The 57,671-nt window shown below is 55.8% G+C and carries 53 protein-coding genes (1 of these 53 running past the window's edge); 22 read left to right on the top strand and 31 right to left on the bottom strand.

Annotated elements, in window-relative coordinates:
• The 3 genes in view from leuB to leuC are tightly spaced (at most 27 nt apart) and all read right to left on the bottom strand, a layout consistent with a single transcriptional unit that may run on beyond the window.
• Nucleotides 1-972: the 5' portion of a 3-isopropylmalate dehydrogenase gene (leuB, locus tag D9N14_RS09400; RefSeq protein WP_290579120.1), read on the bottom strand. It extends 114 nt beyond the left edge of the window; 972 of the gene's 1,086 nt are visible here — the first part of the coding sequence; its start codon is at nucleotides 970-972; its stop codon lies beyond the left edge, outside the window.
• A 27-nt stretch (nucleotides 973-999) separates the two neighbouring features.
• Nucleotides 1,000-1,647, bottom strand: coding sequence for a 3-isopropylmalate dehydratase small subunit (leuD, locus tag D9N14_RS09395; protein ID WP_290579119.1), 648 nt, complete (start codon nucleotides 1,645-1,647; stop codon nucleotides 1,000-1,002).
• Nucleotides 1,648-1,664: 17 nt separating this feature from the next.
• Nucleotides 1,665-3,071, bottom strand: a complete 1,407-nt coding sequence (gene leuC / locus D9N14_RS09390; protein WP_290579118.1) for a 3-isopropylmalate dehydratase large subunit — start codon at nucleotides 3,069-3,071, stop codon at nucleotides 1,665-1,667.
• A gap of 160 nt (nucleotides 3,072-3,231) precedes the next feature.
• Here leuC and D9N14_RS09385 point away from each other — a divergent pair, with 160 nt between their 5' ends.
• Entirely contained in the window at nucleotides 3,232-4,113 is an 882-nt protein-coding gene (locus D9N14_RS09385; protein ID WP_290579117.1) for a LysR family transcriptional regulator, read from the top strand.
• Here the strand turns inward: D9N14_RS09385 and D9N14_RS09380 are convergent.
• On the bottom strand, nucleotides 4,110-4,745 hold the full coding sequence (locus D9N14_RS09380; protein WP_290579116.1) for a TetR/AcrR family transcriptional regulator: 636 nt from the start codon (nucleotides 4,743-4,745) through the stop codon (nucleotides 4,110-4,112). The genes D9N14_RS09385 and D9N14_RS09380 overlap by 4 nt on opposite strands.
• A 182-nt stretch (nucleotides 4,746-4,927) precedes the next feature.
• Here D9N14_RS09380 and D9N14_RS09375 point away from each other — a divergent pair, with 182 nt between their 5' ends.
• Complete coding sequence (locus D9N14_RS09375) at nucleotides 4,928-5,872, top strand: homocysteine S-methyltransferase family protein (RefSeq protein ID WP_290579115.1); 945 nt, start codon at nucleotides 4,928-4,930, stop codon at nucleotides 5,870-5,872.
• Nucleotides 5,873-5,901: 29 nt separating this feature from the next.
• Here D9N14_RS09375 and D9N14_RS09370 read toward each other — a convergent pair whose 3' ends face one another.
• The 8 genes from D9N14_RS09370 to D9N14_RS09335 form a co-directional block, all read right to left on the bottom strand.
• Nucleotides 5,902-6,360, bottom strand: coding sequence for a gamma-glutamylcyclotransferase family protein (locus D9N14_RS09370; protein WP_290579114.1), 459 nt, complete (start codon nucleotides 6,358-6,360; stop codon nucleotides 5,902-5,904).
• Nucleotides 6,317-7,009 (bottom strand): acireductone synthase, encoded by a 693-nt coding sequence (gene mtnC, locus D9N14_RS09365; RefSeq protein ID WP_290579113.1) that lies wholly within the window; start codon nucleotides 7,007-7,009, stop codon nucleotides 6,317-6,319. The genes D9N14_RS09370 and mtnC overlap by 44 nt, the downstream gene beginning before the upstream one ends.
• The gene (locus D9N14_RS09360) at nucleotides 7,006-7,560 is read right to left on the bottom strand and encodes a 1,2-dihydroxy-3-keto-5-methylthiopentene dioxygenase (protein WP_290579112.1); all 555 of its coding nucleotides are present in this window, start codon (nucleotides 7,558-7,560) and stop codon (nucleotides 7,006-7,008) included. Before D9N14_RS09360 ends, mtnC begins: the two co-directional genes overlap by 4 nt.
• An 11-nt stretch (nucleotides 7,561-7,571) precedes the next feature.
• Nucleotides 7,572-8,186, bottom strand: a complete 615-nt coding sequence (locus D9N14_RS09355; RefSeq protein WP_290579111.1) for a methylthioribulose 1-phosphate dehydratase — start codon at nucleotides 8,184-8,186, stop codon at nucleotides 7,572-7,574.
• A complete protein-coding gene (locus tag D9N14_RS09350) occupies nucleotides 8,164-9,345 on the bottom strand; it encodes an MFS transporter (RefSeq protein WP_290579110.1) in 1,182 nt (393 codons plus the stop codon). Before D9N14_RS09350 ends, D9N14_RS09355 begins: the two co-directional genes overlap by 23 nt.
• A gap of 3 nt (nucleotides 9,346-9,348) precedes the next feature.
• Entirely contained in the window at nucleotides 9,349-10,452 is a 1,104-nt protein-coding gene (gene aroC / locus D9N14_RS09345) for a chorismate synthase (protein ID WP_290579109.1), read from the bottom strand.
• A gap of 120 nt (nucleotides 10,453-10,572) precedes the next feature.
• On the bottom strand, nucleotides 10,573-11,523 hold the full coding sequence (gene prmB / locus D9N14_RS09340) for a 50S ribosomal protein L3 N(5)-glutamine methyltransferase (RefSeq protein WP_290579108.1): 951 nt from the start codon (nucleotides 11,521-11,523) through the stop codon (nucleotides 10,573-10,575).
• 342 nt (nucleotides 11,524-11,865) lie between these two features.
• Nucleotides 11,866-12,726, bottom strand: a complete 861-nt coding sequence (locus tag D9N14_RS09335; RefSeq protein ID WP_290579107.1) for a DUF4892 domain-containing protein — start codon at nucleotides 12,724-12,726, stop codon at nucleotides 11,866-11,868.
• Nucleotides 12,727-12,892: 166 nt separating this feature from the next.
• Here D9N14_RS09335 and D9N14_RS09330 point away from each other — a divergent pair, with 166 nt between their 5' ends.
• Nucleotides 12,893-13,699: an SDR family oxidoreductase gene (locus D9N14_RS09330; protein ID WP_290579106.1), complete on the top strand. Its 807-nt coding sequence runs from the start codon at nucleotides 12,893-12,895 to the stop codon at nucleotides 13,697-13,699.
• Between the two features lie 8 nt (nucleotides 13,700-13,707).
• On the opposite strand, the gene D9N14_RS09325 is transcribed toward D9N14_RS09330, so the two are convergent.
• Nucleotides 13,708-15,702, bottom strand: coding sequence for a hypothetical protein (locus D9N14_RS09325; protein WP_290579105.1), 1,995 nt, complete (start codon nucleotides 15,700-15,702; stop codon nucleotides 13,708-13,710).
• A gap of 461 nt (nucleotides 15,703-16,163) precedes the next feature.
• On the opposite strand from D9N14_RS09325, the gene D9N14_RS09320 reads away from it, so the two are divergent.
• The 5 genes from D9N14_RS09320 (at nucleotide 16,164) to D9N14_RS09300 (ending at nucleotide 23,635) form a co-directional block, all read left to right on the top strand.
• Complete coding sequence (locus tag D9N14_RS09320) at nucleotides 16,164-17,594, top strand: DUF6986 family protein (RefSeq protein ID WP_290579104.1); 1,431 nt, start codon at nucleotides 16,164-16,166, stop codon at nucleotides 17,592-17,594.
• An 82-nt stretch (nucleotides 17,595-17,676) separates the two neighbouring features.
• The gene (locus D9N14_RS09315; RefSeq protein ID WP_290579103.1) at nucleotides 17,677-19,347 is read left to right on the top strand and encodes an acyl-CoA dehydrogenase family protein; all 1,671 of its coding nucleotides are present in this window, start codon (nucleotides 17,677-17,679) and stop codon (nucleotides 19,345-19,347) included.
• Between the two features lie 17 nt (nucleotides 19,348-19,364).
• Nucleotides 19,365-20,549: a MaoC family dehydratase gene (locus D9N14_RS09310; protein WP_290579102.1), complete on the top strand. Its 1,185-nt coding sequence runs from the start codon at nucleotides 19,365-19,367 to the stop codon at nucleotides 20,547-20,549.
• Nucleotides 20,550-20,573: 24 nt separating this feature from the next.
• Nucleotides 20,574-22,598 carry a protein meaA gene (locus tag D9N14_RS09305; protein ID WP_290579101.1) on the top strand — a complete coding sequence of 675 codons (2,025 nt, stop codon included), beginning with the start codon at nucleotides 20,574-20,576 and terminating at the stop codon, nucleotides 22,596-22,598.
• 26 nt (nucleotides 22,599-22,624) lie between these two features.
• The gene (locus D9N14_RS09300; RefSeq protein WP_290579100.1) at nucleotides 22,625-23,635 is read left to right on the top strand and encodes an ArgK/MeaB family GTPase; all 1,011 of its coding nucleotides are present in this window, start codon (nucleotides 22,625-22,627) and stop codon (nucleotides 23,633-23,635) included.
• 34 nt (nucleotides 23,636-23,669) lie between these two features.
• Here the strand turns inward: D9N14_RS09300 and D9N14_RS09295 are convergent, their stop codons facing one another.
• The 7 genes from D9N14_RS09295 to htpG form a co-directional block, all read right to left on the bottom strand.
• On the bottom strand, nucleotides 23,670-24,458 hold the full coding sequence (locus D9N14_RS09295; RefSeq protein ID WP_290579099.1) for an alpha/beta fold hydrolase: 789 nt from the start codon (nucleotides 24,456-24,458) through the stop codon (nucleotides 23,670-23,672).
• 56 nt (nucleotides 24,459-24,514) lie between these two features.
• Nucleotides 24,515-26,182 (bottom strand): AMP-binding protein, encoded by a 1,668-nt coding sequence (locus tag D9N14_RS09290; RefSeq protein ID WP_411267929.1) that lies wholly within the window; start codon nucleotides 26,180-26,182, stop codon nucleotides 24,515-24,517.
• Nucleotides 26,183-26,331: 149 nt separating this feature from the next.
• Nucleotides 26,332-26,814, bottom strand: a complete 483-nt coding sequence (gene sixA, locus D9N14_RS09285) for a phosphohistidine phosphatase SixA (RefSeq protein WP_290579097.1) — start codon at nucleotides 26,812-26,814, stop codon at nucleotides 26,332-26,334.
• Between the two features lie 10 nt (nucleotides 26,815-26,824).
• Nucleotides 26,825-27,103 (bottom strand): DUF4389 domain-containing protein, encoded by a 279-nt coding sequence (locus tag D9N14_RS09280; protein WP_290579096.1) that lies wholly within the window; start codon nucleotides 27,101-27,103, stop codon nucleotides 26,825-26,827.
• Between the two features lie 3 nt (nucleotides 27,104-27,106).
• A complete protein-coding gene (locus D9N14_RS09275) occupies nucleotides 27,107-28,159 on the bottom strand; it encodes an NAD(P)H-dependent glycerol-3-phosphate dehydrogenase (protein ID WP_290579095.1) in 1,053 nt (350 codons plus the stop codon).
• A gap of 12 nt (nucleotides 28,160-28,171) precedes the next feature.
• Entirely contained in the window at nucleotides 28,172-28,495 is a 324-nt protein-coding gene (locus D9N14_RS09270) for a hypothetical protein (RefSeq protein WP_290579094.1), read from the bottom strand.
• Between the two features lie 113 nt (nucleotides 28,496-28,608).
• Complete coding sequence (gene htpG, locus D9N14_RS09265) at nucleotides 28,609-30,531, bottom strand: molecular chaperone HtpG (protein ID WP_290579093.1); 1,923 nt, start codon at nucleotides 30,529-30,531, stop codon at nucleotides 28,609-28,611.
• Here htpG and D9N14_RS09260 point away from each other — a divergent pair.
• Genes D9N14_RS09260 through D9N14_RS09245 form a run of 4 tightly spaced genes read left to right on the top strand, consistent with a single transcriptional unit; the run spans nucleotide 30,469 to nucleotide 33,506 of the window.
• A complete protein-coding gene (locus tag D9N14_RS09260) occupies nucleotides 30,469-30,633 on the top strand; it encodes a hypothetical protein (protein WP_290579240.1) in 165 nt (54 codons plus the stop codon). The genes htpG and D9N14_RS09260 overlap by 63 nt on opposite strands.
• Nucleotides 30,634-30,665: 32 nt before the next feature.
• Complete coding sequence (locus D9N14_RS09255) at nucleotides 30,666-31,424, top strand: (Fe-S)-binding protein (protein ID WP_290579092.1); 759 nt, start codon at nucleotides 30,666-30,668, stop codon at nucleotides 31,422-31,424.
• A complete protein-coding gene (locus tag D9N14_RS09250) occupies nucleotides 31,421-32,848 on the top strand; it encodes a lactate utilization protein B (protein ID WP_290579091.1) in 1,428 nt (475 codons plus the stop codon). Before D9N14_RS09255 ends, D9N14_RS09250 begins: the two co-directional genes overlap by 4 nt.
• Nucleotides 32,814-33,506, top strand: a complete 693-nt coding sequence (locus D9N14_RS09245) for a lactate utilization protein C (RefSeq protein WP_290579090.1) — start codon at nucleotides 32,814-32,816, stop codon at nucleotides 33,504-33,506. The genes D9N14_RS09250 and D9N14_RS09245 overlap by 35 nt, the downstream gene beginning before the upstream one ends.
• A 15-nt stretch (nucleotides 33,507-33,521) precedes the next feature.
• On the opposite strand, the gene D9N14_RS09240 is transcribed toward D9N14_RS09245, so the two are convergent.
• The 4 genes from D9N14_RS09240 to D9N14_RS09225 form a co-directional block, all read right to left on the bottom strand.
• Nucleotides 33,522-34,814, bottom strand: coding sequence for a hypothetical protein (locus D9N14_RS09240; protein ID WP_290579089.1), 1,293 nt, complete (start codon nucleotides 34,812-34,814; stop codon nucleotides 33,522-33,524).
• Between the two features lie 111 nt (nucleotides 34,815-34,925).
• Nucleotides 34,926-35,357, bottom strand: a complete 432-nt coding sequence (locus D9N14_RS09235) for a PaaI family thioesterase (RefSeq protein WP_290579088.1) — start codon at nucleotides 35,355-35,357, stop codon at nucleotides 34,926-34,928.
• On the bottom strand, nucleotides 35,354-35,794 hold the full coding sequence (locus D9N14_RS09230) for a PaaI family thioesterase (RefSeq protein ID WP_317622603.1): 441 nt from the start codon (nucleotides 35,792-35,794) through the stop codon (nucleotides 35,354-35,356). The genes D9N14_RS09235 and D9N14_RS09230 overlap by 4 nt, the downstream gene beginning before the upstream one ends.
• 50 nt (nucleotides 35,795-35,844) lie before the next feature.
• Nucleotides 35,845-36,564, bottom strand: coding sequence for a DUF599 domain-containing protein (locus D9N14_RS09225; protein WP_317622602.1), 720 nt, complete (start codon nucleotides 36,562-36,564; stop codon nucleotides 35,845-35,847).
• A gap of 81 nt (nucleotides 36,565-36,645) precedes the next feature.
• On the opposite strand from D9N14_RS09225, the gene D9N14_RS09220 reads away from it, so the two are divergent.
• The 7 genes from D9N14_RS09220 to D9N14_RS09190 all read left to right on the top strand — a co-directional run bounded on the left by D9N14_RS09220 (nucleotide 36,646) and on the right by D9N14_RS09190 (nucleotide 43,491).
• Nucleotides 36,646-37,530, top strand: a complete 885-nt coding sequence (locus tag D9N14_RS09220) for a DMT family transporter (RefSeq protein WP_290579085.1) — start codon at nucleotides 36,646-36,648, stop codon at nucleotides 37,528-37,530.
• Nucleotides 37,531-37,621: 91 nt separating this feature from the next.
• Nucleotides 37,622-38,812, top strand: coding sequence for an alanine racemase (locus tag D9N14_RS09215; RefSeq protein WP_290579084.1), 1,191 nt, complete (start codon nucleotides 37,622-37,624; stop codon nucleotides 38,810-38,812).
• A 21-nt stretch (nucleotides 38,813-38,833) separates the two neighbouring features.
• On the top strand, nucleotides 38,834-40,261 hold the full coding sequence (locus D9N14_RS09210; RefSeq protein ID WP_290579083.1) for a GMC family oxidoreductase N-terminal domain-containing protein: 1,428 nt from the start codon (nucleotides 38,834-38,836) through the stop codon (nucleotides 40,259-40,261).
• Nucleotides 40,258-40,671 carry a hypothetical protein gene (locus D9N14_RS09205; protein ID WP_290579082.1) on the top strand — a complete coding sequence of 138 codons (414 nt, stop codon included), beginning with the start codon at nucleotides 40,258-40,260 and terminating at the stop codon, nucleotides 40,669-40,671. The genes D9N14_RS09210 and D9N14_RS09205 overlap by 4 nt, the downstream gene beginning before the upstream one ends.
• Nucleotides 40,672-40,675: 4 nt before the next feature.
• On the top strand, nucleotides 40,676-42,232 hold the full coding sequence (locus D9N14_RS09200) for an aldehyde dehydrogenase family protein (RefSeq protein WP_290579081.1): 1,557 nt from the start codon (nucleotides 40,676-40,678) through the stop codon (nucleotides 42,230-42,232).
• 96 nt (nucleotides 42,233-42,328) lie between these two features.
• Nucleotides 42,329-42,751 carry an MbcA/ParS/Xre antitoxin family protein gene (locus D9N14_RS09195; protein WP_290579080.1) on the top strand — a complete coding sequence of 141 codons (423 nt, stop codon included), beginning with the start codon at nucleotides 42,329-42,331 and terminating at the stop codon, nucleotides 42,749-42,751.
• Between the two features lie 5 nt (nucleotides 42,752-42,756).
• On the top strand, nucleotides 42,757-43,491 hold the full coding sequence (locus tag D9N14_RS09190; RefSeq protein ID WP_290579079.1) for an RES family NAD+ phosphorylase: 735 nt from the start codon (nucleotides 42,757-42,759) through the stop codon (nucleotides 43,489-43,491).
• 15 nt (nucleotides 43,492-43,506) lie between these two features.
• Here the strand turns inward: D9N14_RS09190 and D9N14_RS09185 are convergent, their stop codons facing one another.
• Nucleotides 43,507-44,856, bottom strand: a complete 1,350-nt coding sequence (locus D9N14_RS09185; RefSeq protein ID WP_290579078.1) for a cytochrome P450 — start codon at nucleotides 44,854-44,856, stop codon at nucleotides 43,507-43,509.
• Between the two features lie 130 nt (nucleotides 44,857-44,986).
• On the opposite strand from D9N14_RS09185, the gene D9N14_RS09180 reads away from it, so the two are divergent.
• The 3 genes from D9N14_RS09180 (at nucleotide 44,987) to D9N14_RS09170 (ending at nucleotide 48,692) form a co-directional block, all read left to right on the top strand.
• Nucleotides 44,987-45,532 carry a TetR/AcrR family transcriptional regulator gene (locus tag D9N14_RS09180; protein ID WP_290579077.1) on the top strand — a complete coding sequence of 182 codons (546 nt, stop codon included), beginning with the start codon at nucleotides 44,987-44,989 and terminating at the stop codon, nucleotides 45,530-45,532.
• Nucleotides 45,533-45,627: 95 nt separating this feature from the next.
• A complete protein-coding gene (locus D9N14_RS09175) occupies nucleotides 45,628-46,287 on the top strand; it encodes a YfiR family protein (RefSeq protein ID WP_290579076.1) in 660 nt (219 codons plus the stop codon).
• Nucleotides 46,287-48,692: an EAL domain-containing protein gene (locus D9N14_RS09170; protein ID WP_290579075.1), complete on the top strand. Its 2,406-nt coding sequence runs from the start codon at nucleotides 46,287-46,289 to the stop codon at nucleotides 48,690-48,692. The genes D9N14_RS09175 and D9N14_RS09170 overlap by 1 nt, the downstream gene beginning before the upstream one ends.
• Before the next feature lie 24 nt (nucleotides 48,693-48,716).
• Here the strand turns inward: D9N14_RS09170 and D9N14_RS09165 are convergent, their stop codons facing one another.
• The 6 genes from D9N14_RS09165 to D9N14_RS09140 form a co-directional block, all read right to left on the bottom strand.
• A complete protein-coding gene (locus D9N14_RS09165) occupies nucleotides 48,717-49,562 on the bottom strand; it encodes a lysophospholipid acyltransferase family protein (RefSeq protein WP_290579074.1) in 846 nt (281 codons plus the stop codon).
• 126 nt (nucleotides 49,563-49,688) lie between these two features.
• Entirely contained in the window at nucleotides 49,689-50,561 is an 873-nt protein-coding gene (gene sucD, locus D9N14_RS09160) for a succinate--CoA ligase subunit alpha (protein ID WP_290579073.1), read from the bottom strand.
• Between the two features lie 10 nt (nucleotides 50,562-50,571).
• The gene (sucC, locus tag D9N14_RS09155) at nucleotides 50,572-51,732 is read right to left on the bottom strand and encodes an ADP-forming succinate--CoA ligase subunit beta (protein ID WP_290579072.1); all 1,161 of its coding nucleotides are present in this window, start codon (nucleotides 51,730-51,732) and stop codon (nucleotides 50,572-50,574) included.
• A gap of 192 nt (nucleotides 51,733-51,924) precedes the next feature.
• Nucleotides 51,925-53,364: a dihydrolipoyl dehydrogenase gene (gene lpdA, locus D9N14_RS09150; RefSeq protein ID WP_290579071.1), complete on the bottom strand. Its 1,440-nt coding sequence runs from the start codon at nucleotides 53,362-53,364 to the stop codon at nucleotides 51,925-51,927.
• A 71-nt stretch (nucleotides 53,365-53,435) separates the two neighbouring features.
• On the bottom strand, nucleotides 53,436-54,674 hold the full coding sequence (odhB, locus tag D9N14_RS09145) for a 2-oxoglutarate dehydrogenase complex dihydrolipoyllysine-residue succinyltransferase (protein ID WP_290579070.1): 1,239 nt from the start codon (nucleotides 54,672-54,674) through the stop codon (nucleotides 53,436-53,438).
• Between the two features lie 65 nt (nucleotides 54,675-54,739).
• Complete coding sequence (locus tag D9N14_RS09140) at nucleotides 54,740-57,571, bottom strand: 2-oxoglutarate dehydrogenase E1 component (RefSeq protein WP_290579069.1); 2,832 nt, start codon at nucleotides 57,569-57,571, stop codon at nucleotides 54,740-54,742.
• Between the last annotated feature and the right edge of the window lie 100 nt (nucleotides 57,572-57,671).

Genomic DNA, 57,671 nt, shown 5'->3' with positions numbered 1-57,671 from the left:
GGCGACGGCCGCTTCCAAGCGGTCTGCGGTGGCGCCGAAGCCCAGGGAATAGCGCAGCATCATGGCCGCGGACAGGATGGTCGCCAACGGGTTGGCGATTCCCTGGCCGGCAATGTCCGGGGCGGAGCCATGGCAGGGCTCGTACATGCCCTTATTGTGCTTATCCAGGGAGGCCGAAGGCAGCATGCCGATCGATCCGGTCAGCATGGCAGCCGCGTCCGACAGGATATCGCCAAACATGTTACCGGTCACCACCACATCGAACTGTTTGGGTGCCCGGATCAGCTGCATGGCGGCATTATCCACGTACATGTGGCTGAGCTCCACTTCCGGGTATTCCTTGCCCAACTCAGTGATCACTTCGCGCCACAATTCGGTCACTTCCAATACGTTGGCTTTATCCACGGAACAGAGTTTTTTGCCCCGCTTCATGGCCGCCTCGAACGCCACCCGGCCGATGCGGACGATTTCGGATTCGCTGTACACGTAGGTGTTGTAACCCTGACGTTCGCCGTTGTCGAGGGTACGAATGCCGCGAGGCTTACCAAAGTAGATACCCCCGGTCAACTCACGCACGATCAGGATATCCAGACCGGACACCAGCTCTGGCTTGAGGCTGGACGCCGATGCCAGCTGGGGATACAAAATCGCCGGGCGCAGGTTACCGAACAGCTCCAGTTCGGAGCGCAGGCGCAGCAGGCCTTTTTCCGGGCGAATGGCGATGTCCAACGACTCCCATTTCGGGCCTCCGATGGCACCGAACAGAATGGCGTCGGAGGCCTTGGCTTGGGCCAGGGCCTCATCGGTGAGAGGCACACCGTGGGCGTCAATGGAGGAACCGCCCACCAAAGCGTGGTCAAAGGTGAGACCCAGGTTTTCATCGTCGCTCACAAAGCGGAGCACCGCCTCGGCCTGCTCCATAATTTCCGGGCCGATACCGTCTCCGGCCATGATCAGAATGTTTTTGGACATGCGTCTTTCCAGTTCCTGAATGTGGTGTTATTTGATGGCGTCGAACAACCAGGGTGCCGTCTGACGGCGTTTGGCTTCGTATTCCTGGATGGCATCGGCATCCTGTAACGTCAGCCCGATGTCGTCCAAGCCTTCCAGTAAGCAGTGCTTGCGGAATGGGTCCACCTCAAAAGCGATGGTGCTGCCATCCGGTTTAATGATCTGCTGGCTGGCCAAATCCACGGTCAAGCGGTAGCCTTCAGCAGCCTGTGTTTCTTTGAACAATTGATCAATAACTTCTTCAGATAAAACAATAGGTAACAAACCATTTTTAAAGCTGTTATTAAAGAAGATATCCGCAAAACTGGGCGCCAATACCGTACGAAAACCGAAGTCAGTCAATGCCCAGGGTGCGTGCTCACGGCTGGAACCACAACCGAAATTGCGCCGGGCCAACAGCACACTGGCACCTTTATAACGGGGCTTGTTCAATACAAAATCCGGGTTTAAAGGTCGGTTGGAGCAATCCTGGCCAGGCTGACCCTCGTCCAGGTAGCGCAATTCATCAAACAGGTTCGGGCCAAAGCCGGTGCGCTTGATGGACTTCAAAAACTGCTTGGGAATGATCAGGTCAGTGTCGACGTTGGCACGATCCAACGGCGCCACAATGCCTTCGAAAGGGGTAAATTTTTCCACGTTGCTTCTCCGTTGGATTAGTTCAGTTCACGCACATCGACGAAACGACCGGCCACCGCGGCCGCCGCCGCCATGGCGGGGCTGACCAAATGAGTGCGGCCACCGTAGCCCTGACGACCTTCGAAGTTACGGTTGGAGGTCGACGCGCAGTGCTCGCCATCCCCCAAACGGTCTGCGTTCATGGCCAGACACATGGAACATCCGGGCTCACGCCACTCAAACCCAGCCTCCATGAAGATCTTGTCCAGTCCTTCGGCCTCAGCCTGTTGCTTCACCAAACCGGAACCGGGTACCACCATGGCCTGCTTCACTTTGGCGGACACTTTACGGCCTTTGGCCACCTCGGCCGCTGCGCGCAAATCCTCGATGCGCGAGTTGGTGCAGGAACCGATGAACACGCGATCGGGCACCACGTCGCCCATAGTGATGCCGGGCTTCAGGCCCATGTATTCGTAGGCACGGCGCATGCCTTCGGCTTTTACCGGGTCGGACTCTGCGGCCGGATCGGGCAACGCTTCATCAATTGCCACCACCATCTCCGGCGACGTACCCCAGCTTACCTGCGGTTTGATCTGGCTGCCGTCCAACTCCACCACGGCGTCGAATTGCGCGTCGGCATCACTGTGTAAGGTGCGCCAGTACTCGACAGCCTGTTCCCATTGCTCACCTTTGGGTGAGAAGGGGCGACCCTTGAAGTATTCGATGGTCTTGTCGTCCACCGCCACCATCCCGGCGCGGGCACCGCCTTCAATGGCCATGTTGCACACAGTCATGCGCCCTTCCATAGACAGGCTTTGCATCACCGAACCACCGAATTCAATGGCGTAACCGGTGCCGCCCGCGGTGCCGATCTTGGCGATGATGGCCAGAACGACATCCTTCGCGGTCACGCCTGCGCCCAACTCACCATCCACCTTGATCAGCATGCTCTTCATTTTTTTCTGGATCAGGCACTGGGTAGCCAATACGTGCTCTACCTCGGATGTACCGATCCCGTGCGCCAACGCCCCGAACGCGCCATGGGTAGCCGTGTGGCTGTCACCGCACACAATGGTCATGCCCGGCAAGGTTGCGCCCTGCTCCGGCCCCATGACGTGCACGATCCCCTGACGGGCGTCGTTCATTTTGAATTCCAGAATACCGAACTCGTCGCAATTGTCGTCCAGGGTTTGTACCTGAATGCGGGATACTTCATCCTCAATGGGGCCGCTGCGATTGGTGGTGGGCACATTGTGATCCGGGGTGGCGATGTTGGCGTCCAGCCGCCAGGGCTTGCGGCCGGCCAGACGCAGACCTTCAAACGCCTGGGGTGACGTGACTTCGTGCAACAACTGACGATCGATGTAGATCAACGCCGTACCGTCTTCCCGCTGTTTGACAACGTGGGCTTCCCACAACTTGTCATACAAAGTTTTGCCTGCCATGGTCGGTCCTCTCTGTTAACTCTCTAGTGTTTCTCTAATGTTCCGCAAGGCGCTCTCTCAATAAGCCGACATCCTACTGCCTGGGCTACCATAAAACAAATTCATATTTTTTATCTATTGGATTACAATCTGTTATACATGGCTTATAGGGGTATGCAACATGGATCTGGCAGAACTCAATGCTTTCATGGCCGTCGCCGAGACCGGATCGTTCTCCCAAGCAGCGGAGCACCTTCACCTGACGCAACCGGCGGTGAGCAAACGCATCAGCCAGCTGGAGTCGAGCCTGGATTGCCAACTGTTTGATCGTATTGGGCGCCAGGTGAGCCTGACCGAAGCTGGACGCGACCTGCTGCCCCGGGCCAGCCGCATTTTGCTGGAGGTAGAGGACCTGCGGCGTGCCATGAGTAATTTGGGGGGCGGCGTGAGCGGTATCCTGAAGATCGGCACCTCCCACCATATCGGTTTACACCGACTGCCACCGGTACTGAAGCAGTTCTCGACGCTCTATCCCGAAGTGAAACTGGACATCCAGTTCATTGACTCAGAAATGGCCTTTGATCTGGTGATGCATGGCAAGCTCGAACTGGGCATTGTCACCCTGCCCCCGGATGAGGCTGGGCCACTCTGCACCCTGCCGGTGTGGGAGGACCCGTTGGCATTCATGATTGGGGTGGATCACCCCCTGGCGGCGGAGTCTCCGGTGGCACTGCAGGCGCTGGCGGCCCATCCGGCGATCCTACCCAGCATGTCCACGTTCACCCGCAGAATCGTAGAAGAGCTGTTTCAACAACGGCAGCTGAAAATAGAGGTTCCCATTTCCACCAACTACCTGGAAACCATCAAAATGATGGCATCCATCGGCCTGGGGTGGACGGTGCTGCCCGCAACCATGCTGGACCATGAAGTGACCGCATTGCCTATTCGGGATGTCTGCCTCAGCCGCAGCCTGGGGGTGGTGTATCACCCCCGCCACTCCTTATCCAACGCGGCCAAGGCCATCCTGCAGTTGCTGGAAGCGCTGCCCGATTCAACCCGTTAGCCGGCTGCAGAAGACCGAGACACAAAGGCCAACTGCAAAAACGCCCGATACAACCGTACCTGCTGCACCAGGGATTCGTTGTTTTTAAAGATCCGCGACAGGATGATTCCCCCTTCCACGCAGGAGGTAAACATATCTGCGACGGCGGTGATAGGTAGATCAGTCACCAGCGAGTACTGCGTGGCAGCGCGCTGTAAGCGGATCTGGAACAGCTTGCGCCACACCAGCACACCTTGTTTTATCAATTCCTGGATTTCTTCATCCAATTGCTGGCTTTCGTAGGTGAAACCTGCCACCAGGCAACCGGGGTGAGTCTCAGCCAGATTTTCCACCATGTCGGCAAAGCGATCCAGGAACCCCAACAATTGTTGCAGCGGATCGTCGCTGTCCTGATCGGCTTGATAGAACAGGTCTTCGAATATGCGGTTATCCTGTTCCAGGTAGCGCTCAACCAGCGCTCGGGCCAGTTCGCGCTTGCCATTGAAATGATAGAAAAAACCGCCCTTGGTGATCGCGGCCTGGGTGATGATGTCCTCGATAGAGGTGCCGGAGAACCCATTGTTCAAGATGATGGACTCAGCCACCGCTAGAATGCGTTCCCGGGTACTTTCTGGTTTGGTGGTTGTGTTCATGCTGTGATCGCGCTCATTGTTCGTGCCCTGCACAGTGGAACTGTACTCAAGGTACAGTTTTTCTGTGAATTTTCTCGATCAATTCCACACCCTCGGTCCACTGCTATCCCTGCAGCCCCTGCGTACACTGCTGCACTCAACCCAATCAATGCACCAACAAACGCATCAGCAGAGGATAACACATGATGATTTCAAACCCATCGAATGACGTTTTGGCCACCATTAACCGGCAACCGTTCCTGACGGACAGCGGCCTGGAAACCACCCTGGTATTTGAGGATGGAATAGACCTGCCCTGCTTCGCAGCCTTTACCCTGCTGCAGACCGAAGCCGGACGAGAGCGACTGCAACGCTATTATCGCACCCACCTGCAATTGGCCGCGGCCAAGGGGTTGGGATTCATTCTGGAAACCCCCACCTGGCGCGCCAATTCAGACTGGGCACAGCGACTGAACCTGACCAGCGGCGATTTGCAGAGGCTCAACCAGCTGGCAGTGAGCGAAATGCGGCGCCTGCAACCAGAGGCGGATCAGATGGCCACGCTGATCAGTGGCTGCATCGGACCCCGCGGCGACGGATACAATCCGCAATTCCTGATGTCTGCCGAGGCAGCCCAGGCTTATCACCAGCAACAAATTGGCTGGTTTGCGGATGCGGGAGTGGACATGGTCAGCGCCATGACCCTGTGTTATCCGGAAGAGGCCATCGGCATCACCCGCGCAGCCCAGTCACACTGTATCCCGGTGGTCATCTCCTTCACTGTGGAAACCGATGGCAAGCTGGTGAACGGACAATCCCTGGGCGACGCGATCGCCGAGGTGGATGACGCCACTGATCAGGGGCCGCTCTATTACATGGTGAACTGCGCCCACCCCTCACACTTTGAAAACGAGCTGCAAGGGACTACCTGGTTGTCACGCATTCGCGGCATCCGGGCCAATGCTTCGTGCAAGAGCCACGCAGAACTGGATGAGTCGGTAGAACTGGACAGTGGTGATCCGCAAGCGCTCGGGCAGTCCTATCGGCAACTGCAAAGCGCCCTGCCCAGGTTGGCGGTGTACGGAGGGTGCTGCGGCACCGATCATCGGCATATTGCAGCCATAACCCAAGCCTGTTTTGCGTCTTAAAGCGCTGTGGCAAAGACCATACCATGGGTTTAACTACGGTAAGTAAGGCGCCCCTTGGCGCCTTCCTGTCGATACCACTCGATGGTCCAAGGGGTATCAGTCACTCTATCTTGAGCCCAATGTGCCATGCAATAGACCCAGCACTGCTTGACAATCTGCGAGCGCGGCTCCGCCAAGCGCACCTCGACCCGGATACGGCGGTAGAGTTCGCCCTCATAGGCATCCAGTCGGCGCAGATCCTCTTGCCTGAAGCCAGTCAGCAACGATCCGTTCACCGTCTTGCCTGGGTCGGGCACGATGCCGGGAAAGTTGGCGCGTGCCACCAACCCGCTTCGATAATGCTCCAGGGTGGCGGGCACCCCTTCCACCGGTCGACCCAATAGACGTTGCATCATTTCCGGAAGCTGGAGGGTGCCATAGGCGAACAGGGCGTGTTTCATGGTTTCAAACCAGGCGAGACAGGTCAATTTGACGAAAGTCGGTGACATGGGGATGGGAACCAAAGCCTTCGCCAATGCATTCCCGGTCCAGGGCCAGAGTCACCAGGCCGGCAGCGCTGGCCGCATCCAATTCCGCCACCACATCAGAGAGAAACAGAATCTGCTCCCCGGGCAGGCCTAGTGTGGTTTTAATGTGCTCGTAGGAGGCGGGCTCCCGCTTGCCGCCGATCCGGGTATCAAAAAAATGATCGAACAATGGGGTCAGGTCCCCGGCCTCACTGTAGCCGAACAACAATTTTTGTGCGGACTCTGAGCCGGACGAATACACGTTCAGCTGTAATCCCTGCTCCTTCCATTGCACCAGCACGGCCGCCACTTCCGGATACAAATGGCCCTTCAGGCTGCCGTCTTCATAGCCTGAGCGCCAAATCATGCCCTGCAGGGATTTCAGCGGGGTTATCTTGAGATCCTGCTCAATCCAGCTCACCAGAATATCCCCGACCCGCTCCAGGCTGGCTCCCGGTTCGCCGGCTTCTGCGCGCACGGCGTTGATTTCCGCCGCCACCGCAGGTTCATCCGCATGCTGCAGAATGAACGCCTGAATGCGCGCCCGGGCGTAAGGAAACAGGGTATCGGCCACAAACGAAATGCTGGTGGTGGTACCTTCAATGTCCGTTACGATGGCTCGAATAGTCACTTGGCCAGGGCCTCATAACGGGGAAACTCGTCGGCAATCTTTTCGCCGGTGAAATTGGCCACCCAGCCATCAGGATTGGTGAACAGTCGCACCGCAGTGAAGTTGGGGTTATCCCCCATGTCGAACCAGTGACGGGTATTGGCTGGAACACTGATCAGGTCATTCTTGCAACATTGCACGGCATAGACACCGTCATCCAGGTGCAGGTAAAACAGGCCATCACCTTTCACAAAAAACCGCACTTCGTCTTCGGAGTGGGTGTGCTCGCTGAGAAATTTGTTGCGCAGGGCAATTTTGTCCGGGTGGTTCGGCGTCATGTTGATAACGTCGGCGGTTTGATAGCCACCCTCCTCCTGCAACCGGCTGATGGACTCTGCGTAAGCCTCCAGCACCTGCTCGGAGGTGGAGTCCGCGGTGATCGGAAAATTGGCTTCCCATTGTTCGAAGCGAATACCCTTGGCAGACAGGATCCGTGCGATCTCGGCCTGGTCCTGGGTTACCACATCGGCCTGGGCCGCACTCTTATCGTTGTAAACGTACAATGTGCTCATGGTCTTTTCCTCTATTTCAGCAACAGGCAGCTTTTATATTCGCATTCCATCAGAAACTCCATCGCCTCACTGTGGCGCTTGGCTTCTGCGACCGAACTGCCCCAACTGTAAATACCGTGCCCTGCCAGGATGAACGCAGGGCAGCTCGGATTCCCCTGCAGGTAGCCGTCCACTTCCCGCGCCAGTTCCATCATGTCCTGACTGTTACCGTAGACCGGCACCACCACTTCCTGCTCGTGGCTGGTGACACCCCGAAAGGCCTTCTGCATCTCATAATTGTTGAAGCGGATCTCCCCACTCCAGATGGCGCGGCTGAACACGGTTCCGTATACAGAGTGAGTGTGAATGATGTAATTGGCATCCGGCACATGGCCATAGACCAGCGCATGCAGCAGGGTTTCCGCCGACGGTCGCTTTTCACTGTTGTAGGGATTGCCCTGGGAGTCCACTTCCATCAGGTCCTGTTCCGTCAGGCTGCCTTTGGCATGACCAGAGACCGTGATCAGAATGCGTTGAGCATCGATACGGGCCGACAGATTGCCACTGGTGGCCGGACACCAATTGTGGGAATCCACCCAGCGCCCGATGTTGATTATGTCTTGCTTAAGCTGATTGAGTTCCGTCATGGGATACCCTGTAAGATGGATGAGTGGACAGTGACAGCGCCAACACAGCGGCGACGATGGCCACTCCCGCCGCCATAAAGTAAGCCATGGAACCGCCCCAGTTTTCAACAATGAAACCGGACAGAAAGGCGCCGATAGCACCACCGGCGCCGAAACTGAGGGCACTGTACATGGCCTGCCCCTGCCCGGAGGCACTACTGCTGAAATAGCGATGGATCAGGTGCATGGCAATGGCATGAAAAACACCAAAGGTGGCCGCGTGGGTGATCTGGGCCAGCAGGATAATCACCAGACTTTGCGGATACAGACCGGTCACCAGCCAGCGCAATGCCGCCAACGCCAGGCAGGTGCAGGCCAGAGACCGCACCGAGAAACGATCGAACAGGCGATGGGCGATCAGGAAAATGCCGATTTCTGCAATGACGCCCAATGCCCACAGCCAGCCAATCAGGGTTTTGCTGTAACCATAATTTTCAAGATAGATGGAAAAGAAGGTGTAATAGGGCCCATGGGAAATCTGCAGCAGGAAACAAATGCTGAAAAACAGGATGGGCTGCGGCGCTTTAAGTTCCCGTAGGAAAGCGGCAAGGCTGCCCTTTTGGCCCTTTTTCCCCGGCGGACTGCCCACTGAAAAACTGGCCAGCACAATCATGGCCAACAGAAATAGCAGGATCAACGGCAGCCACTGCAACGAGGCGCGTTCGAAAAACCAGCCCAGTCCCACCACGGCCACCACAAAGCCCACGGATCCCCACAACCGGATACGGGAATATTGATCCGTGGCGGTCTTCAGGTGGCGCAGAGTGACCACTTCAAATTGAGGGAGAATGGCATTCCAGAAAAAGCTGAAGCCGGCCATCACCGCAGCCATACCCCAAAACGCTGGCTCCTGAAACATGAAACCGAAGATCATCAAGGCCAGCAGTGCGCCAACCCGGATAATGCGCATACGTTTACCGGTATGATCTGCCAGCCAGCCCCAGATATTGGGCGCCACCAGTTTGGTACCCACCAGAATCGCCATCAGCTGGCCGATTTCCACCAGGGAAAAGCCCTGTTGCTGCAGGTACAGCCCCCAGAATGGCAGCATGGCGCCCAGCAGGCCAAAATAGCTGAAGTAAAACGCAGACAGGCGCCAGTAAGGAACCTTGGCCGACACGGTTTATTCCCGAGCGGAGCCGGGAATCACCGGTGTCCCACTCTGAACATCGGCATTCTGGCCGCGGTGCCGAAGCAGGTGATCCATCAGCACGATGGCCATCATGGCTTCGGCGATGGGGGTGGCCCGCACGCCGACACAGGGATCATGGCGGCCGGTGGTAACCACCTCCAGCGGCTGGCCGGATTGATCAATGCTGCGGCCGGGAATGCGCAAACTGGAAGTAGGCTTGAGGGCAATGTGCGCCACGATGTCCTGACCGGAGGAAATGCCCCCCAGGATGCCACCGGCATTGTTGGACAGGAAGCCCTGCGGCGTCATCTCGTCCCGGTGCTCTTCGCCACGCTGAGTGACCGCATCAAAGCCGGCGCCGATCTCGACCCCCTTGACCGCATTGATGCTCATCAGGGCGTGGGCCAGATCTGCGTCCAGACGGTCAAAGATGGGCTCTCCCAGACCAGGCATCACCCCGCTGGCCACCACGGTGACTTTGGCACCAATGGAGCTGCCATCCCGGCGCAACTGGTCAATGAGGGCTTCCATAGCCGGAACCACCGACGCATCCGGGCAGAAGAAAGGATTCTGTTCCACCTGGTCCCAATCAAAGCTAACCGGCTTGATGGGGCCGATCTGGGACACATAACCCCGCACCTCAATGCCATGGGCCTGTTTCAGGTACTTTTTGGCAATCGCGCCGGCGGCAACCCGCATCGCGGTTTCCCGGGCCGATGAACGACCACCACCGCGGTAATCACGGATACCGTATTTTTGCTGATAGGTGTAGTCCGCATGGGCCGGCCGGAAGGTATCTTTGATATCGGAATAATCCTTGGATTTCTGATCCTTGTTGCGGATCAGCAAGCCGATGGCCGTGCCGGTGGTTTTGCCTTCGAACACGCCGGACAGAATCTGAACCTCGTCGTCCTCCCGCCGCTGGGTGGTGTACTTCGACGTGCCCGGCTTACGCCGGTCCAGGTCCACCTGCAGATCCGCCTCCGTCAGCTCCATCCCAGGTGGGCATCCGTCCACGATGCAACCCAGGGCGATGCCATGGCTCTCGCCGAAGGTGGTGACGGTGAACAGCTTTCCAAAGGTATTTCCTGACATGATGGGCTCTGAATCCGGTGGTGAAAAAACTGGGCGCCATTATACCTGCCACCCAGCAAACATGCTAAACCAATTTCCCCATCCAATTCTCTATTATTTACATAGGCTTACAGGGATATATTAAAGTACAAAGTCGGCCTGGTGATGATCAATCTGCTCCTTGGTGAGCAGGAACACCCCGATTCCACCACGCTCAAATTCAAGCCAGGTGAAACCCACATTGGGATAGACCTCCTCCAGCGCCTCCCAGGAGTTGCCCACCTCAATCACCGCAATGCCGCCGGGGTTCAGATGGCGTGACAGTTCGGGCAACATCCGCCGCACGATGTCCAGGCCATCGGTACCCGCCTCCAACCCCATGCGCGGTTCGTGGTGGAACTCGTCCGCCAGGGCATCCATATCCTGCTTGTCCACGTAAGGCGGGTTGGACACGATGATGTCGTAGGTTCGCCCGTCCAGGGCCTCAAACAGGTCTGAATAGATCACGTTCACCTGCTGTTCAAAGCCCAGTTCCTGCACGTTGCGCTCGGCCACGTCCAGGGCATCCTCACTCAGGTCGGTGCAATCCACCATGGCATCGGGGAAATACTGGGCACAGGCGATGCCGATGCAGCCACTGCCGGTACACATATCCAGTATGGATTCCACCTGGTCGGGATCGATCCAGGGGCTGAAGTGGTTTTCGATGAGCTCAGCGATGGGAGATCGGGGGATCAGTACCCGTTGATCCACTTTGAAAGGCATGCCGGCAAACCAGCCGGTGCCGGTGAGATAGGCGCTAGGCACCCGCTCAACCACCCGCCGGTGCAACAGCTCGCAAATGGCCTTGCGCTCGCTGGGCAGAACCCGGGCGTCCTGGATACGGACATCACTATCCCAGGGCAGATGCAGTGCGTGCAGGACCAGGGCCACGGCCTCGTCCCAGGGATCGTCAAAGCCATGCCCGAGGACCAATTGATGTTCGTTGAACAGGCTCACCGACCAGCGCAGGAAGTCACGGATGGTGAACAGTTCGGCGATGGCCTCCCGGCTGTTCAAGATGTCGTCATTGGAATCGGAGGGTGTAACCATGGTATCTCGTCCGCAGTGAAAGACGGGGATTCTACATGGTTACACGGCAATGCTCTAACCTTCTAATCCGATGTCACGCTTAGCCAATGTCACGCTTAGCCGATAACCCCCTAACGCCGGGTGCGCATGCGGGAACGAATCAGAGCTCGGGTTTTCTGCCGCCGCTGACGGCTTGTGGGGTTGGTCTTACGACCGCGCAAAGCAGGGGTGGCTGTTTTCACAGGGAACGCACTCCGGTGGATCAGGAACATCTGTCTTCCTGCAAGATAGGCTGAACTGATCACTTTTCAACCAGAATGATTTTAGGTTTCAACCCTCTGTGAACCGGTTCTCATTCCTTACCTAAGGCTTCCAGTCTGGCCTCACCCACTCCACCCAAATGTTGCCCGGAGCAGTGGCCCGGGGTGCCAGATTGGCCGCATCCTTCACTTCGACGTCCAACCCTTTGCTTTGCAAGGCCTGTTTAAACTGCGCCACCAGATCCGATTGCTGCAGGGCGTCGCCGTGGCGATGCAGAACCAGTAAGCGTGGCGGTATGGATGCACTGTGCGGCATCAGTTTTTCAAGCACCGGGTTAAAATCGGGGGTGCCGTCAAGCACAGGTACCTCCCCCAGCAAAAGATGCCCCTGCGTGTTCAGCAGCTCCCGGATGACCGACTCATCCAACGTCAGATCGGGAACGAACAGGGTTTCTTCGTAGAAATAAGAGCGCCGGTTGGGGCGCTCAACCAGATAGAATACGTGATACCGGCGCTGGCCTTTGTCTTTCACCACCCACAGGCTTTGCGTGCGGTCGTTGCCGTACAGCAACGCCTCATTAAACACTGAGTTGGCCCAGGCGAAGCTTTCCCCACAGTCGCGACTGAAACAGGAGAACAGAAGATCGTATCGGGCCTGATCAATATGACTCTGCACCTGCGCCTTGGACTCAGCCAGGGTCTGGTTGCCGTTCAACTCCCAGACCTGGGAAGCAAAGATGCCATCCAGACGCTTGTACTCAGCGGGCATATCCCGCCCCAATCGGCGATCCAGCTTCACCCTCCCCAAAGGCAGTAGGTAGTGGCGATTTTCCTCACTGGTCTCCGCGACCAGTTTGGCCTGTGGAAAGATCGCTTCTGCCGCGGCAGAAGGCCCCATAGCCGACAGCAGCAACACCACCGGTAGAAACACCAGACGAACAACGGACTTACCCAGAGTAATCATTAATAATCCTTGCAGGCTCAACGATTTGGAAACTAGCAGACCGCGCCAGCCTATTCAAGTTGTGTTCAACTGTGAGGCGAATTGAACTAATATGACTCGCACTCTAAACCAACTCACTACATGACCTTCACAGGGGGAAACCATGGACCGGTCGGGATCAAAACGCGTGTTGATCACAGGGGCTGCCAGCGGACTGGGCAAGGCTCTGGCACTGAAGTATGCACGCCAGGGGCATCACGTAGCCATCGTGGACCTGAATGACGAACGAGGGGCAGAAACCCTTGTCCAGCTTAAGCTAAGTGGCGTTGACGCATTCTATCAGCGCTGCGATGTACGCAAGATGGAGGATGTTGAACAGGCGGTGGCCGCCACCAAAAAACGCTGGGGAGGAATCGACATCCTGATCAACAATGCCGGTGTCGCGGCCGGGGGCCCCTTTGACTGGGTCAGTTCAGAAGACTGGGAATGGGTCATGGACATCAACTTTTTTGGTGTGCTGCGCGGCTGCCAGGCCAGTGTCCCGGTGATGAAGGAACAGGGCTCAGGTCACCTGGTGAACATTGCCTCCATGGCCGGTTTGCTGAACCCACCCGGCATGAGTAACTACAACGTGTCCAAAGCCGCAGTGGTTTCTCTGTCTGAAACCCTGGTGGCGGAGCTGCAGCCCTGGGGCATTGGCGTGACCTGCGTGTGTCCCTCCTTCTTCAAAACCAATCTGGGGGAATCCATGCGCTCACCGGATAAAACCACCGCAGCCAAACTGGACAAGCTGGTGGAAGGCTCCAGCGACCTGAGCGCCGACGACATCGCCACCATGATCTACGACGCGGTTGAAGCCAACCAGTTTTTGGTGATGCCCCACGAAAAAGCCCGCCAGGCCTGGGACTTCAAGTGTGCCAACCTGGATGACCACCTCAAAGCCCAACACCGACTGGCTCAGCAGGTAAAAGACCAGGCTCAACCGGCAGACTGACCTTGCCTTCAGGGGTTGTAGCCAGGTTCGTAGCGTTCGTCGCAACCGTATGCCAACCCCCCGTTCCGGGGCGCCACGATAGGCGCATCCGGGATACGGCCGGTAGCCCGATCCAGAAACCCGCGCCCGGTTTCGGCGGCCATAGACCAATGGTGCCCGCCGTCCACCTGCAAGAACAGGCCTATGCCACCCACCTCCCCTGCGCCACCCCGCTCAAGGTTCGGTTCTGTCACCGGGAACGCGGTCATTTCCTCCTCAGTGATCCCCAACACATTGTCCGGGTCAAAAAACGAGAAATGGTGTGTGGTCCATGCCGCCGGCCGCATCAGGCCAGCCCGCGTAAACGCCAACCCCAATGCACCAGCAGCTTCCCGGGGGATGCACTGATCATCGTAGGCCGCCACCTGCAACAGATTGTCGGTCTGCATGTAGGGCACGTAGTTAACGGAATCCGCGGGGCCATGCAGGGTTTGCAGAATCTGCATCAAGGGATGATAGTAATCCACCTCGTTCTCCACGATGCCCGCCAGTGCCACCGATATGACCCTGCGGATGGAGCCCCGATGCACCGCCTGAAAATACGCGTGTGATGCGGCGCCACTCAGGAACCCGGCATTGAAGGTGGGGTCCATCGCCATGGCCAATGGCACAATGCTGGCACCCTGGCTGTGTCCACCCAGTACCGCCACATCCGACCGCACACTGAATTGTGTGAAGTCGAAATTAAGCGGCTGAGCCGTAATCCCGTTTTGCTCCAGAATTTCCGGCAACAGCACCGCCACCCTGCGCAGATATAACTGGTCCGCTGCGCTCTGCAGGTGGTTGCCAATATTGGCCGCCGGGTTCAACAGATTGTAAAAGGTCACCCCCTCCAGGTCTGAACTGTCCACGTGAACATCAAATTGACTCAAGAACTCAGCGAAGTCAGCCAGCACCGGGGCAGCACGCTGGCTGGATTGATGAGGCGCCACCGCCAGGGCCACATCAAAAAATTCCCGGCCATCGTAAAAACCGCCGCTGAACTCGGTGGCTGAGTTATAGCTCCCGCCGGTTCCGTTGGCGAAGATCATGGGCACCTTCGGAGTAGCACCTCCGCTACAACCGATGTTAATGGACATCAACGTACTTTCCACACCTTGCTGCCGGGCCATTCCATCGCGCTCATCAATCTGGATCATGCCTCCTCCCAGGGAATAGGGATGCACTCCTTGCTGCCAAACCGGTAAGTCGACCCGTGCCTCTAACGGCAGATGATTGTAGTAGCCACACATCAGCGTGCTATGGCTGATCTGCACGGAATCCATCACCACCTGATCGGGAATCGCTGCCACCGCCGCCGCCACGGGAAACGCATAGCGGGTGGGGTCCGTGGTGCGATAGACCGTGAATGCAGCCACTTCGTCCTGACTCCATTCGGTATGCGCGGTGACATAGTCAGCGATTTGCCTCCATTGATGTTGCAATGGGGCCCACACTGATTGCGGCATGTCCGGGGGCCGCGCGCCTCGCTCCAAGGCGGATAACAACGCAGCCCGCTGAACCGGCTCGCCGGCTATATCCAACACCCCGCTAAACACCACCGTGCCATAGAGCGTATTGGGCTCCAGTGCGAAACCCGGCACCGGCAGCAATGTGAGCACATGACCAGGCTGGTACAGTGTGGTGAGCGGGTCGAAATCAGAGCGCAGCGGAACTCTCTCCAGATAGCGGGGTGACTCCGGAGACAGGTTCACCAGCATCACCGGTGAACGGTCCAGTAACGATGCCGAGGCGCTGGGCAGGGATCGAGGATCCAGCAACCCGGTGAATTGAAACATCACTCCAGAGTTGGTGCCAAAACCATCCAGATAGGGAATGCCTTTGGCGATGATGGCCTTCAACAACGGATTGCCGGTACCGGGAAACCCTTCGACATCGAGTTGGCCATCCGCCGAGCGTCTCACATCATTGGGCCAGGGGAAGCCAAGAAACCCCGCCGCACCCCACTCCATTTTCGGTGCCACACCCCCGCCGCAGCCGGTTAAGGCCCCGACCGTGATCAACAGAAGCGTGAACCCCCGGCAAACTTTACCAACGGCGCACGTTAGCCGCCATTTGGCATTCCCCTTTCGTTCCATGAATATTCGTCCTTAGTTCAAAATCGATTCGAGCTGAGTGATTTTCTATTGGTTATAGGATTGTCTAGCTTTGATTTTCATTTTGCAGGAAAGCTTACCAATATAACTGGAGGCTTGGCCATCACCCACATGGGCGACGGGAGTTTACAGGCCATTCATATAGCCGTGACTCATGGTCCACTATATAATCTACCTTTCTTTGGTAGGGGCCGGTAAAATATGTGGCTTCTCAAACTCCGCCATTTCACCGTTCTGTTGTAAAAATGTCTTTAAAATCAGGCTTTCACAACGCTCGGCATGAAATTAAAACGCTTGTTTAAAGGACCTGTTAAGGGCATGGGTAACGCATGAAACTGACATTGACCGATTCCGACACCCAATCCATCCTGGCCAAACTGGCTGAATCCAACCAAAAGCACAGTTCTTTGTACCCCGGAGACTCCTCTGATCGTCAGCCTGTGCACACGGTGTATGGTGGTGCCAATCTGTACAAAGCAGGCGCAGCACAAAAACTGGGTAGTCTGGCTCAACGGGCGTTGGACACATACGCACCGGATTTTTGTGCACTGGCGCGAATCCTGGGCATGCGTGGGTCCGAGTCCTTACCCACCACGGCGGCAGAGGCCAACGTTCTGGGCGCAGCGGTGGCCGCCGATCCTTTGAAAATGAAAGAGGCCAACCCCGCCGCCTGGCTGGCTTACACGGTGTATGACCGGGTTGTGAAGAAGCTCGCCAACGAACCCATCGAAGACAGCCGTATCGACTTTGAAGACGGCTACGGTAACCGACCGGACGCCGAAGAAGACGCAGACGCCGTACGCACTGCAGAAGAAGTGGCCAAAGGCATGGAAGAAGGCACCCTGCCCCCCTTCATCGGCATCCGTATCAAAACCTTCACTGAAGAATGTCGCCAACGTTCTGTGCGCACCCTGGACCTGTTTCTGACCCGTTTGGCGGAAGTCACCGGCGGCAAGGTTCCTGAGAATTTCATCATCACGCTGCCGAAGGTGACTCACCCGGAGCAAGTGGCGGCACTGGCCGACCTGCTGGACATCATTGAAGCGAAGTGCGGCTACGCTCCCAACTCGCTCAAATTGGAAATCATGATCGAAACCACTCAGGCCATCATCGACGCTGACGGTTCCAATCAGGTTCGTCTGCTGGCCGCCGCGGCCCGGGGCCGGTGTCGTTCCGCAATCTTCGGAACCTATGACTACACCGCCACCTGCAATATCACCGCCGCCCACCAGACGCACACGCACCCGGCCTCCGACTTTGCCCGCCATGTACTGCAGGTCGCCTGTGCCGGAACCGGGCTCACCATCAGTGACGGCGCCACGACCGTGATGCCCATCGGACCCCATAAAGGGGATCTGACCACCCAACAACAACTGGAAAACGCGGCGGTTGTGCATTCAGCCTGGAAACTGCATTACGACAACATCCAGCACTCCCTGCGTCATGCTTATTACCAGGGCTGGGACCTGAATCCCGGCCAGTTACCCATCCGCTACGCAGCCGTGTACACCTTCTTCCTGGAAGGTCTGCCGGATGCCTCCAAGCGTCTGGAAGCCTTTGTCAACAAGGCAGCGCAGGCAACCCTGGTGGGCAACACCTTTGATGATGCTGCCACCGGCCAGGGCCTGTTGAACTTCTTCCTGCGTGGCATTGCCTGTGGTGCCATTACCGAAGAAGAAGCCGTCGCCACCGGCATCACCATGGGTGAATTGAAATCCCGTTCGTTCGTACACATCGTTTCCAATCGTGCCCACGGTTAACAACGGGCGCGAATCTGCTTAAATGATGGAATGGGTGCGGCAGTCGTCGCGCCCACACAAACAGAGTATTACGGAGATCCCAATGTCTTCAGCAATCGACCAAGCACGCAGCCTCATCGACCAGGCCCAGACCGCGCTCAATACCGCGCTCAGCAATCTCAAAGCCTTCAGTTCAGTGGACGGCCGGGTCTCCGGCTCCAAGCTGGACGAGAAGCAGTTGGCCTGTTACGAAGTGGCGTATTGCGAAGCGGAAATCACCGCCGCCAAGGTAATGCTGGGCTACAGCGGCCTGGTAAAAGACGCCAAAGGGGGTGAAGACAACCGGATCGAAGAACGTCTGGCACTGCAGTACGCCGCTGAAGCCCTGCAGAATGTACGCAGCCGATTCAACGCGCGCCGTTCCGACTACGGATTCAGCCGCGAACAATTGGCGGCGTCAGTGGATTCCGATGCCGTGGATGCCTTCATCAACCAGTACTTGTCCACAGAAAGCCTGCAAGCGGTGGGCAAAGACGTTCTGGAAAACCATGGTTTCACCGGCGAGTACATGCTGGATGAAGAAAAGGAAATGATGCGGGACCAGTTCCGCTCCTTTGCCACGGACGTGGTCATGCCTTTGGCGGAACACATCCACACCAAGGATCTGGACATTCCCGATGAAATCCTGAAGCCCCTGGTGGATCTGGGTTGTTTTGGTCTGTCGATTCCCATGCAGTATGGCGGTATCCAGCCGGATGACAGCGAAGACAACCTGGGCATGATTGTGGTCACCGAAGAACTGTCCCGCGGCTCCCTCGGCGCCGCAGGCAGTTTGATCACCCGCCCTGAGATCATGTCCCGCGCCCTGTTGAAAGGCGGCACCGAAGAACAGAAGCAGTATTGGCTGCCCAAGCTGGCCATGGCGGAGCCACTCAATGCGGTCGCGGTGACGGAGCCCAATTTTGGTTCGGATGTGGCCAGTATGAAATTAAAAGCCACCCAGGTGGAAGGTGGCTGGGTGCTGGACGGTGAAAAAACCTGGTGTACCTTTGCCGGTCGTGCCGGTGTGTTACTGACCCTGGCCCGCACCAATCCCGACATGAGTTCCGGTCACAAAGGCCTGACCATGTTCCTGGTGGAAAAGCCCACCTTCCCCGGCCATGCCTTTGCCCATGAGCAACCCAATGGCGGCACCATTACCGGCAAGGCCATTCCTACCATCGGCTACCGCGGCATGCACTCTTTCACCGTGTTCTTTGACAATTATTTCGTGCCCGATTCCCACGTGCTGGGCGGTGCCGAAGGCATTGGCAAAGGTTTCTATTACACGATGGCCGGTTTTGCCGGCGGTCGAATCCAGACTGCCGCCCGTGCCACCGGTGTTATGCAAGCCGCCTTTGAGCGGGCCCTGGATTACTCCAAAGAACGGGTGGTGTTCGGCAAACCCATCGGCGACTACCAGTTAACCCTGGTGAAAATCGCGCGCATGGCCATGCTGCTGCAGGTTTCCCGCCAATTTACTTATCACGTTGCCCGCCTGATGGACGAAGGCAAAGGCCAGATGGAAGCCAGCCTGGTAAAACTCTATTCCTGCAAGTCATCGGAGTGGCTGTGCCGGGAAGCCATGCAGATCCACGGCGGCATGGGCTACGCAGAAGAGACCGCCGTCAGCCGCTACTTTATCGATTCCCGCGTTCTGTCCATATTCGAAGGTGCGGAAGAAACCCTGGCATTGAAAGTAATCGCAAAAGCCCTGGTAGAAAGCGCAGCGTAATCCCTAAGGAATAGATGATGGCCATAAAATTTTCTGCACAGACTGAACTGGCACCGGGCACCGAAATCAATCTGGATAAGGTGCGCCACCCGCAATACGGTCGCTACCTGGAAGAATACGTTCCGGGTCAGCTGTTCGTCCATCCCCGGGGGTTTTCCTTCACCCAGTCCAATATTGATTTTTTCTCCCGCACGTATATGCAGTGCAATCCGCTGTATCTGGACCTGGAATACGCCAAAGCCCACGGCTTTGAGAAACTGCCGGCGTCACCCCAGATGGTATTCAATGTGGTGTTGTCGTTGGGTGTGCAAAACGACTCCGAAAAGGTCATCGCCAATCTGGGTTACTATCATGCCCAGTTCCTGAACCCGGTGTACCCCGGTGATACCGTGCGCGCCATGACCATGGTGGTGGATCGCAAGGAACGGGGTGCAGACAAACCCGGCATCGTCACCATTCGCACCCTCGGTGTGAACCAGAAAGATCAGGTGGTGTTGCAATACGAACGCAAGCTGATGGTGGCCTATCGCGGGGACCGAATGCCCACGGTACCGGTCGCCGATGGCGAGTTGCCCGCCTTTCCATGGCAGGAAGACGCGTCGGTGAACCTGCCCGACGGACTGCCCACCGCCCTGCGCCATGTCCCCAAGTCGGTGACCGGCTGGAACACCTATGCTGAGGATTTCACGCCGGGCGATGTGATCGTCCACAACAATGGTCGCACCATCAGTGATGAGCATTTTGCGCTGACTTATCAAGTGGGCAACACCCACCCCCTGCACTACGACAAAGTGTTCAGCCAGAGCCTCTCCGGCCCCATGAGCGGCAACCCCATTGTCTACGGCGGTTTGGTTTACGCCTGGCTGGAAGGCCTTGCCAGCCGTGACCTGTCCGAGAACGCCATCTGGGAGCTGGGCTTCACCGAAGGCTATCACACCCAACCCGCTTTCGCCGGCGATACCGTGTTTGGCCTGACCCGAATACTGCAGGTGGAAGACGCCCCCGGCGATCTGAAAGACCTGGCCAGTGTGGTTTCCCTGCAGTTCATCGGTGTCAAGAACATCACCGCAGCCGCCGCCCTGGAACAACACGGTGGCGACCTCTTCATAAAAGAGAACGATAAGAAGGCTCTGGGTAAAAGCAAAATCAGCGACAAGATCTTTGAAATCGAACGCCGCCTGGTGATCAAAAAACGCGGTTAGGCCCACTGTTTCCGGAAGACGATTATGAGCGACAAGAAAGAGCACATCATCTACGATCAGGATGGCAAGCCCGGCAAGGATCGCCCCTGGATTTTTCGTACCTACGCCGGCCACACCAACGTGCGCGCCTCCAACGAGCTGTACCGCAGCAACCTGGCGAAAGGGCAGACAGGCCTGAGCATCGCCTTCGACCTGGCCACCCAATGCGGCTACAGCTCCGATGAAGACATTGCCCGTCCTGAAATCGGCAAAGTCGGGGTACCGATCAATACGCTGGATGATTTCGCCATTCTGTTCGACCAAATGGCCATGGATGAGATCAATACGTCCATGACCATCAATGGCACGTCCATGTGGTTGTTGTCGCTCTATATCGCCCTGGCGGAAGAACGGGGCATTGAGTTAGCGAAGTTGCAGGGCACTACCCAGAACGACCTGATCAAGGAGTTCCTGGCCCGCGGCACCTATGTTTTTCCGCCAGATCAGTCCATCAAACTGATCGTGGATATGTACGAGTATTGCCTCAACAATATTCCCAAGTGGAACCCCTCCAACGTGTGCTCCTATCACCTGCAGGAAGCCGGCGCGACACCGGTGCAGGAGTTGGCGTATTCGCTGGTCACCGCCATCACCGTATTGGACGCCATCAAAGAACGTAACTGCTTTAATGAGGAAGAGTTCGAGCGCTGTGTGGGCCGGGTGTCGTTCTTTGTGAACGCCGGCATGCGTTTCATCGAGGAAATGTGCAAGATGCGCGCATTCACCGAGCTGTGGGACGAAATCTGCCAGGAACGTTATGGTGTTAAAGAAGCCAAGTACCGTCGTTTCCGATATGGCGTGCAGGTCAACTCCCTGGGCCTGACGGAAGAGCAGCCGGAGAACAATGCCTGGCGCATTCTGATCGAAGCTCTGGGGGTTACTTTGTCCCGCAATGCCCGCTGTCGCGCCCTGCAGCTGCCAGCCTGGAACGAGGCATTGTCGTTGCCCCGCCCCTGGGATCAGCAGTGGTCACTGCGCTTGCAGCAAATCCTGGCCTATGAAACCGATCTGCTGGAATATCCGGATCTGTTTGACGGCTCGCCAGTGGTGCAATCCAAGGTGGATGATTTAAAAGCCAAGGCTAAAGAAGAAATCCAAAAAATCCTGGACGCCGGTGGCGGCGTGGAAGCCATCAAGACCGGTTATATGAAATCCCAGCTGGTGGTCTCCCAGGCGGAGCGTATGGCCAAGATCAATACTGGCGAACAAGTGGTGGTGGGTAAAAACCGCTGGGCCGATGGCATTGCCTCTCCCCTGCTTTCATCGGCGGATGGTGGTGTGTTCAAGGTAGACGCCGAATCCGCCGCGGAAACCCTGAACGCACTGGCCGCCACCAAAGCCAATCGGGATGAAGCCAAAGCACAAGCCTGCCTGCAGCAACTGAAAGCCGATGCCGAAGCCGGTAAGAATCTAATGGAAGCCTCCATCGCCTGTGCCCATGCCCGGGTTTCCACCGGCGAATGGGCCGCCACCCTGCGTGACGTGTTCGGTGAGTATCGGCCACCCACCGGCGTCGAAGGGCAGACACTGTCGCTGGAAAACGACAAGCTGCAAACCGTGCGGACCAAAGTGAAGCAATTCATGGAGCAGTTCGGCCATCGCCCACGCATCGTGGTGGGCAAGCCCGGCCTGGACGGTCACTCCAACGGTGCTGAGATGATCTCCGTTGCCGCCAAACACGCCGGCTTCGATGTGATTTATTTCGGCATTCGCTTGAGCGCGGTGGACATCGTGCAATCGGCCATAGAGGAAGATGTGGATGTGATTGGTATCTCCCTGTTGTCCGGCTCACACAATGAGATCATCGATCAGTTGATGTCTGAATTGGAAAAAGAAGGCGCCCGTGAAGCCATTCCCGTGGTACTTGGGGGCATCATTCCCCAGACCGACATACCAGCCCTGCGGGAAAAAGGCATACAGCAGGTATTCACACCAAAAGACTACGATCTGATGGACATCATGAACACCATTATGGACATCATCCTGGATACCAAGAAGGACGCAGCATAAGGTTGTCTCACACGCCCTCTGCCCCTATGCAACCGGATCTGGACCCGGCCTGGATTGAGAAGCTCAACCAGGCACGGGCCCTAAAAAAGTGGCCGCTGGCCAAATTGATCACCCTGTTCGAAAGCAAACTGCCCGGCAGCGCCCACATACGACAGGCTATTCACCACCACATCCTAAACCATCCGGACCAGTTCCCCCGCAAGGCCTGCATCCTGGGTTTTACCGGCACGCCAGGGGCCGGCAAGTCCTCCCTCATTGCAGAACTCTGCCGCCAGTTACTGGCTAAAAACCCCAACATTACGGTTGCCGTACTGGCCATCGACCCCTCCAGCCAGATATCCGGTGGCTCCATTCTTGGCGACCGCACGCGCATGCATTACGGTAAAAAAGAGCCGCGCTTGTTTTTCCGATCCCAGGCCTCGAACCTGGAGCTGGGCGGCATTACAGAATCCACGTTTCAGGCCTGCCGCGTACTGCGTCATCTGTTTGATTACATCATTATCGAGACTGTAGGCATCGGCCAGAATGAGATCGACATCCAATACATGACCGATCACACCTTTTTGGTGATGCAACCCCTGGCGGGTGACCAGATCCAGTTTATGAAGTGCGGCATTATGGAAATTCCGGACAGCTTTATCGTCAACAAGTGCGATGAAGAAAGACTGGCCCGCACCAGCTATCACATGCTGCGCAGTTCGTTGAAACAGGCAAAGCTGGTGGAGCTGCATGCGGAAGACGATTACCGCCAGGCAGCCAAGGACAAGATATTTTTAACCAGCGCCCTCAAAGGTAAAGGCATTCAGGAACTGGCGGACCATGCCCTGGCGCAACACTCCATCCGCCCCTGGCATCAGGCCGAGCTGTTCTACCTCAAGAAGAGCATCCAGCGCCGTTACGGTGAATTTGGTATCCAGTTCTTTGAGCAGGCTGCGCTACAGCCCCTATGGGAAAATGAACAGATCAGCTACGAGGAAAAGGAACGTGGCATTCTGTCACGTATCCAAGAGCACATTCGGCAAGACCTCTTCCGGTAAGATCTTGTCCGCTAAAACTCCCTTCTGCGCCAGGTTATAGCCGGCTAATAAATTCCTGAATCAGCTCAACGGTTTGCGCTGGCTGCTGCAGGGGATACATATGCCGACCGGATATCAGCTGGCGCTCAATCCCAAAATGCCTGCAAAAAGGTTCAATGCAATCGGCACGGGAAGCATCACTTTGCTCCCCATAGATGACTTTCATTGGCAGGTGTTGCGGTCGGGAATAGTTTTTGAGATTGGTGGGCGTGTTGCGGAAGATCCCCACTTCCACATCCACGCTGAACGTGAGCTCCACTGCTTCGCTTTTACCAGATTGCTGCCCCTTGGGTGAAAGCGCAGCCTGACAGAAGGCATCAAAACAAGAGGGCTCAAACTTGAACAGGCTTTTTGACGCAAAGTAGTCGATGGCCGTTTGTCGATCCGGCCACTCCCGTTTGCGGAATTTGGACTTGCCCGCCGGGGTAATGTCATCCCCCCGCCCGATCAGCTTGGCAAAGCGGAACCCCCAAGCCATTTTGCCCCAGAGCAGGGGTGGGTCCAGCATCAACACCCCTTTGAAATGCTGCGGCGACTTGCAGGCTGCGATAAAACTCAATACCGCCCCCATGGAGTGCCCAACAGCCACCACCGGTTCATGCGCATGCTGATCCAGAAAGTGCAGCAGCTCATCCGCCAGATGGGTCCAGCCGTCAGTGAAAGGAAACAACGGATTGTGACCATACTGGGGATTGAAAATCACCTGATGGGGTGCCAGCGACTCAAACAGTGGTTGATAGCTGGCTGCCGGAATGCCATTGGCGTGTGAAAAATTAATGAGCATAAAGCGTACTAATCACTACCATTCAAAATTCGTTACAGCGGTTCACTGCAGGCTCATTATTCCCATTGGACTTTTTCTTTGGTGTCGTACCAGTTTTCGATCCGGTCCTCATAACGGGATTCCAGCACGTTGCGTTTGATTTTCAACGTCGGGGTCATGATGCCATTTTCAATTGACCATTCACCATTGGTAACCACAATGGTCTTGAGCTTTTCGTGGGGGTCCAGGGACGCATTCACCTGGTCATACAACTGCGTCAGAGCCTGATGGATGGAGTCCCTGCCTTCTCCATCACGCAGGGCTGCCAGGTCGGCCTCGGCCAGCGCCACCAACGCAATGGGTTGAGGCATCGCATTGCCCACCACGCAGCATTGCTCAACGTGGGCACTGGCCAGCAACTTGGATTCAATGGGAAAGGGTGCAACGTACTTACCTTTGCTGGTTTTGAAAATCTCTTTTATGCGGCCGGTTATTTTCAGGCTGCCATCCGCGTCTATCACACCCACATCGCCAGTGCGCAGGAAACCATCGTCTGTCAGCGCCTCCCGAGTTTTTTCCGCTTCCTTGTAATAGCCAACCATGGTGGTAGGCGAACGCACCAGCACCTCGCCCCCATCACCAATTTTGACTTCCACGGTAGGATTGGGCTGGCCGACATAACCCACTCGCCCCTGGCCTTCACGGGAGCTGTGGGAATACCCCATATTCTCCGTCATGCCGTACACTTCCAGGATCTCGATGCCCAGCCGCTTATACCAATCCAGCAACGACCCGGAGATCGGTGCTGCACCGCTGAAACACAAGCGCGCATCGTTCAGACCAATGGCTTCTCGCAGCTTTTTCTTGATGGCTTTGGACAAAAACGGAATGCGGAAGATCAGGTTCAGCTTGCGCTCGTCCATCCTGGCAAAAATACCGGCTTGGAATTTCGCCCAGATGCGGGGAACCGCAAAAAAGATGGTGGGCCGGGCCCGCTGCAGATCGGAGGCAAACGTATCCAGGGATTCGGCAAAAAACACATGCATGCCCTGATAAAGCTGCATCATCTCCACCACCATGCGCTCTGCCACATGGGACAGCGGAAGATAGGAAAGCACACGATCGTCGGTGGATGCTTCATAGATGTTGGCAGCCTGACTGGCTCCCGAGGCGATGCTGTTGAACGTGTGCATCACACCTTTGGGCATGCCGGTGGTTCCGGATGTGTAAATAATAGTGGCTAATTCAGCATGGGATCGCGATGGGCTCTCCTTCATGGGAGCAGTGGCTTCGACGATCTCATCCCAGGACGGGAATTCAGTGTCCGGACTGAGCGGGAAACTGATGCAAGTGACGCCCTCCGGGACACCCGCAGCCATGGCAGGCCAATCATCCAATTTACCAACGAACAGGAACCTGGATTCACTGTGGTCCATGATCTGGCGGACACTATCGGCCGTCAGGGTTGGATACAAGGGTACAGAAACGCCACCTGCCATCCAGATCGCCAGGTCCGCCATGATCCAGTGCGCACAGTTTTTTGAAATCAGAGCGACATTGTCACCGGGCTTCACACCAATTTTTTGCAGATAGGCCGCCATGGACCGAACCTGTTTGCCAGCTTCCTGCCAGGTGATATCCTGAATTGTTCCGTTGCCCATGGGCTGGGTGAAACAGATTTTACTGGGGCTGTGCCGCTCCCAGTGATAGAAACGTTCCAGGGGAAGTGGAATGCCGGTATTGATTTTCACCTCGCGATTGGGCTGTACTTTTGCGGTGGCACTCATAATATGGGTACTCTTATATGGTTGCTCTTATTGTTATCGTGTTGCTATGTTGTTTTTCATGTTCGATTCGGCACTATGACTGATCGCCCAATAAAATACAACCGGGCTCAAGTGGCCTGATCTGAAGGGGTTTTGTACCATTGCAGTGCCATGGTTCCCATCCCGTTCACCTCTCCGTCCAGGCAGGCAATGGATGCGGTCACCATGCCAATGCGGGCCTGGCTATGCCCCTCGGTCAACAGGCTCAACAAGGTGCTCACAAACGGATTGTGACTCACCAGCATCAAGGGTCCATCCGTCACGTCAGCCAGAAGATCCACCAGCTTGTACGGATTGTCTTCCGGTGTAATGCCCGAAACCGTCTCTACTTTGGGCTTGAAGCCGGCCTGCACCAAGCCGGTCACCACGATTGCTGCGGTCTGCTGTGCCCTCAGATAGGGGCTGACCCAAATCGTCTGTGGCGGACGCTGCAGCAAACAGGGAACCATGCTGGCCGCATCCCCCTGGCCCAGATCAGACAGCGGCCGCTCGGCGTCTGTGGCGGCCCTCGAGATAGCGTCGCCGTGACGCATGATGTAAAGGGTGCTCAAATTGGGGTACTCATTTTTTCTTCTCAGTGACGATTGGCCACTCACTGAAAGGATAGGGTTTAACGTCGGATTTCATGGAAATGTAGTCGACGATTTGTGACATATAGCGGCCGAATCCGGCACCGAAGCGCTTCAATTCATCCTGGGGCTGACCGGAGAGCAGCCTGACCACCACCTGAATGATACCCAGGCCAATCAGCACATACCCGGCCAGTACAAACACCAGATAAAACAAGATCATGTACAGCGCAGTCAGGAATAATGGATCCTTTTCTTGCTCTTCAGTCATAAACTACCCCCGTTTTAAATTGGCCAGCTTATCGGGGCCGGGTAACACAAACTCCACATCGGTGTTCTGTTCTCCCAGCATCAGCTTCTTGATGACATCCTTCAAGCTTTTGCCCTCAAACAAGATCTCGTATAGGCCATGCACCAACGGCATATACACCTCCAGTTCATCGGATTTGCCTTTCACCAGGCGGATGGTGTTCACCCCCTCTGCCGTGCCGCCGAGGGTATCCAGAATGTCGTCCAGGGGGCGCCCCTGGGCCAATGCGAACCCCACCTGATAATTGCGGCTCAGTGGCGAGGTACAGGTGACGTAAAGATCGCCCACACCGGCCAGGCCAAGAAAGGTCATAGGATTCCCACCCAGGCGCGCAGCAAACCGACTCATTTCCGCCAGGCTGCGGGTGATCAACATGCTCTTGGTGTTCTCGCCCATGCCCATGGCTGCCGCCATTCCCGAGGCGATCGCGTAAATGTTTTTGAGAGCACCACTGAGTTCCACGCCAAACCGGTCACTGTTGGCGTAAACCCTAAAATAGCTGCAGGACAGGACATCCTGCACCGTCTGTCGCACCTCACCGTATTCGCTGGCGATGACCGTACCGGTGAGCGTACGTTCGGCGATTTCCTTGGCCAGGTTGGGCCCGCTCAGTACGCCGATTTTGGAACAGGGCGTGCAATCCTCCAGGATCTGGCTCATGAACTTGAAGCCGTCCATTTCAATCCCCTTGGTGGTACTCACCAGGATCTTGCCAGGGTCCAGCCATTGCGCAGCTTGGGTCACAACCTGTTTGAACGCTTTGCTGGGGATGGCCACAAACAGGATATCGGAACGGCCGACGGCGGTCTCAAGGCAGGTTGTGGGCTGAATGGAGGGGTTGAGTTTTTTACCAGGCAGGTAGCGGGTGTTTTCATGGATATTGGCAATATCCTGCACGGTCTTCTCATTGCGCATCCAGAGCCTAACCTGGTGCCCATTATCAGCAAGAATATTGGCAATGGAGGTCCCAAAGCTCCCGCCACCCAACACGGCAACCTTCTTCACTTCGGTGGTCATTCAATTATCCAACTAAGAGAGAACCCAACGTTTCAGGCCATATTCGGAATACAGGAATTCCTTGGTGCCTTTCGGGCCCGACATTTCCATCTTGATAGGACCTTCATTGGACTCCACGGTGAGGGACATCCGCATGAAGGGATTCATTACACGCTCGACCTGCATCAGTTGCGCTGCGGGCTGCACGGTCTGGGGAACTCGACCGAATACCAGAATGTAGCCGTCTTCCGTCTCCTGAACCGCTTTGATCAGATCCAGGACAACCGACAGCAGGGGCTCTCTGAGCTCTTCTGCTGACTCCCGGGTGAACGGGTAAGTGATTGAATAATCGACCACGTTGCCTCCCCTTGTTACCAGTGCATTCTCCCTATCATAACAGGCCTACGGGCAGATGGAATGCTGAAATGAAATAAAAGGCACCGGATGTTTCACCGGTGCCTGAGTCATATTCAACCGATGGTTTCCATCAACAACTTGTTGATTCTCTTAACATAAGCTGAGGGGTCATCCAGTGCCCGCCCTTCTGACAGCGCGGCCTGGTCAAACACGATCTGGGCCAGATCCTCGAACCGATCCTCCTGCACCTCAGCGTTCAGGCGCTCCATCAGAGGGTGGGACGGGTTGATCTCCATGGTGGGCTTGCTATCGGGCATTTTCTGGCCGGCAGCTTCCATTATCTGCCGCATCTGCGCGCCCATATCGTAGGCACCCACTACCAGACAGGCCGGCGAGTCGGTGAGGCGGTGTGACACCTTCACTTCGGAGACCTTGCTCTCCAGCACGTCCTTCAATCGTTTCACCAGCTCCTCGGAGGATTTTTCCACCTCCTCCTGCTGCTTTTTATCCTCTTCGGTTTCGATGGCCCCCAGGTCCAGGTCACCCTTGGCGATATTGATAAAGCTCTTGCCCTTGTAATCGAACAGGTAACCCATCATCCACTCATCGATGCGATCGTACATCAGCAACACCTCCACGCCCTTCTTGCGGAAGATCTCCAGATGGGGGCTGTTGGCGGCTGCGTTGTAGTTTTCCGCGGCGATGTAGTAGATCTTGTCCTGGCCTTCTTTCATTCGTTCCAGGTAGTCGTCCAGCGCAACCACCTGTTCTGAGGTGCCGGTATGGGTACTGGCAAAGCGGAACAAGCCGGCGATTTTCTCTTTGTTGGCGTAATCTTCTGCCGGGCCCTCTTTCAACACCTGGCCGAACTGTTTCCAGAACTCCTTGTAGTCCTCAGGCTCCAGTTTGCGGATCATGTCGAGGGAGCGCTTGGTCAGGGCGCCACGAATGCTTTCCACGGTTTTGTTGGATTGCAGAATCTCCCGGGATACGTTCAAAGGCAGATCATTGGAATCCAGCACCCCTTTCATGAAGCGCAGGTACATGGGCATGAACTGTTCGGCGTCGTCCATAATGAACACCCGCTGCACATACAGTTTCAAGCCGCGGGAGGCCTCACGCTGATACAGGTCGAACGGTGCCCGCTTGGGAATATACAGCAGAGAGGTGTATTCCTGTTTACCCTCCACCCGGTTATGGGTCCAGGCGATGGGATCTTCAAAATCGTGGGAGATGTGCTTGTAGAATTCCTTGTATTCATCATCACTGATTTCATTACGAGAACGGGTCCACAGTGCGGTGGCTTTGTTCACCACCTCAAACTCAGGCGCTTTATCGGCCTTGGTTTCGGCCTCCTCCTCCGCTTCCTCGGACTCAGGCGCCATCTCGTTCTTCACCATTTCGATGGGCAGGGAAATGTGGTCTGAATATTTGGAGATGATGCTGCGCAGCTTCCAGGCGTCGGCGAACTCCTCTTCACCTTCACGCAGGTGCAGAACGATGGTGGTGCCGCGCTGATCCCGGGACACCGGCTCCACGGTGAACTCTCCTTCGCCTTCTGAGGTCCAGTGCACGCCGTTCTCAGCAGGTTCACCGGCTTTGCGGGTAAAGACTTCCACTTTGTCGGCCACCACAAACGCCGAGTAGAACCCCACCCCGAACTGGCCAATCAGCTGGGAATCCTTACGCTGATCACCCGTCAGGTTTTTGAGGAATTCGCTGGTGCCGGATTTGGCGATGGTGCCCAGGTGGCTCACCACGTCATCGCGGTTCATACCGATGCCGTTATCGGTAATACTGATGGTTTTGCTCTCGCTGTCGAATTCGATGCGGATTTTAAGGTCACCCTCACCTTCCATAATGTCCGGCTGGGAGAGGCTGAGAAAACGGAGCTTGTCTGCCGCATCAGACGCATTCGAAATCAGTTCTCTCAAGAAGATCTCTTTGTTGCTGTACAAAGAATGGATCATCAAATGCAAAAGCTGTTTAACTTCGGCCTGGAAGCCAAGGGTCTCTTTATTGGCATCGACAGTCATGGTGGTAACGTGCTCCTCAATTGCGCAAAAAGTCAAATTCCCTCGGTAGATGGGGTCAGCGCGGCGGATATCAAGCCCTTCTGCAACAAAATTTTGCTATGATGGCGCCAACATTGGTCATGAAAAACAACCACATGCCTGATCAAGCAAAGAGACCGCCCACCGCCGCTTTGTACATCACCTGTCTGGCCAACAGCCTACGCCCGGAAATAGGTCATGCCTGCGTCCAGCTGGTGGAGAGCCTGGGATTCAAAGTGGATGTACCCCTGGATCAAACCTGCTGTGGCCAGCCAGGCTACAATGCCGGCCATCGTGACCAGGCCATCGCGGTGGCCAAGACCCAGATCACCGCATTGCAGGGATATGATTGGGTGGTGGTCCCCTCCGGTTCCTGTGCCGGCATGATCATCAACCATTACCCCCGCCTGTTTGACCAGGATACCGACTGGCTTGAACGAGCCACCCGGTTGGCCGCCCGCACCCGCGAGTTGTGCCAGTTCCTGGAAGAGCAAGGCTGGCATCCGGGTACCCGCCCCCAACACCGCACTCAACACGCCTGGGCCTATCACACCAGCTGCTCGTGCCGCCGGGAGACCCACTCCCATGAGCAGGGCCACCGCCTGCTGCTGAAAGCCGGGATCAGGCTGGCCCATCTCCACGACCAGGAGGTATGTTGTGGCTTTGGCGGCACCTTCGCAGCGAAGTTCGATCCGTTGTCCAGCCGCATGGGGCAGAAAAAGCTGGCTGCGATAGAGCAATGCTCCGCCACTGGTGTAACCTCAGCGGACCTGGGCTGCCTGCTGCAGTTGCAGTCGCTTGACCGGTCGGGGTTGAGCTTCTGCCACATTGCGGAACTGCTGGCCGGCACGAATGCAACGGAGCGCCAGTCGTGAACAAGCATGGCGCCAATGGCTTTGCCGCCCAATCCCAACAAGCCCTGGATGACACAGCACTGCAGAGTGCGCTCGGTCATGCGCAAAGCGGGTTCGTTAAAAAGCGGGCTCAGGCCATCGCCATGGTGGATGAATTTGAGCAGCTGAAAGCCAACGCCCAGGCAGCAAAGCGACAGGCCCTGGCAAACCTGGCACCGTTGCTGGAACAGTTCGAGCAAAACCTGATTCGCAATGGTGGTGAAGTCCACTGGGCACAAACCCCGCAGGAGTTGAACGCCACCGTCATGGCAATCGCCCGCAATGCCAATGGTCGCCGCATTATCAAGGGCAAATCCATGATCGGGGAGGAGTGTGAACTCAATGCCGCTTTGGAGTCCGCGGGATTCGATGTGGTGGAAAGCGATCTGGGGGAATACATCATTCAACTGGCCAAAGAGCCCCCCAGTCACATTATCGCCCCCGCAATTCATAAAACCCGCCAGCAGGTAGCGGAACTTTTCCGCCAATACCATGCCCTGGGTGAGCGAGGCCTGGACGCGATTTCGGATCTGGTGGGGGAAGCCCGCACCGTGTTGAGAGAAGCCTTTCTCACGGCGGACATCGGCATCACCGGCGCCAACGTACTGGTGGCGGAAAACGGCTCCATCGCCCTGGTCACCAATGAGGGCAACGGGGACCTGAGCGCCACGCTGCCGCGGGTGCATATTGTGGTCACCAGCATTGAAAAAGTGGTGGCGTCGATGGAAGATGCGTCGCTGATTCTTGAGGTATTGGCCCGCAGCGCCACCGGTCAGCACATGAGCGCCTACACCTCATTCTACAGCGGCCCCAGGCAGGCACAGGATCCGGATGGCCCGGATCAGTTCCATGTGATCCTGCTGGATAATGGGCGTAGCGAGATGCTCGGCACCCCCTTTGAGCCCATGCTCAACTGCATTAAATGCGGCGCCTGCCTGAACCATTGCCCGGTGTACACCAATGTTGGCGGCCACGCCTATGGTTGGGTGTATCCCGGCCCAATGGGTTCAGTGCTGACGCCACTGTTGCAGGGTCTGGATGCGGCCCTGCCACTGCCCAATGCCTCCACCTTTTGTGGCCGCTGTGAGGAGGTTTGTCCCATGGGCATCCCCCTCCCCGATCTGTTGCGTCAACTGCGGGCGCAACAACATGAACAAAAGCGGGAACCACGCAGATGGCGCTGGGGCCTGACGCTGTACAGTAGGCTGTCCAGGCACCCGCGCCTTTTTTCCTGGAACCTGCGCCTGTCCCGAGCCATGCTGCGCTGGTTGCCGCAACGTGCCTGGCCCAACCAACGCACTCCCATCAGACCCAGCGGCGACACCACCTTCCTGGAGCAATGGCGCACCAGAGCGCAAAATGGACTGAAAAATGCAGCGCAAAATGGACCACAGCAAGGTAAGTGACAGCCACGCGCGCTACCAGATCCTGGCGAAGCTGCGTGCCCGGGCAGGTGCCACATCGAACGCGCCAACGCGCAAACCGGAAAGCGGGCAGAGTCCGCCCATCCAGTTTCAATCGGCGGATGAGTTTGCTGCGACGGCGTCCCGTAACGGCGCCCTGGTGGCGTTCGCAGCCTCCGAACAGGACGCGTTACAAACGGTGAAAACCCTCAGCGAGGAGAACGACTGGCGGCAACCGCCCACCATTGCCCCGGAATTGCTGGGGTCCGACGCCAACAGGCACGCCAATAGACTATGGCGCCGTGCGTCAGCGAACCCTACACCAGCGGGCTCTGTGGCCGTCACCAGGGCGTTCTGCGGCATCCGGGATACCGGCACCCTGCTCTGCCTGGCGACGGCAGAGCAGCCCGGCAGCTGGAACTTCCTGGCGGAGCACCACGTTGTGCTGCTGGATAAAGGCTGCATTGTCATGGGGAAGGCTGATGCCTGGCGCCTATTGACCCAGAAGCAGCTGCCCCAGAAGCAACTGGCCCAAAAGCAACCCGCCCGGCATCGGGCCATCCATTTGATCAGCGGCCCATCGAGAACGGCGGATATTGAGCAGACCATTCAATTGGGAGCCCACGGCCCACGCACCCTGACCGTGATTCTTCTAGGGTAACGCCAGCTCGGCAGATCAGTCCTGCAGGCGGACCTCCTTCACCTCACGCCGCTTCACAATCAGCGCGACTTCGCCGCCCCCCAGCAGCGTCACCAGCGAGACGTTGTAGCGATCCACCGCGTCCACCGTGCCGGCACGGGTCTTGCCGTCAAATGTCTGCAAACTCACCTTGCGCCCGACCAGTTCCTCTAGGTCATCAGGCCCGTAGGTTTCCAGTTGCTGCAGCACCGGCTTGCTGCTGATCGCTGCCGGGGGGGACTGGCGGATGGTTTGCAACGCACCCACCAGCTCCCGCACCGGGGTACGCTCCACCACCCATTCGTTGTCATTCTTGAACAGGCTGATATCAATGTCATGGATACTGCCGTCCACCATAGCCACGGTGACATTGGTGTGAGCGGTGGAATCCTCCAGATTGGTCTGAAAAAAGGTGTTGTGGTAGTCCACGATATTCAACAGCGAGGAACCGAGGTTATTCACCAGATACTGTTCTGCCACATACTCGATGGTGTCATTGGAATCGTAGGAGCGCACCACCTCACCAAATTCACGCACCAGATCCCGGGTGGAGGCGTTGAAGTTGCCGGCCAGATAGCCTTTACGCCCATCCGGGAACTTGAGTTGTACCCGCCCCTGATAGCGGTCTTCCGTCACCCGCTCCAGAATCAGTTCGAGCCAAAATCCCTTCTCGTAGGAATCCACCGTGGGGAGCGCGGTCTCAGGCCGGTACTGCATGACATGCACCAGGGGAAAACCAACCGAGGCCGGAGTCAGATCCAGCATCAGGCTGCCGCTTTCACCCACCTCAAAATCCTGCAGATCGATCGCAATCTCAACTGGCTCTGGTGCGTCCAGCTGCTTGAAGCGCAGGATACCGTCGGCGAACACCACCTGCTCAAACTGGTATTTACGCCCCAGGTAGCGAGCCTGGTTGGCACCTTCCTGGAAGCCATGGGCAGCAATCTCATAGTCTGAGGCAAAACGCGGCGCAGCCAACGACAACGGCGCCTGCGCAAATGCCGGCGCGACCTTGTCCCGCACAGCCGCCAGCGTACCGTCATCAAACAGGAACGGATTGGCCCGCATATAAAGCACACCAAAAAACAGCAGCGCGATCAAAGACAGGGTATGGAGAACCCCCTGGACCCGGACCCGATCCCACTCCAGGTTGTAAAACGGTATCCAGGTGAGGGGCATAAGCGTACAGGCCATACCCCAGGAAAGTGATCGGCCATAAGCCAAGCGCAAGCAATTCAGTGTCACACCGGAAAATGCCAGCAAAGCGGCAATGAATAGAAAAGTCTCCATACGAGCCTTCCTGTAATTCCCTTATAATATTCAATGTCTTACGATGGGTGGCTCGCGGCCACCTCAATTATGATTGAGCGTTTTTAGAACAATGCTTACATTAACCAAAGCTCAGGACAGTAGCAAGTGGGCCCGTGCGGTGGCGATGGGCTCATCCTTTTTAGCCTGCCACAACGTCACCGCCACATTGGCAATCCGCCGCCCCATACGCAGTACATGACACTCGGCAAAGGTATCCCGGAACAGGCCAGCACTCAGGTAATCAATGGAAAGATCCACCACCTTGGGGTAAGTGGGGGTTTCCATCAGCATCAACAGGTGCAGTTGCGCCGACTGCTCGATAAAACCACCCAACACCCCACCATGGATAGCGGGCAAGGTGGGATTACCGATATTCGACTTGATGGCGGGCAAGGTGAAAATCACCTCCTCCCCGGCTTTCATGCAGCCCATACCAATGGTCTGGGCATAGGGAATGGCTTCCACCAGACGGGCATAGTCGTTGGTTTCACGGCATTGGTGAACGATTTCTTTGATGCTCATTGCCCTTCCTCCGTGGTCTTTCTGGGGGACCAGGGTATCTTGCTCAACCCCATCCGCATGTAGTTGGCCACACAATGGGCGATGGGCTCATCCCGGTTATCCTGATACGCCACGCCCCGGGTGAACACCACGCTGCGGGTTTTCCGGTAACATTCCACATACGCCAACACGTCTTTGCCAGGCTCTGCCGGCCGCATGTAATCTATGCGCAGATCAATGGTGGGAGTAATGTCAAAATCCGGCGCCATGGCCTGGGCCACCGCCAGACCGCAGGCCTGATCCATCAGGCTGGTGATGGCACCACCGTGAATCACGCCGGTGTCAGGGTTACCGATGATTTTGTCAGAGTAAGGTAAACGCACCACCAGTCCCTCCGCGGTGATTTCCTCCAGGGCCATGCCCAGCTCCATACTGTGCCGCACACCGTGCAGGAACATTTTCAGACCTTCCTCTAAAGTGAAGGGCCATTTGGTCTTTTTGTCGTCACTCACTGAACGTCTCCACGGATAATCGCCTTGTTGGTTCGTATCAGCGCCCGAAGCGCCTTGGAGTGGAACTCCCGTCGATAGAGTACGGCCACCACCCAGGTGGACGTCGCCATAAAAATCCAGGGATTTACAAACCATAGCAGAAAAGCCAGGCCGAAATAGTAACTGCGTAGGCCCAGGTTGAAAGCGTGGGCTGCCCGGGAGATTACACTGCCGGCCCCCTGGGAAAACTCGGTACGCGCACTGCCGTCAACCGCCGCTGGTGATGGTGCGGTTCCGATGACAACCGAAGCAAAGCCGTATTGACGTAACGCCCAGCTGAATTTGAAAAACGCGTAAACAAAGATCGCCATCAGCAGGAACAGTTTAAGCTCCCAGGCCACTTTCGTGGCTTTGACCGCGAAGGGCAATTCCTCCGCCAGCGAGATCACCCGGTCGGTGGCGCCCAACACCGTCAGGATACCGGCCAGGATCAACAGGGTGGAGGAAGCAAAAAATGACACATTGCGCTCCAGGTTGGCAATCAGGGAAGCATCCATTACCCGGTTCTCCCGACCCAGCATTTCCAGCATCCAGCGACACCGCTGCTGGTGCAGTACGCTGGCCAGGCATTTCTTGGTGAGGGCTTTCCACTGGGCGTATTGGGCATAACCTACCCAACACAGCAAAAACCACAGAAAGGCGAGAAAGTCTGCGTAACTCAAATCAAAAAGTACGATATTTTGCACCGAACACGGCTCATCCAGAGGCTATTTTTTGCAATAATAGCAAACATTTAGAGCAGTCATATAAGGATTATTGTGCCCGGGCGTCAAACCAATTTACGCATTGCCAGCATGTATGCCATCCTGACCTCCCTGGTGGCAAGCCTGGTGGCCGCCGCCACCAAGTACCTCACCGGGATGATGGATGCCAGTGTGGTGGTCTGCATACAATACCTGATCTGCCTCTTCACCCTGACCCCCTGGATGGCAAAGGTGGGCCTGCCGGGATTAGCCACCCAGGTTCCCCGCCACCACCTGATTCGTGGTGTGGCCGGCTGGGCCTGCTTTTACACGTACTACCTGGCCATCGGCAACATTCCCCTGGTGGATGCATCCCTGTTACGCAACACTGCCCCGATCTGTGTACCCTTTTTTGCCTACCTGCTGTTTCGTAATCGCATCAGCCTGTTGGGCATGGTGGGCATCGGCCTGGGGTTTGCCGGCGTGCTGTTTATTCTCAAGCCCGAAGGAGCCAGTTTCAGCCTTTGGCACGGCATCGGTTTTCTCTCCGGCGTCACATTGGCGGTATCCATGATTTATACCCGGGAGCTGGCCCAGAGCGAGCCCTCGAACCGAATCCTGTTCTATTATTTTCTGATTTCCCTGCTGCTCAGCACACCCTTGGCGCTGCTCAACTTCACTGCCATTCCCCTGCTCGCCTGGCCTGCACTCCTGTTTGTGGGCTTCTCTATTTTCATCACCATGAAGCTGTACAATCACGCCTACGCCCATGCACCGGCCAACAGCATTGCTCCCCTTACCTACTTTGGGGTGGTGTTTGCCGGATTACTGGGCTGGTTGTTCTGGGATCATGTACCCGATGGCAAGAGTCTGGGGGGCATGATCCTGATCATATTGGGAGGGGTGCTTGCCATTATGGCCAAGCCCGCGGCAGAACAGTCCAGGGTGCCAAAGTCGTAGCAATAGGGGATGGCTTTACAAATAACTACTTTCCTCCGCCAGGCAATATGGTACGATGGTTCCAAATAAAACCAAAACAACAAAACCTGTCATGAGTTTATATCAGCAGTATTCCACGATATTTGATGGCATCACCACACCTGCTGCCTGGGTGGACATGGACAAGTTCGACAACAACATCCAAACCAACTTGACGCGGGCCAACCACCGCTCCATTCGCATCGCGTCCAAGTCGGTGCGCTGCGTTCATCTATTGCGTTACTTACTGAACGCCAGCCAGCAGTTTAACGGCATCATGTGCTACCACCCGCAAGAAGCCGCTCTACTGGTGGACGAGGGTTTCGATGACCTGCTGATTGCCTACCCCAGCCTGTGTCGCGACAGCCTGATGGCGGCACTGCAGGCCTCTACCAAGCCGGCAAAACTGTATTTCATGGTGGACCGGGTCGAGCATGTTGCACTGCTGGACGGGCTGGCCGCAGAGCTGAACATCAAAGCCAACCTCTGTCTTGATCTGGATATGTCGGTGCCTTTCCCCGGTGTACACTTTGGAGTGCATCGCTCGAATATCAAAACACCCCGGCAAGCAGTGGAATTCTATCGCCGGATCAAGGGGTTTCAACACATCAACCTGTGTGGACTGATGGGCTACGAGGCCCAGATTGCCGGCTTGGGCGACCAGGTACCAGGCAAGATCTTGCAAAATATCGTCGTGCGCTACCTGAAGAAAAAGTCGCTGCCCATCATCCATGACCGCCGCACGGAAACCATTCTGGTTCTACTTCATGAAGGCGCGCAGCTCACCCTGATCAATGGTGGTGGTACCGGCAGTATTGAATCCACGATTCAGGAACCGTTGGTCAATGAGGTGACGGTGGGCAGCGGGTTTTATTGTTCGCACCTGTTCGATTATTACCGCAACTTCAAACTGGAACCGGCTGCCGGATTTGTTACCAGTGTGGCCCGCAAGCCATCCGCTGACATTGTCACCTGTAACGGCGGTGGCTACGTCGCCTCTGGCAACGCCGAGCGCATTAAAATGCCACAGCCCTATTTGCCTGCCGGTTTGAAACTGGACCCCAACGAAGGGACCGGTGAAGTGCAGACGCCCCTACACACGCAGCAATGCAAGCAGGCACTTGAACCCGGCGATCCGGTGTTTTTTCGCCATGCCAAAGCCGGCGAGCTTTGTGAGCATTTCAATCAACTGCACCTGATCCGGGACGGCGTCATCGAAGACACCGTCACCACTTATCGAGGTAATGGCTGGGTGTTCATGTAACCTGGCTAAAAGGACTTTCCCATGAAACACCTTCATGACGTAATCATCGTGGGCTCCGGCGCATCGGGCTCGGTGATCGCACACGAACTGACGCAGTCCGGCGCCGACGTGCTGATGCTGGAAGCCGGCCGGCGTTTTTCCGCTGCGACCTTCCCGGACAACGAACTGGACGCCAATGCCCAGCTGATGTGGAATGGGGGCATGGATGCCAGCCGCGATGCCTCAACACTGTTTATTCGCGGCAAAGTGGTGGGGGGTGGCACCATCATCAACCAGTGTCTGCTGGATCGTTTCGACGATATCGCCCTGGACAGTTGGCGCCACCAAACCCGTATGGATTTCTTTTCCAGCGATCAGATGGCATTGCACTATGACGCAGTGGAATCCCACCTGGCACTGCACCACATGGCACCCTCGGACTGGAATACCAACGCCGAGTTGTATGTGAAAGGGTTTGAGTCGAAAGGTTACGGCTGGGCCCCCCTGCGGCGCGGGCAACGGGATTGCGGCTCGGGCAATGACTGCATGACCTGCCTGGGCGGTTGTCCACGCGCCTCCAAACAAAGCATGTTGGAAACTTTTTTGCCCAAGGCCGAGAACAATGGCCTGCGAATTGAATCCGAGTGTACGGTACGGGAGGTGGTCCACGGGCCCTCTTTTGTCACTGTGTGCGGATACCAGCGGGGGCAGCCAATAACCCGGTACGCCCGTAAAGTGGTTCTGGCCAGTGGTGCCCTGGGCACCACCGAATTGTTGCTGAGGTCACGCCTGCAGGATCGACTCCCGGCGTTGGGCCAAGGGTTTTACTGTCACCCGCAATGGATGACCGTAGCCCTGTTCAACGACCGGGTGGATTCCCACAAAGGCGCCTTCCAGACCGTCAAATCCGATGAACCCCGTTTTCGGGCCGCAGGATTCAAACTGGAAAATGTCTTTGCCGGCCCCATCGCCATCGGCTTGTTGAAGCCCGGCTACGGGCTCGACCATCAACGGTTTATGCGTCAATACCGCAACATGGCCTGTATTGAAGTTGCCGTGCGCGACCAGGGAGCCGGTACCCTTCGCCTCACCCGCCGTGACCGGCTCGAGATCGACAAACCCCTATCCGATGTGGATCGCCAAACCGCTGACCATGGCAACCGTGTGGTAGTCGATCTGTTCCAGACGCTGGGGGCCAAAGAGGTGGTCACCTCTCCCCTGCAGATTGGCCTTCATCTCATGGGCGGGTGCCACATTGGGCAGAATGCGGGGGATTCGGTGGTCAATGAGCATTTCCAGGTGCATGGGCTGCCGAATATGTATATTGCTGATTCTTCCATATTCCCCAATGCACCGGGCATCAATCCATCGCTCACCATCATGGCGCTTTCCCAGCGGGCGGCGCAGCATATCCTGCGGGATTGCGGTGCCACGGTGGTGCAGCAGCAACCACACGGAGTCAGTGCATGAGCTCGCTCACTTCCACATTTTTTTCTTATCGACAATTATTGGGCCTGCAGAAACTGGGTGATGTGATGATTCCCGGCGACCGCGAGTTTCCGGCTTTTTCGGAGACCGGTTGCCTGGCCTATGTGGACACGGCCATGGGCAGCGCACACCCTGATGATATCCGGGACTTTGGTTACCTGTTGTGGTTTTTCTATCTGGCACCCACCCCGTTGATCCGCTCTGTGGTTTGGCTGGCGGACAACGCCGAGTCGTTTCCCAACGCCATCGCCGGGCTCTTGCGCAAGCTCAACATCGGCCTCAAGGGTGTGGTTGTCAGCCTGTACTATTCCGGTAAAACCGGGCTTTCGGGCGGCACCAGCCCACTGGACATCATCGAGTTCTCACTCACCTGCGAACGCCGTGAAGGATAACCATATGACAGAACATCACCCACAGGCATCCAGTGAAGAAATCTTTGACGCTGCGCTGGGCAGCCCGGTCCAGGACATCACTGCAGAGGACGCGGCCGCCGTTTTCAACCAGGCTGCCAGGGCCCACAACAGGCTGGCGGAACTGCCCATCGACGTGCGCCTGGAAGGCCTGCGCAAGTTGTTGGATTATCTGGTGGAACACCGCGACGAAGCCATTGACATACTGTGCCGGGAAACCCGCAAGTGTCGCACTGATGCGCTGGTGTCCGAGGTGTTGGGCGTGCTCGACAACGTTGAATGGCTGCTGAAAAATGCCCGAAAAGCTCTCAGCGAAAAGAAAGTCTCCACGCCCATCACCCTGCTGGGGAAAAAATCCCGTATCGTGCATGAGCCCCTGGGCACGGTATTGATTATTGCGCCCTGGAACTACCCTCTGCACATCGGCCTCACTTCCATTCTGGCGGCCTATGTGTGCGGAAACGCCGTGGTGTACAAGCCTTCCGAACTCACACCCATGCAGGGCCTGTTCGAAAAGCTGTTCCAGGTAGACCCCATCCTCGGCGACAGCATTCAAGTGGTCTACGGCACCGGCACCACGGCACAACAGTTGATCCGGCAGAAACCTGCCAAGGTGTTTTTCACTGGCAGCGCCCGCACCGGCCGGAAGATCCTGGCCCAATGCGCCGAGTTGCTGATTCCGGTGGATCTGGAGTTGGGCGGAAAAGACCAGGCCATTGTGTTCGACGACGTTCACCTGGATCGGGCCGTAAAAGGCGTACTCTGGGGCGCGCTTACCAATGCCGGGCAATCCTGCAGCTCGGTAGAGCGGGTCTATGTGCAGGACACCCTGTACCCGGCATTCGTACAAAGGGCCAAAGCAGAAATCGACAAACTGGTGGTGAACAGTGGCGACCTGGGCAATGCCGACATCGGCGGAATGACCGCAGATTTCCAACTGGATATCGTCCACCAGCAAGTGGTGGATGCCCGCGCCAAAGGTGCCAAGGTGCTCTGCGGTGGCGCCACCTTGGTGGAGAACGAGCTGTTCTATCTTCCCACCCTGCTGACCAATTTGGACAGCAGCATGTTGATCCTGCAGCAGGAAACCTTCGGACCATTGGTGCCCATCGTCCCGTTCAGTACGGAAGAGGAAGTGGTCACCCTATCCAACAGCACCGAATTCGGCCTCAGCGCCAGCGTCTGGAGCCGGGATTTGCAACGAGCCAATCGGGTGGCCCGACGCCTGGAGTGCGGCGCCGTCTCCATCAACAATGTCATGCTCACAGAAGGCAACCCGGCCCTGCCCTTTGGCGGCACCAAGGCCAGTGGTTATGGGCGACAGAAAGGCGTCGAGGGGCTACTGGGCTATACTCGCTCAAAATCACTACTGATCGACTCCGATAGCAGCAAGATCGAGCCTAATTGGTACCCTTATACACGGGCGAAATACCAATTGTTCGATCAATTGATCCAGGCGCTGTTCAGTCACAGTCCCTGGAAACTGATCAAAGCGGCGGTGATCGGCATGAAACTGGAGAGCCTTGGCAGCAAAGACCGGTAATGGGGACCCCATGCAAGATTGCCCCAAATTGGAATTTATGTTGATTTATTCCCACTTTGGACGTTACACTTCAAAGAGAACTCCGGGAGGTGCCCTATGCTCACCAACACTGCATCGCAACACAGTTACCAGAACCGCGAAGACCGTCTGAGCGCGGCCGCGTTGTTGAACTTTTTCGGAATCACCGAAGAATGGGGCTTGGGCAGCAAAGAGCAGATGACCCTCCTGGGCAGCCCCGCCAAGAGCAGTTTCTATCGTATGAAAGAGTTTGCGGAAGGCAAAACCGCCAAGCCGGTACGACTCTCCCAGGACACCCTGGAGCGGGTTTCTTACATTATGGGGATCTACAAAGCCCTCAACATCCTGCTGCCCAACCCCAAACGGGCTGCGGAATGGGTCTCCAAACCCAATACAGCGCCCCTGTTTAATGGCCACTCCGCACTGGAGGTCATGCTCAAGGGCCGGGTTGCCGACCTGAGCGATGTGCGTCGGTTTCTGGACGGGCAACGGGGACACTGAACCACATGTCACAACCACATCACAGGGAAGTCCAGGTTGAAGGCCCTCACTACCGCATCATCCCCACCAAGTTTCCGCCCATCAACTTCTTCGAACGGTTTACCCCGCCGGAGTTGATGGAGGAAACCTTTGAAATCGAGTCGCTCACCAATGAACGCCTGCGGGAGCAAGCCGGTGACCTGAGTCATGTGGCCGAAGCGGACCGGGTGAGTGGCCCGGGTGCCAGCGTGGTCATGGCTGCCTTCACCCACACCGGTTTTGCCAGCCGCTTCACCGATGGCAGCTACGGCGTGTATTACGCAGCACGCGACCTGGACACCGCCATCCATGAAACCATCTATCACCGGGAACGGTTCCTTGGCTACACAGCGGAGCCCCCATGTGAGCTGGACATGCGAGTCTATAAAGGCAGTGTGCTCAAAGCACTGATCGATTTACGCAGCGAAACCTATGGGCACCTGATGCAGCCCGACCCCGATGAGTACGCCAATTCACAGGCCTTTGCAGCGCAGCTGCGCACCACACAATGTTATGGCCTGCTCTACCCTTCAGTACGTAATCATGGTGGGGAATGCATTGCCGCGTTCCGGCCCACCGCCGTCAGCCTGCCGGTACAAAGCAAATGGCTGGTGTATCACTGGAATGGGGATCACATCGACAAGGTCTATGAGAAGAAGGAAATTCTCATTGATCTAAAAAAGCATGAAGCAGAGGAAGAGCAACGCCTCTCCCTCTGCTGAACCAACGGTACTGGCCTAGATGAATTCCAATTTTACCGGCAGTTTATCCCCCGGTACTGGCAGTGATGTCATATCAATCGGCATTTTGTAATCCGGATCAACCGACCACTTAAAGCGCAGCAGCACCTGGTGCAGGATCGCTTTCACCTGCACCTCAGCAAAGTGCAGACCGATACACATATGCGCCCCACCGCCAAACGGCACCCAGGCATAGGGGTGCACCTTATCCTCGCGACGATCCTCAGCAAACCGTCCCGGATCGAACTGTTTGGGGTTGTTCCAGTACTCGGGCATGTAGTGGGTGAAATAAGGGGAGACGGAGATCAGCGTGCCTTTGGGAATCAGCACATCCTTGAACACCACATCCTTCACAGTGCGGCGGGGAATGGATGGCACCGGAGAACACAGCCGCAGGGATTCCTTCATCACCAGCGTCATGCCATCCATCGCCTCCAGGTCTTCGAAATCCAGATGGGGCTTGCCCAATGCCTTACTCTGAGCTCGGAGCTTATCCTGCCACTCAGGATTCTTGGCCAGATGATAGAACATGGTACACAGGGTAATGGTGGACGTGTCATGAGCCGCCATCATCAGGAAGATCATGTGGTTAATCACGTCGTCGTCGGTAAACTTCTGCCCATCCTCGGTCTCCGCCCGGCATAACTGGCTGAACAGGTCCATGCCTTCCGAGTTGCGCTTCTCGGCAATTTTGGATTTGAAGTAGTTATACAGCACCTTACGGCCATCGAGGCCTTTTTTCCAACGTCCGCCGGGCACCGGATAACGCACCAGAGCAGTCCCGGCACGCACTGTGTCGATGAACGCCTTATTCAGGGCATTGGCTTCAGGGCCCAGTTTCTCGCCCATGAAAATTTCGGTGGCCATGTCCAGGGTGAGCTTCTTGATGGCCGTGAACACATGAAAATCGTCCTGCGGCAGCCACTTTTGTATGCCCTTCTCAATGGGTCTCTGCATCTCCCCCAGATATTGCACCAGAACCGGCTTCTTGAAGGCGTTCTGCATGATGCGACGGTGGTGACGGTGTTCTTCAAAATCCAGCAGCATGATGCCGCGATGAAAGAACTTGCCGATAAAGAAATCCCACCCCTGATTATTGGAGAACATATCCCCCCGGTTCAGGAACACGAACTGATTGGCGTCGGGACCGAACATACTGACCATGCGGGTGCCAAACAGGTTACTCCAGCTCACTTCGCCGTATTGCTCAAAGCGCTTGCGGGAGAATCCCATGGGATTCATCATCGAATGAAAGGTATACCCCACCACCGGCAGGCCACCGTCACCGGGAACCGGTTTGGCCTGAATCTTTTCACCCTCTTGCAGCGTTACTGTCGAAGCCGTCATAAGCATCTCCAATTTATTGTTATCACCTTCAACAGATAGACCATGACTGATTGGTCTGTTGATTAATTGAGAATAGGAGTGTAAATAACACAATACAACCCTGTATGTTTTTATGAGGCTTGAGGTTCTAATGCCTAAACTTTCTAAAGAAAGCTGGGTCACTGCCGGCATCAACCAACTCAAGGAATACGGGCCGGCCGGGGTTTCCGGAGAGAAAATTGCCCGCAGGCTGGACGTTACCCGAGGCTCGTTCTATCACCACTTTGACTCCATGGACGAACTCACGACCCTCATGCTCGAATACTGGGAGCGCACCCAGACCATCGAAATATTCGATCGCACTCAAAAGCAATTTGATGATTTGCATAAGAAAATGACGATTTTGCTGGAATCAGCGTGGAATTCGGATGCCGAGCTGGAAATCGCCATGCGGCAATGGGCCTTTTCCAACGAAATCGTGCGCGCCCATGTGGAACGCATTGACCGGGTGCGCCTGAGCCTCGTTTCGGCGGTCTATATCGAGCTAACCCAAAGCGAATCCCGCGGCAACAAACTCGGGAAAATTGCATACTATGGCTTATTGGGAGCCCTTCACGCCTGGCCCCGCTTCACCAAAGAGCAGCTCAAGGAGACGGTGCTGGAAATTCAGGCGTTGCTGACGGAAGAAGCCCGATGACGTCCGGATAATCCGGTTTTTGCCAACCGCATCAACCATTCAGCGCCCTATGTAACTCTTTGTAAAGTTTGCAAAATATTAGTTAACAATTACACTTGTTCGAAGCAACTGATCAAAATTCGCGTGTCGTGTGGGCCGGGACCAGGGCACGGCGGCGCTGGCCCAAAATTGGAAGTAATGATTTGGATAAAGGAAACGCGTTGGGGCATTCGGTATTGGCGAAAGCTTTGCTTTTTTGCCTGTTGCTCTTTCCCGCATCAGCGGCCCTCTCAGCGAATCCAGATGAATACACACTGAAGCTGGTGTTCCTCTACAACTTCACCAAATTCATCAACTGGAACAGTGAAACTGAACTCAATGCCAAAGATCCGTTTCTCATCTGCGTAATGGGTACCCTTCCATCAAAAGATCCCCTTACGGTGCTGGAATCAAAGCAGTCGAAGAATCGGCCTATCTCTACTCGTTCCTCAAAAGACGTGACCGATCACAAGGGATGCCACATTCTGTTCATTACCAAAAGCATCCAGGGTAAAGATCTCAGTTCGATTTTGTCCCGCCCGATGAAAGACACTATCGTAGTGGGAGAAACCGAAAACTTCGCCGAACGCCAGGGTGACATCGGATTCATCATCGACGACCAACAACGGGTCAGGCTGGAAATCAATCTCGGCAACACGCAGCACAAGAACGTATCCATACGGGCGCCCCTTCTGGAAATCGCCAGTAAAATCTATCGCACGGAGGGACAAGGCTGATGAAGCTGTTGAGCGCTATGTCCCTGCGGGTCAAAACCATCCTCATCGCCATGCTCACCAGCGCTTTGGCACTGACCATTTCAGGTGTGTTCTTTTCACTCTACGACTATCAGAATGCCCACCAGAAAGCCGACCAGGAATACAAGGTCATCGCCACCATACTGGCAGATCGCAGCACCGTGGCGCTGGAATTCCTGGACCGGGTCAGCGCCACCGACAACCTCGCATCACTGGATGCCCACAAGGCCATCACCCTCGCCTGCCTGTACGACTCCAGTGACACACTGTTCGCGTCGTTCCACCGCAACTCCTATAACCCGGCCCGCTGCACCGAGGCCCTGCCCACCATTCCGGGGCAGCACGGCGAAGCCTACAAGGAAATCCGGGAGCCCGTGGTATTTGAAGACACCGTCATCGGCACGCTTTATCTGTTGGCAGACCTGGGTGACCTGCGGGAAACCATGTTCCTGCATATTGCCACCAGCATCATCATCGTCGCCATCACCCTGTTCATCACCTTCCTGTTGGCGGTTCGTCTGCAGGCTTTCGTTACCGTGCCCATCAAAAAGCTTCAGGACACCGCAATCAAGATCCGCCAATCCGATAACTACTCACTGAGGGCGGACAAAACCACTGAAGATGAACTGGGTAATCTGGTGGATGCATTCAACGGCATGGTGGCCAAAATCGAGCACGACAACGTGGCCTTAAGGGACAGTGAAGAACGCTTCCGTACGCTGACCGCATCCTCCCCAGTGGGCGTATTCCAGACCGATGAGGAAGGACAGTACACTTACGTCAACGCCCGTTGGCGCGAGATCACCAACATCTATGATATCCACCTGACCCAGGAAGCCTGGGTCAAGACTTTGCATCCGGAAGAGCGTTTCCAGGTTTTATCCCGATGGCGAGAGTCCCTGGAAAAAGGCGAAGAGTTCAGAATGGAATATCGCATGCTTCGGGATGACGGCGAGGATGTCAATGTGATCTGCCACGCCAAGCCCTTGTATGAGGGTAACGGTCACATCGTGGGCTATCTGGGTAGCCTGTCTGATATTTCTGAACTGAAGTCAGTGCAACTGCAGCTCGAACAGCTGGCTCTGTATGACCCACTGACCAAACTGGCCAACCGCCACCTGTTCCGCAACCGACTGGAAAAGGCCATTAAAAACGCGGAGCGGGAGGGCTGCATGATCGCCCTGCTGTTCCTCGATATCGACCACTTCAAAAAGATCAATGACACCATGGGCCACGACCAGGGTGACGAGCTATTGAAAGCCATCGCCCACCGCCTCCGTTTTTGCACCCGCCCTGGTGACACTGTAGCGCGCATGGGCGGTGATGAATTCACGATCCTGGTACCGGAAGTCAACGACACCCACGAGGCGGATGCCATCGCCCGCAAGGTGCTGGACGTGCTCAAGGTACCCATACGGCTCACGGGGTTGGAAGTCATCATCACCACCAGCATCGGTATCAGTGTGGGCTTGCGTGATGCCGAAGACGCCAACGCCCTGATGAAGAACGCGGACATGGCCATGTACCGCGCCAAATCCCGCGGTCGGGACAACTACCAGTTTTTCTCCGATGAAATGAACGTGGAGCTTTCACGCCAGTTGGCCATGGAAGCTGAGCTGCGCATAGCGCTGCAGCAGGAACAGTTTGAGTTGTATTACCAACCGCAGATCAACCTGAATAACGGCAGGCTCATCGGTTATGAGGCTCTGCTGCGCTGGGATCATCCGGAAAAAGGCTTCATCCCACCATCCGAATTTATCCCGGTGGCAGAAGACTCCGGCCTGATCCTGCCCATCGGGGAGTGGGTCCTGCGCCAAGCCTGTAGCGACATCAAACAGTTTACTGAACAAGGCCTGTTACCGTTGGATGGCCACGTCGCGGTCAACCTCTCACCCCGCCAGTTTCATGACCCTAATCTCGTGAGCGTGATCAAAGACATGATCATATCCACCGGCATTCAAAACCAGCAGCTGCAGGCTGAAATCACCGAAAATCTATTGATGGAAAATGTCGAAGCCACCATCGCCACCCTGAACCTCCTGAAAGAGCTGGGCATCATTCTCGCCATCGATGATTTTGGTACCGGATATTCATCCCTGAACTACCTGAAACGACTGCCCATCCACGTTCTGAAAGTGGACCGTTCATTTGTCATGGACATTCCAAAAGATAAAGACGATATGGAAATCACCAGCGCGGTGATCGCGATGGCCCACAAACTGGGTCTGAAAGTGGTGGCTGAAGGTGTGGAAATCAGCGAGCAAGCGGCCTTCCTGAAAGAAAACCAGTGTGATTTCGCCCAGGGCTACTATTACGGCAAGCCCATGAGCGTGAGCAGCCTCTACGAAAACATCGGGAACTTTGAGCGCTGGCGCTCCAATGGATGAGCGCCAGAATTAATACCCCGGTCATCAGAACCGGGTTAGCAGACGCCGCACCAATCCCTTATCAATGTCATTCTCCCTCACCGTCAGCATCTCGCCAATCAGGTTCTGGATGGCAAAAGCCACCTCGTCCCGTAGCTCGAACAACGCATTGTCGTCGTCTTCCCTGCCTTGATACGGGCCGACGTCAATTTCGTCTCCTATAGAAAAGTAGAAGCGCTCTGGGCGCGGTAAGGGGGTCAGTCCAATACCGCGGGTAAGAGGCATGATGATGTCGCCTCCCCGCAACAAACCGGACTTCTCCAGCAAACCCGTCTTCTTCAGCAACTTGCCCACCGGGGAGTGAATTACATCCTCTGCATCCACCAGGATGTCGTACATATCATCCGGCCCCACTGAAGCAAAGGGAATGATGTTGTATCCATGCTGAATCGCCATCTTGCAGAATCCAGTGCGCCGCTTCCAGGTCAACTGGTACTGCTCACCCTTGCGCTTACTCACCTCGCGGGCGCCGCCGGGGAACACCATAATGTGCTCACCGCGCTCCATCAACATGGAACAATTCTCGCGGGTGCCTTCCACCCCGCCGCTGCGGTCAACCATGTCGCGCCAGAACGGGATATCGTAATGTTGATGATCGGCCAGGGTTCGTACCCGAATACCGCGCTCGCGATAGATTTGAGCCAACAACAGTGGAACATCGATAACACCAAAGATGGTATGGTTGCCCACCATCAGGGTGGGCTTATTCGGGTCCAGCTTCTCCAACCCGAAGAATCGTGGACTGAAGTAGGTGCGCAGGGGTGAAGTTAACTTCCAGAGCTGCTTTTCCGTGAGCAGCTCGGTCTCAAAAGGTTTGTGCTGGTATCCCATTTACAATCTCGTAGTCAAAAAATAACATTCCCAAAATAAGCGATCATTGTCGCAAAAATCACAGCAACAAAAAACCGGCGCACAGTCGCCTGCCGCCGGTTCTTTAAAAGGAATTGAAACGGGCTGTTACCAGCCAGTCAGTTCCTTCAGGGCCAGGCCCAACTCGGATGGGTTGCGTACGGTTTTGACACCGGCCGCCTGCAGCGCAGCGAACTTGTCGTCCGCAGTACCCTTACCACCCGCGATGATGGCACCTGCGTGACCCATACGCTTGCCAGGAGGTGCAGTCACACCGGCAATATAGGAAACAACAGGCTTGGTCACGTTCTCTTTAATGAACTCTGCAGCTTCTTCTTCCGCAGTACCACCGATCTCACCCACCATGATGATGGCTTCTGTCTGAGGGTCTTCCTGCAGCAGGGCCAACGCATCGATAAAGGTGGTACCGGGAATCGGGTCACCGCCGATACCGATACAGGTGCTTTGACCGAAGCCCAACGCAGTAGTTTGGTTAACCGCTTCATAAGTCAGCGTACCAGATCGTGAAACGATACCTACTTTACCAGGCTGGTGGATGTGGCCAGGCATGATACCTATTTTGCACTCTCCGGGCGTGATGATACCAGGACAGTTGGGGCCGATCAGACGCAGACCTTTCTGGGATACGTACTCTTTCACATACAGCATATCCAGAACGGGAATGCCTTCAGTGATGCACACGATCAGCGGGATACCGGCATCAGCCGCTTCCAGGATGGAATCCTTACAGAACGCCGCTGGCACGTAGATGACTGTCGCATCACAGTCAGTGGCGGCTTTGGCTTCGGCAACCGTGTTGAAAACCGGCAAGCCAAGATGCTCAGTACCACCTTTGCCCGGAGTTACACCGCCCACCATTTTTGTACCGTACTCAATTGCCTGAGTGCTGTGCAAGGTACCCTGAGCACCAGTGAATCCCTGGCAGATGACTTTAGTGTCTTTGTTAATTAAAACGCTCATGTTTAACCTCTCACTTCACCGCTGCAACGACTTTTTCAGCAGCATCGTTGAATCCGGTAGCTGCAATAATATTCATACCACTTTCAGACAGGATCTTGGCACCCAGTTCAGCGTTGTTACCTTCCAGGCGAACCACAACAGGCACTTTCACACCCACTTCCTGAACCGCTCCGATAACGCCTTCTGCGATCAGGTCACAGCGCACGATACCGCCAAAGATATTCACCAGAACCGCCTGCACGCTGTCATCTGACAGGATGATTTTGAACGCTTCGGTTACACGCTCTTTGGTTGCGCCACCGCCCACATCCAGGAAGTTGGCAGGCTGGCCGCCCTTCAACTTGATCAGGTCCATAGTGGCCATGGCCAGACCGGCACCGTTCACCATACAGCCGATGTTACCTTCCAGGGCAACGTAGTTCAGATCCCATTCTGCTGCACGGCGCTCACGCTCATCTTCCTGTGAAGGATCGTACATGTCAGACAGATCGGGGTGACGCAGAACCGCATTGCCGTCAACCACCAGCTTGGCGTCCAGACAGTGCAGATTGCCTTCGGTGGTGATCACCAGTGGATTCACTTCGATCAGAGAAATGTCTTTCTCTTCGAACAATTTGGCCAGACCCATGAAAATCTTGGTGAACTGCTTCACCTGATCGTTGGTCAGACCCAGCTGATAACCCAGGTTTCGAGCCTGATAGGGCTGAGCACCGATCAGAGGATCGATCTCGGCTTTCAGGATTTTCTCTGGCGTTTCTTCGGCAACCTTTTCGATTTCCACGCCACCTTCGGTGGAGGCCATGAACACCACCCGACGGGTACCGCGGTCAACCACTGCACCGAGGTACAGTTCTTTGTCGATATCGGTACAGGTTTCCACCAGAATTTTATTGACCGGCTGACCTTTGGCGTCAGTTTGGTAGGTCACCAGGTTTGTGCCCAATTTGGCTTTGGCAAACTCGATGATCTCTTCTTTGGAGCTCACCAGTTTAACACCACCTGCTTTACCACGCCCCCCAGCGTGGACCTGTGCTTTAACAACCCAGCGATCTCCACCAATCACGTCAGCGGCTTCTGCTGCTTCGTGAGGGGTGCTGGCTGCTATCCCCTTTGAAACAGGCAGACCGTACTGAGCGAACAGTTGCTTGGCTTGATACTCATGTAAGTTCATTGGCTCACCATCGATCTAATTTCGTGTGGAGTAATCCACGTTAAACACACTTGACGCGATTTCTTTCCCTCGCACCATCTTGCGCTACCCGCGCGTCGCAGACCTTAAACCGGTCTGCTGTCTGAACAGTCGTAGTCCAGTAAAAAAGATCGGGTTAGGTAACCCTAACCCGATCTAAACCGCAATCCAGCCTTACTTCTTGCGCTTGCGTTTGGCTGAATGTATTGCTTTACCATCCACGTCCAGGCAGGCCTCATGGAAAACTTCCGACAAGCCGGGGTGGGCAAACACCATCATCTGCAGGTCTTCAGTGCTGGCACCGAACTCCATGGCAATAATGGCTTGCATAATGATTTCTGAGGCCTGAGGCCCAACGATATGCACACCGAGAACACGATCGGTCGCCTCATCGGACACCACTTTCACGAAACCGGTGGTTTCATTTGCCGCCACTGCACGGCCATTGGCCATAAAGGCAAAGGTACCGGTTTTGTAGGCGTCGCCACTGGCTTTGACCTGTTCTTCCGTTACACCAGCCCACGCCACTTCAGGGTGGGTATATACGACAGAAGGAATGCAGTCGTAGTTGATCGCCGTGTGGTGACCCGCGATGATCTCCGACACCATCACGCCTTCTTCAGTCGCTTTGTGCGCCAGTGCCGGTCCACGTACGATATCCCCAATGGCATAAACGCCGGGCACATCGGTCGCACAGCTTTGGTTGACGAAGATAAAGCCCCGTTCATCTAGGTTCACACCGCTGTCAGCAGAAAACAGATCTTCTGTGTAGGGGCGTCGGCCCACAGCCACAATCAGCTTATCCACCACCACGGATTGATCCCCTTCCGGATCACTGTATTCCACGGAAACCTTGTTCTTTTCGACTTTGGTGCCAGTAACACGGGCAGACAATTTAATATCTATGTTCTGCGCTTTCAGGTTTTTCAGCAGTTCTTTCGCGACCTGGCGATCCACCATGGGCAGGAAATTATCCATGGCTTCCAGCACCACAACTTCAGCACCCAGGCGGCTCCAGACGCTGCCCAATTCCAGCCCGATGATGCCAGCCCCGATCACACCCAGTTTTTTGGGCACTTCGGTGAACTCCAGCGCGCCGGAGTTATCCACGACAATTCCATCGTGCAGAGGCGCCATCGGTAACTTGATTGGCTCGGAGCCTGACGCGAGGATCACATTCTCTGCCTGCAGAATCTCAGCTTCCCCTTCATGGGGAGTAAATTCAACCTGTTTACCTGCCAGCAATTTGCCACGCCCCTGCAACCAGGTCACACCGTTTGCCTTGAACAGCATGGCCACACCGTCGGTCTGCTTCTTAACGATGCCGTCTTTACGCTTGATCATTTCGGCGACATTGATTTTGACGCTTTTGGCTTCGATCCCATGTACCGCCAAGCCGTCTTTTGCCTCGTGGTATTTCCAGGTGGAATCCAGCAGCGCTTTGGAAGGAATACAGCCCACGTTTGCGCAGGTCCCGCCCAGAGCCGGCTTACCGTCCTTATTGATATACATATCGATACAAGCTGCATTCAAGCCCAGGTGTGCGGCTTTTATTGCTGCGGCGTACCCCCCAGGTCCGCCACCGATTACTACGACATCAAAACTCTTTGCCATGATAATTTCCCGTTAATCATTCTGCTTGGATTGGTTTATTTGCCCGCCACAACGGACCATCATCGCACCGCTTACAGATCCAACAACAGTCGGGCCGGATCTTCCAGCAGGTCTTTAATGGTAACCAGGAACTGCACAGCTTCCTTGCCATCAATCAAGCGATGGTCATAAGAAAGCGCCAGATACATCATGGGCAGAATCTCAACTTTGCCGTTCACCGCCATAGGCCGCTCCTGAATCTTGTGCATGCCCATGATCGCTGTCTGGGGCGGATTCAGAATTGGCGTGGACCACAGTGAACCAAAAACACCACCATTGGAAATGGTGAAAGTACCACCGGTCATTTCCTCCAGTGACAACTTGCCGGCCTGCGCTTTCTTACCGTAATCCACAATCTTGCCTTCGATTTCAGCAAAACCCATCTTGTCCACATCACGCAGAATCGGCACAACCAGGCCTCGATCGGTTGAAACAGCCACACCGATATCATAATACCCGTGATAGACAATATCGTTACCGTCGATGGATGCGTTTACTGCCGGATACTTTTTCAACGCTTCGGTGGCAGCGATGGTAAAGAACGACATAAAGCCCAGGCGGTGACCATGCACTTTCTCAAACAGGTCTTTGTAGTTCTTGCGCATTTCCATCACCGGCTTCATGTTCACCTCGTTAAAAGTGGTCAACATGGCCGCATTGTGTTGCGCTGACAGCAGACGCTCGGCAACCCGGGCGCGCAGTCGGGTCATCGGTACCCGGCGCTCCTCACGCTCACCAAAATTCACGCTTGCAGCACCGGCTGACACGTCCGCCGGGGCAGTTGCAGGTTTCGACGCTTCCGCTGCCGGCTGGGAAGCACCGCTCTTCAGGTGATTCAACACATCTTCTTTGGTGATACGACCGCCTTTGCCTGTGCCCTTGATCTTGCTGGGATCCAGGTTATTTTCTGAAATCAGTTTTCTGACTGCAGGACCCCATCCGTCTTCAACATTCCCACTGGCTTCAGCCTCCGCCGCAGGTGCAGAAGCCGCTTGGGCCGGAGCCGCTTCCGTGGGAGCCGGTGCTGCACCGGTCCCCTCTTCCAGGAAACCAATCAGCTCCTGACTCAATACGGTGTCACCCTCACCCTTCAATATTTTGCCGACCACGCCATCGTGTGGCGCAACCACTTCCAGAACCACCTTATCTGTTTCGATGTCGACCAGCAGCTCGTCCCGGGATATGGCTTCTCCGGGCTTTTTATGCCATGTCGCTACCGTGCCGTCTGCAACCGCTTCAGGAAATTGTGGGGCTTTAATTTCAGTTGTCATCTGTTTTCCTTTATTTCCAATCTTTTCACAACCAAATACTGGATTTGCTACTCGTGTGTTTTGGTTTAAATGTTGAAAGCGGTTTCAACAAGTTTGGCCTGCTCTTCAAGATGCAAAGACATGTATCCTGCCGCGGGCGCAGCGGAACCGACTCGTCCAGCATACTGCAGCAACAGTGATGGGCTGATTCGGTGGAACACGTGTCGCATGTGGTGCTGACTGCAATACCAGGCGCCCTGGTTCATGGGCTCCTCCTGGCACCAGACAGCGTGCTTGATATTGGTGTAGGGTTGCAGCAGGTCATACAGCTCCTGCTCCGGGAATGGATACAACTGCTCCATACGCAATACCAGGGTATTCTTGATATCGTTGTGCGCTCGATACTCAAACAAATCGTAGTAAACTTTGCCACTGCACAGTATTACCCTGTCGATCTGCTTCGGATCATGCTCCCAGGCATCTTCCAGCACGACTTTGAAATGCCCATTGGCCAACTCATCCAAGGTGGACTTCGCCAATTTGTGCCGCAGAAGACTCTTGGGTGACATCACGATCAATGGCTTTCTGAGCGGTCGGATCGCCTGGCGGCGCAACATATGGAAAACCTGGGCCGGTGTGGAAGGCACACACACCTGCATATTATGCTCGGCACACAGCTGCAGGAAACGCTCCAGTCGTGCAGATGAGTGCTCTGGACCCTGCCCTTCGTAGCCATGGGGCAGCAACATGGTCAACCCGCACAACCGCATCCATTTATGCTCACCCGAGGAAATGAACTGGTCGATCACCACCTGCGCTCCGTTGGCGAAATCACCAAACTGCGCTTCCCACACTACCAGGCCTTTCGGAGAGGTGGTCGAGTATCCGTATTCGAACGCCAACACAGCCTCTTCCGACAAGAGGGAGTCATAAAGATCGAACCGGGTACCGTCCTGGGGTATGGTTTTCAAAGGCACATGTATGCCAGGCGCCTTTTGATTGTGCATGACCGCATGCCGATGTGAGAACGTGCCACGACCCACATCCTGGCCCGTAAGACGTACCGGATAGCCCTGCTCCAGCAGAGTGGCGTAGGCCATGGTTTCAGCAAAACCCCAGTCAATGGAAAGCGCACCGGCCGCCATCTTCTGCCGATCCTCACGGATCTTTTCCACCTGACGCTGAACCACGAAGCCGTCCGGCACCGTGTCCAGTTTCTGGGCCAGGTCATGGATGGTTTTAGCGTCGACACTGGTATCGTAATAGGCCTCGTAGGCATGCCCCAGGTACGGAGTCCAGTCTACGAACAGCTCTGTGTTGGGTTGCTTCACGAGCGATTTCACAACGTGCTGACCATTGTCCAGAGCGGAACGATAGTCATCGGTCATTGCGGAGATCTTTTCCTCGGTGAAAGTGCCTTCTTCCGCCAAACGGGCGGAGTAGATTTCACGGGGGTTTTTCTTCTTGCGAATCACCTGATACATCATGGGTTGAGTGATTGCCGGTTCATCAGCCTCATTGTGACCGCGCGCCCGATAGCAGACCAAATCGATGACCACGTCTTTCTTGAATTGCTGACGGAAATCGATTGCCATCTGGGTAACAAACAACACGGCTTCAGGGTCGTCGCCGTTAACGTGGAAAATGGGTGCTTGCACCATCTTCGCAACGTCTGTGCAGTATTCAGTGGATCGGGCGTCATGGCGGTTACTGGTAGTAAAACCTACCTGGTTATTCACGATGATGTGAACCGTGCCACCGGTTTTGTAACCACGGGTCTGGGACATCTGGAACGTTTCCATCACCACGCCCTGCCCGGCAAAAGCGGCATCACCGTGGATCAGCACGGGCACTACTTTATCCCCTTTCTTGTCCCGCCTGCGGTCCTGACGGGCTCGAACAGAGCCTTCCACCACCGGTGACACAATTTCGAGATGTGAGGGGTTGAACGCCAACGCCAAGTGCAACTCGCCACCGGGTGTCATCACGTTAGAAGAGAAGCCCTGATGGTACTTCACATCACCTGAGCCCACTTCATTTTTCTTCTTGCCTTCGAACTCGTTGAACAGCTCCGCGGGGTTCTTACCCAGGATGTTCACCAGAACGTTCAAACGGCCCCGGTGTGCCATACCGATAACCAATTCCTTGGCGCCATAACTGCCCGCGCGCTGAACGATTTCATCCAGGCACGGAATCAGGCTCTCACCACCTTCCAGGCCAAAGCGTTTGGTGCCGGGGTATTTTGTGGCGAGCATACGCTCAAGACCTTCGGCGGCGATCAAGCGCTCCAGCAGATGGGTTTTCACATCGACACTGTAATTGGGGTGCGAACGCACACTCTCCATCCGCTGCTGAATCCAGCGCTTCTCAGCAGTGTCGACAATATGCATGTACTCAACACCGATGCTGGAACAGTAGGTCTTTTCCAAGGCATCAACAATTTCGCGCAGGGTCGCTTCTTCACGTCCGAGAAAAACATTCCCGGTTTGGAAGGTGGTGTCGAAATCGGCTGCGGATAAACCGTGGTGAGTCAGCTCCAGGTCGGGAACCGTTTCCCGCTCCATGATATTGAGCGGATCCAGCTTCGCCTTTTGGTGACCGCGAACGCGATACCCGGTGATCAGCTGAAGAACTTTAACCTGCTTTTTCTCATGCTCAGAAGAAACGCTGCTGACTGCGAGCGGTTGCACCCGATTCTTGTTCTTCGCGAGATAGAGGAAATGCTCTCGGATGGTAGAGTGCGGAACGTCATTCTCAGTTCCGTTTACGCGGGGGAGTTTATCGAAGTTATCTCGCCACTGTTCTGGCACCGAATTAGGGTCTTTCAGATACGCTTCGTATAGCTCTTCGACATAGGTAGCATTCGACCCGGAAAGGTGCGAAGTGCTCCACTGTCGATACATCAAACTATCTTCCATTGCAGATCACCGTGTCGATCTAGGACACTATCTGCAGAGACGCGAATCAGCAACGGACACGTGTAAACATGTTAGGTTTGCGACTGGCGGGTTGAGCCAA

The sequence above is a fragment of the Ketobacter sp. genome, assembly GCF_003671495.1.
Taxonomy (GTDB): Bacteria; Pseudomonadota; Gammaproteobacteria; order Pseudomonadales; family Ketobacteraceae; genus Ketobacter.
The sequence above is the reverse complement of the archived record's forward strand: the minus strand, read 5'-3'. Positions and strand labels throughout refer to the sequence as shown.

What these genes read in the sequence shown, in the direction of transcription:
- leuC (WP_290579118.1), bottom strand. Translation starts at nt 3,071, where the DNA reads ATGGCAGGCAAAACTTTGTATGACAAGTTGTGGGAAGCCCACGTTGTC.
- D9N14_RS09385 (WP_290579117.1), top strand. Translation starts at nt 3,232, where the DNA reads ATGGATCTGGCAGAACTCAATGCTTTCATGGCCGTCGCCGAGACCGGA.
- D9N14_RS09380 (WP_290579116.1), bottom strand. Translation starts at nt 4,745, where the DNA reads ATGAACACAACCACCAAACCAGAAAGTACCCGGGAACGCATTCTAGCG.
- D9N14_RS09375 (WP_290579115.1), top strand. Translation starts at nt 4,928, where the DNA reads ATGATGATTTCAAACCCATCGAATGACGTTTTGGCCACCATTAACCGG.
- D9N14_RS09370 (WP_290579114.1), bottom strand. Translation starts at nt 6,360, where the DNA reads ATGTCACCGACTTTCGTCAAATTGACCTGTCTCGCCTGGTTTGAAACC.
- D9N14_RS09360 (WP_290579112.1), bottom strand. Translation starts at nt 7,560, where the DNA reads ATGAGCACATTGTACGTTTACAACGATAAGAGTGCGGCCCAGGCCGAT.
- D9N14_RS09355 (WP_290579111.1), bottom strand. Translation starts at nt 8,186, where the DNA reads ATGACGGAACTCAATCAGCTTAAGCAAGACATAATCAACATCGGGCGC.
- aroC (WP_290579109.1), bottom strand. Translation starts at nt 10,452, where the DNA reads ATGTCAGGAAATACCTTTGGAAAGCTGTTCACCGTCACCACCTTCGGC.
- prmB (WP_290579108.1), bottom strand. Translation starts at nt 11,523, where the DNA reads ATGGTTACACCCTCCGATTCCAATGACGACATCTTGAACAGCCGGGAG.
- D9N14_RS09335 (WP_290579107.1), bottom strand. Translation starts at nt 12,726, where the DNA reads ATGATTACTCTGGGTAAGTCCGTTGTTCGTCTGGTGTTTCTACCGGTG.
- D9N14_RS09320 (WP_290579104.1), top strand. Translation starts at nt 16,164, where the DNA reads ATGAAACTGACATTGACCGATTCCGACACCCAATCCATCCTGGCCAAA.
- D9N14_RS09315 (WP_290579103.1), top strand. Translation starts at nt 17,677, where the DNA reads ATGTCTTCAGCAATCGACCAAGCACGCAGCCTCATCGACCAGGCCCAG.
- D9N14_RS09310 (WP_290579102.1), top strand. Translation starts at nt 19,365, where the DNA reads ATGGCCATAAAATTTTCTGCACAGACTGAACTGGCACCGGGCACCGAA.
- D9N14_RS09305 (WP_290579101.1), top strand. Translation starts at nt 20,574, where the DNA reads ATGAGCGACAAGAAAGAGCACATCATCTACGATCAGGATGGCAAGCCC.
- D9N14_RS09300 (WP_290579100.1), top strand. Translation starts at nt 22,625, where the DNA reads ATGCAACCGGATCTGGACCCGGCCTGGATTGAGAAGCTCAACCAGGCA.
- D9N14_RS09295 (WP_290579099.1), bottom strand. Translation starts at nt 24,458, where the DNA reads ATGCTCATTAATTTTTCACACGCCAATGGCATTCCGGCAGCCAGCTAT.
- D9N14_RS09280 (WP_290579096.1), bottom strand. Translation starts at nt 27,103, where the DNA reads ATGACTGAAGAGCAAGAAAAGGATCCATTATTCCTGACTGCGCTGTAC.
- D9N14_RS09275 (WP_290579095.1), bottom strand. Translation starts at nt 28,159, where the DNA reads ATGACCACCGAAGTGAAGAAGGTTGCCGTGTTGGGTGGCGGGAGCTTT.
- D9N14_RS09260 (WP_290579240.1), top strand. Translation starts at nt 30,469, where the DNA reads ATGCAAAAGCTGTTTAACTTCGGCCTGGAAGCCAAGGGTCTCTTTATT.
- htpG (WP_290579093.1), bottom strand. Translation starts at nt 30,531, where the DNA reads ATGACTGTCGATGCCAATAAAGAGACCCTTGGCTTCCAGGCCGAAGTT.
- D9N14_RS09255 (WP_290579092.1), top strand. Translation starts at nt 30,666, where the DNA reads ATGCCTGATCAAGCAAAGAGACCGCCCACCGCCGCTTTGTACATCACC.
- D9N14_RS09245 (WP_290579090.1), top strand. Translation starts at nt 32,814, where the DNA reads ATGCAGCGCAAAATGGACCACAGCAAGGTAAGTGACAGCCACGCGCGC.
- D9N14_RS09240 (WP_290579089.1), bottom strand. Translation starts at nt 34,814, where the DNA reads ATGGAGACTTTTCTATTCATTGCCGCTTTGCTGGCATTTTCCGGTGTG.
- D9N14_RS09235 (WP_290579088.1), bottom strand. Translation starts at nt 35,357, where the DNA reads ATGAGCATCAAAGAAATCGTTCACCAATGCCGTGAAACCAACGACTAT.
- D9N14_RS09230 (WP_317622603.1), bottom strand. Translation starts at nt 35,794, where the DNA reads ATGTTCCTGCACGGTGTGCGGCACAGTATGGAGCTGGGCATGGCCCTG.
- D9N14_RS09215 (WP_290579084.1), top strand. Translation starts at nt 37,622, where the DNA reads ATGAGTTTATATCAGCAGTATTCCACGATATTTGATGGCATCACCACA.
- D9N14_RS09210 (WP_290579083.1), top strand. Translation starts at nt 38,834, where the DNA reads ATGAAACACCTTCATGACGTAATCATCGTGGGCTCCGGCGCATCGGGC.
- D9N14_RS09205 (WP_290579082.1), top strand. Translation starts at nt 40,258, where the DNA reads ATGAGCTCGCTCACTTCCACATTTTTTTCTTATCGACAATTATTGGGC.
- D9N14_RS09200 (WP_290579081.1), top strand. Translation starts at nt 40,676, where the DNA reads ATGACAGAACATCACCCACAGGCATCCAGTGAAGAAATCTTTGACGCT.
- D9N14_RS09195 (WP_290579080.1), top strand. Translation starts at nt 42,329, where the DNA reads ATGCTCACCAACACTGCATCGCAACACAGTTACCAGAACCGCGAAGAC.
- D9N14_RS09190 (WP_290579079.1), top strand. Translation starts at nt 42,757, where the DNA reads ATGTCACAACCACATCACAGGGAAGTCCAGGTTGAAGGCCCTCACTAC.
- D9N14_RS09185 (WP_290579078.1), bottom strand. Translation starts at nt 44,856, where the DNA reads ATGACGGCTTCGACAGTAACGCTGCAAGAGGGTGAAAAGATTCAGGCC.
- D9N14_RS09180 (WP_290579077.1), top strand. Translation starts at nt 44,987, where the DNA reads ATGCCTAAACTTTCTAAAGAAAGCTGGGTCACTGCCGGCATCAACCAA.
- D9N14_RS09170 (WP_290579075.1), top strand. Translation starts at nt 46,287, where the DNA reads ATGAAGCTGTTGAGCGCTATGTCCCTGCGGGTCAAAACCATCCTCATC.
- D9N14_RS09165 (WP_290579074.1), bottom strand. Translation starts at nt 49,562, where the DNA reads ATGGGATACCAGCACAAACCTTTTGAGACCGAGCTGCTCACGGAAAAG.
- sucD (WP_290579073.1), bottom strand. Translation starts at nt 50,561, where the DNA reads ATGAGCGTTTTAATTAACAAAGACACTAAAGTCATCTGCCAGGGATTC.
- sucC (WP_290579072.1), bottom strand. Translation starts at nt 51,732, where the DNA reads ATGAACTTACATGAGTATCAAGCCAAGCAACTGTTCGCTCAGTACGGT.
- lpdA (WP_290579071.1), bottom strand. Translation starts at nt 53,364, where the DNA reads ATGGCAAAGAGTTTTGATGTCGTAGTAATCGGTGGCGGACCTGGGGGG.
- odhB (WP_290579070.1), bottom strand. Translation starts at nt 54,674, where the DNA reads ATGACAACTGAAATTAAAGCCCCACAATTTCCTGAAGCGGTTGCAGAC.
- D9N14_RS09140 (WP_290579069.1), bottom strand. Translation starts at nt 57,571, where the DNA reads ATGGAAGATAGTTTGATGTATCGACAGTGGAGCACTTCGCACCTTTCC.